Origin of the sequence: Streptomyces sp. XY006 (assembly GCF_002237655.1) — a bacterium.
Lineage (GTDB): Bacteria > Actinomycetota > Actinomycetes > Streptomycetales > Streptomycetaceae > Streptomyces > Streptomyces levis.
Genome location: NZ_NOKT01000046.1, coordinates 1 through 41,714, shown reverse-complemented (window position 1 = coordinate 41,714; position 41,714 = coordinate 1). Strand labels below are relative to the sequence as shown.

At 71.2% G+C, this 41,714-nt stretch carries 38 protein-coding genes; 4 read left to right on the top strand and 34 right to left on the bottom strand.

Annotated features, from left to right (window positions below; all coding sequences use genetic code 11):
• The 16 genes from CHR28_RS38675 to CHR28_RS35210 all read right to left on the bottom strand — a co-directional run.
• Positions 1 to 222 (bottom strand): Pro-rich N-terminal domain-containing protein (locus tag CHR28_RS38675; protein ID WP_256984587.1); only part of this gene is annotated, 222 nt, incomplete at its 3' end.
• A gap of 163 nt (positions 223 to 385) precedes the next feature.
• Positions 386 to 1,477, bottom strand: a complete 1,092-nt coding sequence (aroB, locus tag CHR28_RS35285) for a 3-dehydroquinate synthase (RefSeq protein ID WP_094057807.1) — start codon at positions 1,475 to 1,477, stop codon at positions 386 to 388.
• Entirely contained in the window at positions 1,474 to 1,989 is a 516-nt protein-coding gene (locus CHR28_RS35280) for a shikimate kinase (protein WP_094057806.1), read from the bottom strand. Before CHR28_RS35280 ends, aroB begins: the two co-directional genes overlap by 4 nt.
• Positions 1,986 to 3,170, bottom strand: coding sequence for a chorismate synthase (gene aroC / locus CHR28_RS35275; protein WP_094057805.1), 1,185 nt, complete (start codon positions 3,168 to 3,170; stop codon positions 1,986 to 1,988). Before aroC ends, CHR28_RS35280 begins: the two co-directional genes overlap by 4 nt.
• 142 nt (positions 3,171 to 3,312) lie before the next feature.
• Positions 3,313 to 3,717: a hypothetical protein gene (locus tag CHR28_RS35270; RefSeq protein ID WP_094057804.1), complete on the bottom strand. Its 405-nt coding sequence runs from the start codon at positions 3,715 to 3,717 to the stop codon at positions 3,313 to 3,315.
• A gap of 51 nt (positions 3,718 to 3,768) precedes the next feature.
• Entirely contained in the window at positions 3,769 to 4,596 is an 828-nt protein-coding gene (locus CHR28_RS35265) for a shikimate dehydrogenase (RefSeq protein WP_094057803.1), read from the bottom strand.
• 11 nt (positions 4,597 to 4,607) lie between these two features.
• On the bottom strand, positions 4,608 to 6,311 hold the full coding sequence (gene mltG, locus CHR28_RS35260) for an endolytic transglycosylase MltG (protein ID WP_094057802.1): 1,704 nt from the start codon (positions 6,309 to 6,311) through the stop codon (positions 4,608 to 4,610).
• Positions 6,312 to 6,432: 121 nt separating this feature from the next.
• On the bottom strand, positions 6,433 to 6,897 hold the full coding sequence (ruvX, locus tag CHR28_RS35250) for a Holliday junction resolvase RuvX (RefSeq protein WP_094057801.1): 465 nt from the start codon (positions 6,895 to 6,897) through the stop codon (positions 6,433 to 6,435).
• Positions 6,898 to 6,912: 15 nt separating this feature from the next.
• Positions 6,913 to 9,585, bottom strand: coding sequence for an alanine--tRNA ligase (gene alaS / locus CHR28_RS35245; protein ID WP_094057800.1), 2,673 nt, complete (start codon positions 9,583 to 9,585; stop codon positions 6,913 to 6,915).
• Positions 9,585 to 9,938 (bottom strand): hypothetical protein, encoded by a 354-nt coding sequence (locus CHR28_RS35240; protein WP_094057799.1) that lies wholly within the window; start codon positions 9,936 to 9,938, stop codon positions 9,585 to 9,587. Before CHR28_RS35240 ends, alaS begins: the two co-directional genes overlap by 1 nt.
• A gap of 9 nt (positions 9,939 to 9,947) precedes the next feature.
• Positions 9,948 to 10,388: a DUF948 domain-containing protein gene (locus CHR28_RS35235; RefSeq protein ID WP_094057798.1), complete on the bottom strand. Its 441-nt coding sequence runs from the start codon at positions 10,386 to 10,388 to the stop codon at positions 9,948 to 9,950.
• Positions 10,389 to 10,564: 176 nt separating this feature from the next.
• The gene (gene rpsD, locus CHR28_RS35230; RefSeq protein WP_094057797.1) at positions 10,565 to 11,179 is read right to left on the bottom strand and encodes a 30S ribosomal protein S4; all 615 of its coding nucleotides are present in this window, start codon (positions 11,177 to 11,179) and stop codon (positions 10,565 to 10,567) included.
• 301 nt (positions 11,180 to 11,480) lie between these two features.
• Positions 11,481 to 12,836, bottom strand: a complete 1,356-nt coding sequence (locus CHR28_RS35225; RefSeq protein WP_094057796.1) for a replication-associated recombination protein A — start codon at positions 12,834 to 12,836, stop codon at positions 11,481 to 11,483.
• 56 nt (positions 12,837 to 12,892) lie between these two features.
• Complete coding sequence (locus CHR28_RS35220) at positions 12,893 to 13,549, bottom strand: vitamin K epoxide reductase family protein (RefSeq protein ID WP_094057795.1); 657 nt, start codon at positions 13,547 to 13,549, stop codon at positions 12,893 to 12,895.
• Between the two features lie 229 nt (positions 13,550 to 13,778).
• Positions 13,779 to 15,041 (bottom strand): histidine--tRNA ligase, encoded by a 1,263-nt coding sequence (hisS, locus tag CHR28_RS35215; RefSeq protein WP_094057794.1) that lies wholly within the window; start codon positions 15,039 to 15,041, stop codon positions 13,779 to 13,781.
• Positions 15,042 to 15,054: 13 nt separating this feature from the next.
• A complete protein-coding gene (locus CHR28_RS35210) occupies positions 15,055 to 15,762 on the bottom strand; it encodes an MBL fold metallo-hydrolase (protein WP_094057793.1) in 708 nt (235 codons plus the stop codon).
• 167 nt (positions 15,763 to 15,929) lie between these two features.
• Here CHR28_RS35210 and CHR28_RS35205 point away from each other — a divergent pair, with 167 nt between their 5' ends.
• A complete protein-coding gene (locus tag CHR28_RS35205) occupies positions 15,930 to 16,772 on the top strand; it encodes a peptidylprolyl isomerase (protein WP_094057792.1) in 843 nt (280 codons plus the stop codon).
• Positions 16,773 to 16,908: 136 nt separating this feature from the next.
• Positions 16,909 to 18,138, top strand: coding sequence for a DUF349 domain-containing protein (locus tag CHR28_RS35200; protein ID WP_094057791.1), 1,230 nt, complete (start codon positions 16,909 to 16,911; stop codon positions 18,136 to 18,138).
• A gap of 66 nt (positions 18,139 to 18,204) precedes the next feature.
• Here CHR28_RS35200 and relA read toward each other — a convergent pair whose 3' ends face one another.
• The 15 genes from relA to pgsA all read right to left on the bottom strand — a co-directional run bounded on the left by relA (position 18,205) and on the right by pgsA (position 33,859).
• Complete coding sequence (gene relA, locus CHR28_RS35195) at positions 18,205 to 20,721, bottom strand: GTP pyrophosphokinase (protein WP_094057790.1); 2,517 nt, start codon at positions 20,719 to 20,721, stop codon at positions 18,205 to 18,207.
• A gap of 194 nt (positions 20,722 to 20,915) precedes the next feature.
• Positions 20,916 to 21,455: an adenine phosphoribosyltransferase gene (locus CHR28_RS35185; protein WP_094057789.1), complete on the bottom strand. Its 540-nt coding sequence runs from the start codon at positions 21,453 to 21,455 to the stop codon at positions 20,916 to 20,918.
• Positions 21,452 to 22,567, bottom strand: a complete 1,116-nt coding sequence (secF, locus tag CHR28_RS35180) for a protein translocase subunit SecF (protein ID WP_094057788.1) — start codon at positions 22,565 to 22,567, stop codon at positions 21,452 to 21,454. The genes CHR28_RS35185 and secF overlap by 4 nt, the downstream gene beginning before the upstream one ends.
• Position 22,568: 1 nt before the next feature.
• Positions 22,569 to 24,326, bottom strand: a complete 1,758-nt coding sequence (secD, locus tag CHR28_RS35175) for a protein translocase subunit SecD (protein WP_094057787.1) — start codon at positions 24,324 to 24,326, stop codon at positions 22,569 to 22,571.
• A gap of 133 nt (positions 24,327 to 24,459) precedes the next feature.
• A complete protein-coding gene (yajC, locus tag CHR28_RS35170; protein WP_094057786.1) occupies positions 24,460 to 24,957 on the bottom strand; it encodes a preprotein translocase subunit YajC in 498 nt (165 codons plus the stop codon).
• A 185-nt stretch (positions 24,958 to 25,142) separates the two neighbouring features.
• Positions 25,143 to 26,213, bottom strand: coding sequence for a Holliday junction branch migration DNA helicase RuvB (gene ruvB, locus CHR28_RS35165; RefSeq protein ID WP_094057785.1), 1,071 nt, complete (start codon positions 26,211 to 26,213; stop codon positions 25,143 to 25,145).
• A gap of 24 nt (positions 26,214 to 26,237) precedes the next feature.
• A complete protein-coding gene (gene ruvA / locus CHR28_RS35160; protein ID WP_094057784.1) occupies positions 26,238 to 26,843 on the bottom strand; it encodes a Holliday junction branch migration protein RuvA in 606 nt (201 codons plus the stop codon).
• Positions 26,840 to 27,391 carry a crossover junction endodeoxyribonuclease RuvC gene (ruvC, locus tag CHR28_RS35155; RefSeq protein WP_094057783.1) on the bottom strand — a complete coding sequence of 184 codons (552 nt, stop codon included), beginning with the start codon at positions 27,389 to 27,391 and terminating at the stop codon, positions 26,840 to 26,842. The genes ruvA and ruvC overlap by 4 nt, the downstream gene beginning before the upstream one ends.
• Before the next feature lie 106 nt (positions 27,392 to 27,497).
• Complete coding sequence (locus tag CHR28_RS35150; RefSeq protein WP_094057782.1) at positions 27,498 to 28,250, bottom strand: YebC/PmpR family DNA-binding transcriptional regulator; 753 nt, start codon at positions 28,248 to 28,250, stop codon at positions 27,498 to 27,500.
• Positions 28,251 to 28,298: 48 nt separating this feature from the next.
• Entirely contained in the window at positions 28,299 to 28,907 is a 609-nt protein-coding gene (gene pdxT / locus CHR28_RS35145; protein WP_094057781.1) for a pyridoxal 5'-phosphate synthase glutaminase subunit PdxT, read from the bottom strand.
• A gap of 7 nt (positions 28,908 to 28,914) precedes the next feature.
• Positions 28,915 to 29,820 carry a pyridoxal 5'-phosphate synthase lyase subunit PdxS gene (pdxS, locus tag CHR28_RS35140; protein ID WP_094057780.1) on the bottom strand — a complete coding sequence of 302 codons (906 nt, stop codon included), beginning with the start codon at positions 29,818 to 29,820 and terminating at the stop codon, positions 28,915 to 28,917.
• A gap of 136 nt (positions 29,821 to 29,956) precedes the next feature.
• Positions 29,957 to 30,499: a hypothetical protein gene (locus CHR28_RS35135; RefSeq protein WP_094057779.1), complete on the bottom strand. Its 543-nt coding sequence runs from the start codon at positions 30,497 to 30,499 to the stop codon at positions 29,957 to 29,959.
• A 521-nt stretch (positions 30,500 to 31,020) separates the two neighbouring features.
• Positions 31,021 to 32,184 (bottom strand): glycosyltransferase family 4 protein, encoded by a 1,164-nt coding sequence (locus CHR28_RS35130; RefSeq protein ID WP_094057778.1) that lies wholly within the window; start codon positions 32,182 to 32,184, stop codon positions 31,021 to 31,023.
• Positions 32,181 to 33,089 (bottom strand): phosphatidylinositol mannoside acyltransferase, encoded by a 909-nt coding sequence (locus tag CHR28_RS35125; RefSeq protein ID WP_094057777.1) that lies wholly within the window; start codon positions 33,087 to 33,089, stop codon positions 32,181 to 32,183. Before CHR28_RS35125 ends, CHR28_RS35130 begins: the two co-directional genes overlap by 4 nt.
• Positions 33,086 to 33,859 (bottom strand): phosphatidylinositol phosphate synthase, encoded by a 774-nt coding sequence (pgsA, locus tag CHR28_RS35120; protein ID WP_094057776.1) that lies wholly within the window; start codon positions 33,857 to 33,859, stop codon positions 33,086 to 33,088. Before pgsA ends, CHR28_RS35125 begins: the two co-directional genes overlap by 4 nt.
• 216 nt (positions 33,860 to 34,075) lie before the next feature.
• Between pgsA and CHR28_RS35115 the strand changes: the two genes are divergently transcribed.
• Entirely contained in the window at positions 34,076 to 36,274 is a 2,199-nt protein-coding gene (locus tag CHR28_RS35115) for an elongation factor G-like protein EF-G2 (protein WP_094057775.1), read from the top strand.
• A gap of 171 nt (positions 36,275 to 36,445) precedes the next feature.
• Positions 36,446 to 38,113, top strand: coding sequence for a hypothetical protein (locus tag CHR28_RS35110; protein ID WP_094057774.1), 1,668 nt, complete (start codon positions 36,446 to 36,448; stop codon positions 38,111 to 38,113).
• Positions 38,114 to 38,210: 97 nt separating this feature from the next.
• Here the strand turns inward: CHR28_RS35110 and CHR28_RS35105 are convergent, their stop codons facing one another.
• From CHR28_RS35105 to CHR28_RS35095, 3 genes are all read right to left on the bottom strand, one after another.
• Complete coding sequence (locus tag CHR28_RS35105) at positions 38,211 to 38,771, bottom strand: HIT family protein (protein WP_094057773.1); 561 nt, start codon at positions 38,769 to 38,771, stop codon at positions 38,211 to 38,213.
• 65 nt (positions 38,772 to 38,836) lie between these two features.
• Positions 38,837 to 40,813: a threonine--tRNA ligase gene (gene thrS / locus CHR28_RS35100; protein ID WP_094057772.1), complete on the bottom strand. Its 1,977-nt coding sequence runs from the start codon at positions 40,811 to 40,813 to the stop codon at positions 38,837 to 38,839.
• 91 nt (positions 40,814 to 40,904) lie between these two features.
• On the bottom strand, positions 40,905 to 41,714 hold an 810-nt coding region (locus CHR28_RS35095; protein WP_094057771.1), incomplete at its 5' end, for a hypothetical protein.

Below are 41,714 nucleotides of genomic sequence, written 5' to 3'. Positions count from 1 at the left end.
GGCCGGGCCGGGCGGGGGCGCGGCATGCGGTGGTGGCGCGGCCGGGCCGGGCGGGGGCGCGGGATACCCCGGGGCCGGGGGCGGCGGGGGCACGGGCGCGGAGCCCTGGTGCGCGCCCGGGGGGTGCGGACCCGGGTGGTGTGCGGCCGGTGACCAGCCGCCGGCCGGTCCGTGCCCCGGCTGAGGGGGCTGCGGCAGCGGAGAACCCACTGCGTGCTGCATCCGGTGCCACTCCGTCTCGTACAGGCGATGGGCGCTGACAGCGGGGGCGGAACCCGCTGCTACCGAACGGTACCGCCCCCGGTCGTCGATGTGTGAACGGCCGGGGGCGGTCCGAAGTGCCCGGCCCGTAAGGCGATTTCGGGCGGAAGGCGCGCCGGGGGACTTACTGGCCGACTTCGCCGTACGCGGCGAGCAGCACGGCCGGGTCGGGTCCCTCCAGGACGGTGGGCTTGGCCAGACCGTCGAGGACGATGAAGCGCAGCAGGTCGCCGCGGGACTTCTTGTCGACCTTCATGGTCTCCAGCAGCTTGGGCCACTGGTCGTGGCGGTAGTGCAGGGGCAGCCCGACCGATTCGAGGATCGTGCGGTGGCGGTCGGCCGTGGCGTCGTCCAGCCGGCCCGCCAGGCGGCCGAGTTCGGCGGCGAAGTGCATGCCGACCGAGACCGCCGCGCCGTGGCGCCACTTGTAGCGCTCGTTCTTCTCGATGGCGTGACCGAGCGTGTGGCCGTAGTTGAGGATCTCGCGCAGGCCCGATTCCTTCAGGTCCGACGAGACGACGTCGGCCTTGACCCGGATGGAGCGCTCGATGAGTTCGGCGGTGTGCGGGCCCTCCGGAGTGCGGGCGGCCTGCGGGTCGGACTCGATGAGGTCGAGGATGACCGGGTCGGCGATGAAGCCGGCCTTGATGACCTCGGCGAGCCCGGAGACGTAGTCGTTGACCGGGAGGGAGTCCAGCGCGGCCAGGTCGCAGAGCACACCGGAGGGCGGGTGGAAGGCGCCGACGAGGTTCTTGCCCTCGGCGGTGTTGATGCCGGTCTTGCCGCCGACGGCCGCGTCGACCATGGCGAGCACGGTGGTCGGGATGGCGATCCAGCGCACGCCGCGCAGCCAGGTCGCGGCCACGAAGCCGGCGAGGTCCGTGGTGGCGCCGCCGCCGACGCCGACGATGACGTCGGTGCGTGTGAAGCCGGACTGGCCGAGCGCCTTCCAGCAGTAGGCGGCGACCTCCGCGGTCTTGGCCTCCTCCGCGTTGGGCACCTGGATGGCGACGGCCTCGAAGCCCTGCTCGGCCAGGTCGGCGCGGAGCGCCTCGCCGGTCTCGGCCAGGGCCTCGGGGTGGACTATGGCGACCCGCTTGGCCTTGCCGCCGATCAGTCCGCCGAGTTCGCCGAGGAGTCGGCGGCCCACCAGGACCTCGTAGGGGTCGGTGCCCGCGGTGCCGCCGACCTGGATCCGCGTCACTGCCTCGCTCATGCTTCCTTCAACTCCAGTGCGTCGAGGGCGACTTGCGTCACTTCTTCGGGCGTGCGGCCGTCGGTGGCCACGACGACCGTGGCGACCTCTTCGTAGAGGTGCCGGCGGGCCTCCATCAGTTCGCGCCACTGCTTGCGCGGATTGACCGCGAGCAGGGGGCGGGCCGCGTTGAGGCCGGTGCGCTTGACCGCCTCCTCGACGTCCATCGACAGGTACGCCACGCGCTGTCCGGCGAGCCGGGCGCGTGTGCCGGCGTCGAGGATCGCGCCGCCGCCGAGGGCGAGTACGCCGTCGTGCTCGGCGAGCGCCCGGTGCACGGCCGCCTTCTCGACGGCGCGGAAGGCTGCCTCGCCCTCGTCGACGAAGATCTCGGCGATGGTCCGGCCCTGCTCGGCGACGATGTCGTCGTCGGTGTCCCGGTAGGAGACGCCGAGCCGTTCGGCCAGCAGCCGTCCGACGGTGGACTTGCCCACGCCCATCGGGCCCACCAGCACGACCAGCGGGCCGCTCATCGGATGGCGAGGTGGTCGAGGTAGGAGGTGACGTTGCGGCGGGTCTCGGCCACGCTGTCACCACCGAACTTCTCCGCCACCGCGTCGGCGAGGACCAGCGCGACCATGGCCTCGGCGACGATGCCGGCGGCCGGAACGGCGGAGACGTCGGAGCGCTGGTGGTGGGCCTGCGCGGCCTCGCCGGTGGTGACGTCGACGGTCTGCAGGGCGCGCGGCACGGTCGCGATGGGCTTCATCGCGGCACGCACCCGCAGCAGTTCGCCGGTGGTCAGACCGCCCTCGGTGCCGCCGGAACGGCCGGAGGTGCGGCGGATGCCCTCGTCGGTCTTCACGATCTCGTCGTGCGCCTTGGAGCCGGGGACGCGGGCCAGCTCGAAGCCGTCGCCGATCTCGACGCCCTTGATGGCCTGGATGCCCATAAGGGCGCCCGCGAGCCGGGCGTCGAGCTTGCGGTCCCAGTGCACATGCGAACCCAGACCCACCGGTACGCCGTAGGCCAGGATCTCCACCACGCCGCCGAGGGTGTCGCCGTCCTTGTGGGCCTGGTCGATCTCGGCGACCATCGCCTTGGAGGCGTCCGCGTCCAGACAGCGCACCGGGTCCGCGTCCAGCCGCTCCACATCGTCCGGGGTCGGGTAGACACCCTTGGGGGCCTTCGCCGCCGCCAGCTCCACCACATGCGAGACGATCTCGACGCCGGTGGTCTCCTTCAGGTACGACCGGGCCACCGCGCCCAGCGCCACCCGGGCCGCGGTCTCCCGCGCCGAGGCCCGCTCCAGGATCGGCCGGGCCTCGTCGAAGCCGTACTTCTGCATGCCCGCCAGATCGGCGTGGCCGGGACGCGGCCGGGTCAGCGGGGCGTTACGGGCCAGCCCCGCCAGCACCTCCGGGTCGACCGGATCGGCCGCCATGACCTGCTCCCACTTGGGCCACTCCGTGTTGCCCACCATGATCGCCACCGGGGAGCCCAGCGTCAGGCCGTGCCGGACCCCGCCCAGGAAGGTGACCTCGTCCCGCTCGAACTTCATCCGGGCACCGCGGCCGTAGCCCAGCCGCCGCCTCGCGAGATGGTCCGCCACCATGTCCGTGGTGATCGGCACGCCGGCGGGAAGACCCTCCAGCGTCGCGACGAGTGCGGGACCGTGGGACTCTCCCGCGGTCAGCCAGCGCAACCTGCTCAACGGTGCTCCTCCATGCTCGCGCCCCGGTACTGCCCTGCGTACGCACGTCCTCGCGTACGGCGACGGCCCGACCGGGTGCGCGGCCCCGGTCCGCCGTCTCCGATCCTCCCACGTCCGGACCCGGTGTCCGGCCGCCGGTCCATCAGGCGGACGAGCCCGCGGCCGGACCGTCGGTCCGCTGCTGCTGCGGGGCGTACGCCCCGAGGAAGTCCGCCCCGCTCGGCTGGGCGGCGGGCTGCGCCTGCTGCGGGGCGTAGGCGCCCAGGTGGTCGGCACCGCTGCCCTGCTGCCCCGCGGGCTGCGGCGCGTAGTCGCCCAGGTAGTCGGCGCCCCGGCCCTGCCCGTACTGCGCCGCGGCGTGGACGGGCTGCCCGCTGCGGACGGCGCGCCGATAGGCGATCTTCCGCTTGATCTTGACGACCCAGGAGGCGACGACGGCGAGCACGATCAGGGCGAGCACCGTGATCTGCACCCAGTCGGGCAGGAAGCCCAGCACGGACTCGAATATCTGGGACTTGACGGACGCCTGCGGCAGACCTGCGGACATGATGCGGTGATCCCTCCCCGGTTCCGCCCCCTGCGGAACCGAGAGCGGATCTTAGCGGTCCACGAGAGCGCGCTCCCCCGCTTTTCGCATGGCGTCCAGCGGCGCCGGGGCCAGCCCCGTCATCTGCTCGACCTGGAGCACGGCCTGGTGCACCAGCAGGTCGAGGCCGCTGACGACGGCGCCGCCGTAGGCCGACCAGCGGGCGGCGAGGACGGTGGGCCAGGGGTCGTAGAGCACGTCGAAGAGGGCCGCGGGGCGCTCCGGCACCGACCGGGCGAGGGCGTCGGTGACGCCGGCCGGCGTGGTGCTGATCACCAGCGGGGCGCGCAGGGCCCGCTCGGCGTCCGCCCAGTCGGCGATGCGCACCGCCACGTCCAGCCGCTCGGCCCAGCGGCGCATCTCGGCGGCACGGGCCTCGCTGCGCACGTACACGGTGATCTCACCGGGGCAGACGCGGGCCAGCGCGGCCAGCGCGGACGAGGCGGTCGCGCCGGCGCCGAGGATCGCGGCGGCCTCGACCTTGTCGATGCCGTGCTCGCGCAGGGCCGCGACCATGCCGGGGATGTCGGTGTTGTCGCCGGTCCGGCGGCCGTCCTCGGTGAGGACGACGGTGTTGACGGCGTCGACCGACGCCGCGGTCTCACTGATGCCGTCGAGCAGCGGGATCACGGCCCGCTTCAGCGGCATGGTCAGCGACAGCCCCGCCCACTCGGAGCCGAGCGTGTCGAAGAAGCCGGGCAGGCCCGCCTCGTCGACCTCGAACCGGTCGTAGCTCCAGCCCTCCAGTCCCAGTTCCCGGTAGGCCGTGCGGTGCAGGACCGGGGAGAGCGAGTGGGCGATCGGGGAGCCGAGTACGGCGGCACGGCGTGATGTGGCCATCGAAGGGTTCCTCAGTTGTTCCGCGAGGCGTTGAACTGGTCGACCAGCTTCTGGTGGTCGGCGTTCGTCTTCGTGAACTTGCTCGTCTTGCCGTCCAGCGAGATGAAGTAGTACCAGCCGTCGTCCGTCGGGTTCAGGGCGCCCTTGATGGCGTCCTCGCCCGGGTTGTCGATCGGACCGGGCGGCAGGCCCTTGTGGAAGTACGTGTTGTACGGGTTGTCGTAGTTCCGCAGCTCGCTCAGGCTCAGGTCGATCTTGCTCTGGTTCTTGATGTAGTTGTACGTGGAGTCGAATTCCAGCATGCCGTTGGTCTGCGGATTGCCGGGCTTCATACGGTTGTAGACGACCTCGGCCATCTTGCGGAAGTCGCTGTGGCTGGTGCCCTCGGCCTGGACGAGGCTGGCGGCGGTGACCAGCTGCCAGGGGTTCTCGAGCCCGAGGCTCTCGGCCTTCTTCTCGACGCCGAGCTTCTCGTAGGTGCGGGTGGCCCGCTGGACCATCTGCTTGAGGACGTCGGCGGGCTTCTGGCCCTCGCTCACGCCGTAGCTGGAGGGGAAGAGGAAGCCCTCCAGCGGGTCCTTGACGTCCGGGTGGTTCCGTGCCCACTCGGGCAGACCGAGCTTGGCGTGATCCTTCTTGGCGACGGCGGCGGTGGTGCCCTCCTTGACCTTCAGCCGCTTGTCGATGAGCCGGTAGATGTCGACGTTGCGCTTGCCCTCGGCGATGATCAGGTTGTCGCGGCTCTCGGGGCTGAGCATCAGTTCGACCGCGCTCTCGGCCGACATTTGCTTCTGCAGCGTGTACACGCCGGCCTGGATGTTCCGGCCGTCGGGGTTGCCGGCCTGGGCCGAGACGAAGGCGTCGACGCTCTTGACGACACCGGCGGCCTTCAGCGCCCGGCCGATGGCATAGCCGTCGGAGCCCTCGGGGATCTCGACGGACACCTCCTGGCCGCTGCCGTCGCCCGCGAAGTCCGGGGCGTCGCCGAAACGATCCTGGAAGAACTGGTAGCCGACGTAGCTCACGCCGGCCAGGCCGCCGCCGAGCACCACGACGACCAGCAGGCAGGCCATGCCGTTGCGGCGCTTCTTGGGTTTGCCGCCGCGTCCCCGCTGGTCGTCGCGCCCGCGGCGGTTTCCCGGCTCGTCGTCGTCCTCGTCGTCGCCGCCCGCGAAGAACGCGTGTTCGCCCTGGTCGGGGCCCGGGTCCCAGTCGGTCTCCGGCTCGGGCTCGGCCTGCCGGCGGCCGGGCGGCGGATAGGCCTCGGGCGTCCCGTAGTAGTCCTGCCGGCCCTCGTCGTACGCCCCGGCCTGCTGCTGCCCGTAGGGGTCGGACGGGTCTCCGGGGTAGGAGACGTGCTGGTGGGGATCGTTGGACCAGCCGCCGTCGCCGTACTGCTGCTGGTGGTAGCCCTGGTCGTGCGGGTGGCCGTGGCCCTGCTGCCCGGGGTACTGCTGATGACCGTGCGGCTGGGGCGCGTACTGCTGCGGGTCGTACGGGTACTGCTGCTGCGCGTGACCGTATCCGCCCTGCTCACCGGTGCCCCAGTCGCCGTACTGCGGCTGCTGCGGCTGCTGCGGGTAGTGCTGCGGCTGGCCGCCGTAGGCGGACTGCTGACCCTGATGGGCCTGCTGACCATCCCATCCGCCGTCCCCGTACAACGGGTCCTCCGGATGCCACGGTTCGGAGCCTTGGCCCCGGCCATACTCAGTCATCGATCCCCTAGAGCCGCGAGGCGGCGGTCACGCGGCTTCCGGCTCGGCTCCCGTCCCGCCTCTTGCTGTGCGGGGGCTGTTCGAATCCCGCCGCATCGCGCGGAACGTTACCGTATCGCGATCAGATGACCACTTCGACGTCTTCGCCGGGTGCTTTACCTGACACCCGTTCGGATTCAAGGGCCTGTTGCAGGATGACCACGGCCGCTGCCTGGTCGATGACGGACCGGCCCTTCTTGGACTTCACGCCCGAGGCGCGCAGTCCTTGAGTGGCCGTCACCGTCGTCATGCGTTCGTCGAGGAGTCTCACCGGAACCGGGGCGATCATGCGCGCCAGTTCCTGGACGAAGCCGCGGACCTTGAGGGCGGCCGGCCCCTCGCCTCCCTTGAGGGAGCGCGGCAGGCCGGCGACGACCTCGATCGGCTCGTACTCCTCGACGAGCTGCTTCAACCGCCGCTGAGCGGCGGGGACGTCACGCCCCGGGACCGTCTCGACCGGGGTGGCGAGGATCCCGTCGGGGTCGCACGAGGCGACCCCGATGCGGGCGTCCCCGACGTCGATCGCGAGTCGACGTCCTCTGCGCATGTTCTCGACCGTCTCTTACTTGGCCGTCTCGGCGACGAGGCGCTCGACGGCGTCCACGGCGTCACCGATGGCGGCGGGGTTCTGGCCGCCGCCCTGGGCGACGTCCGGCTTGCCGCCACCGCCGCCGCCGAGGGTCTTGGCGGCCGTGCGGACCAGGTCGCCGGCCTTCAGGCCGCGCTCGCGAGCGGCCTCGTTGGTGGCGATGACCGTCAGCGGCTTGCCGTTCGCCACCGTGAACAGGGCGACGACGGCGGCCCGGCCGCCCTGGATCCGTCCCCGCACGTCGAGCACGAGCTTGCGCAGGTCGTCGGCGGTCGTGCCGTCCGGGACCTGACCGGTCACGACAGCGACGCCACGGACGTCCTTGGCGGACTCGGCGAGACCGGCGGCGGCCTGGAGGACCTTCTCGGCGCGGAACTTCTCGATCTCCTTCTCGGCGTCCTTCAGCTTGCCGAGCATGGCGGAGACCTTCTCCGGGAGCTCCTCGGGGCGGCCCTTGATCAGCTCCTGGAGCTGGGCGACGACCGTGTGCTCCCGGGCGAGGAAGTTGTAGGCGTCCACGCCGACCAGGGCCTCGATCCGGCGCACACCGGAGCCGATGGAGGACTCGCCGAGCAGCTTCACCAGGCCCAGCTGGGCGGTGTTGTGCACGTGCGTGCCGCCGCACAGCTCCTTGGAGAAGTCGCCGATGGTGACCACGCGCACCCGCTCGCCGTACTTCTCGCCGAACTCGGCGATGGCGCCCTGCTTCTTGGCCTCGTCGATGCCCATGACGTCGGCGCGGACGTCGAGGTCGCGGGCGAGCACCTCGTTGATCTTCTGCTCGACGTCGGTCATCACGGCCGTCGGAACGGCGGACGGGGAGCCGAAGTCGAAGCGGAAGCGGCCCGGCTGGTTCTCGGAACCGGCCTGGGCGGCCGTCGGGCCGAGGGCGTCGCGCAGGGCCTGGTGGGTCAGGTGCGTGGCCGAGTGGGCACGGGCGATGGCCTTGCGGCGCCGGTCGTCGATGGCGGCGTGGGCCTTGGCGCCCACGGTCACCTCGCCGACCTGGACGACGCCCTTGTGCACGTAGACCCCGGGGACCGGCTTCTGGCAGTCGCGGATCTCGATGACGGCGCCGGAGTCGACCTTGATGCGGCCGGTGTCGCCGATCTGGCCGCCGCCCTCGGCGTAGAAGGGGGTGCGGTCGAGGACGATCTCGACCTCGTCGCCCTCGGTGGCGGCCGGGGAGGAGACGCCGTCGACCAGGATGCCGACGATCGTCGACTCGCCCTCGGTGTCGGTGTAGCCGATGAAGTCGGTGGCACCGGCGCGGTCGGCGATCTCCCGGTAGGCGCCCATGTCGGCGTGGCCGGTCTTCTTGGCCTGGGCGTCGGCCTTGGCGCGCTCCCGCTGCTCCTTCATCAGGCGGCGGAAGCCCTCCTCGTCCACGGACAGCCCCTGCTCGGCGGCCATCTCCAGGGTGAGGTCGATCGGGAAGCCCCAGGTGTCGTGGAGCAGGAAGGCCTTGTCGCCGGGCAGCACGCTGGAGCCGGCGGCCTTGGTGTCGCTGACGGCGGTGTCGAGGATGTTGGTGCCGGCCTTCAGCGTCTTGAGGAAGGCGTTCTCCTCGGCGAGGGCGACCTTCTCGATGCGCTCGCGGTCGGTGATGAGCTCGGGGTACTGCTGGCCCATCATGCCGATGACGACGTCGATCAGGTCCTTGACGACCGGTCCGGTGGCGCCGAGCAGGCGCATGTTGCGGATGGCGCGGCGCATGATGCGGCGCAGCACGTAGCCGCGGCCCTCGTTGCCCGGGGTGACGCCGTCGCCGATGAGCATCGTGGCGGTGCGCATGTGGTCGGTGACCACGCGCAGGGAGACGTCCGAGGCATGGGCGTCGCCGTAGCGGACGCCGGTCAGTTCGGTGGCCTTGTCGATGACGGCCATGGAGGTGTCGATCTCGTACATGTTCTGCACGCCCTGCAGAATCATGGCGAGGCGTTCGAGGCCGAGGCCGGTGTCGATGTTCTTGCTGGGCAGTTCGCCGAGGATCTCGAAGTTGTCCTTGCCGGTGCCCTCGCCCCGCTCGTACTGCATGAAGACGAGGTTCCAGATCTCCACGTACCGCTCGTCGTTGACGGCGGGACCGCCCTCGGCGCCGAACTCGGGGCCGCGGTCGTAGTTGATCTCGGAGCAGGGGCCGCAGGGGCCGGGGACGCCCATGGACCAGTAGTTGTCCTTCATGCCCAGGCGCTGGATGCGCTCCTTGGGCACGCCGACGACCTCGTGCCAGATGCGCTCGGCCTCGTCGTCGTCCTTGTAGACCGTGATCCACAGACGCTCGGGGTCGAGGCCGTAACCGCCCTTGTCCTGGGGGCTGGTGAGCAGCTCCCAGGCGAGCTTGATGGCGCCTTCCTTGAAGTAGTCGCCGAAGGAGAAGTTGCCGCACATCTGGAAGAACGTGCCGTGCCGGGTGGTCTTGCCGACCTCTTCGATGTCCGGCGTGCGCACGCACTTCTGCACGCTCGTGGCGCGGGCGAAGGGCGGCTTGACCTCACCCAGGAAGTACGGCTTGAAGGGCACCATGCCGGCGGGGACGAGGAGCAGAGTCGGGTCGTCCGCGATGAGCGACGCCGAAGGGACGACGGTGTGCCCGCGCTCCTCGAAGAAGCTCAGCCAACGGCGGCGAATCTCGGCCGACTCCATCAGTGGTCCTCATTCCGGTTGTACGTGTACGTCTGGTACGTCGAACCCTCGACGTACTTGGGGTTGTTGCGGTTCTCGATGGCGGCGTACCGCCGGGGGCCGGGGAGTTCGGGATTCTCGTTGATCCCGAGCGCGTCACCCAGCTCGGCCTCGCGGACGGCCATGTTGTCGCGGACGTCGAGGGCGAAGCCCACGGCCCGGTCCTTCAGGCGGTGACCGGCCTCGATCGCCTTGTGGCCCGCGGCCTTGGCAAGGCTTTCGGGGGTCAGCTGCTTGAGCTTGCGGTTGACCTTGGTGGTGGCCCAGACACCGGCGGCGACGCCCGTGGTGAACCAGAAGGTACGGCGGAACATCGCTGGCTCTCAGTCCCTCTTCCCTCGGGCGCTGCGCCGAGAGACCGTACGGCCCACGATCACGGTACGCCTGGACGCCTTGGCGGGCACGTCCTCCTTGCGGCCGCCGAGGGCCCGGCGCACGCCGTAGCCGAAGGCGGCGACCTTGACCAGGGGGCCGCCGAACGTGGAGGCGACGGTGGTCGAGAGCGCGGAGGCGTTGGAGGTGACCTCCTGGACGTCGGAGGCGATCGCGTCGACCCGGTCGATCTGGGTCTGCGCGGAACGCACCGCCGTGGAGGCCTCTGCCAGGAGCGGGACGGCCTGGTCGGTCACATCCGCGACGAGTTTGGTGGTCGCCTTGAGCGTCTGGGCCAGCCTCGCCAGGGCGACGGCGAGGAAGGAGACCAGGATCGCCCAGAAGACGGCCACCAGGATCCCGGCAACCTCTCCACCGGACACTGTGTGCACCCGCTCCCTGAAACGTGCCTGAACATCGAAAGAGTCGTGCGACGAGCCTATCGCGCCGGGGGTGGCGCTCCGTACCGGATAACCGCCCCGCGCCGGACCGATCGCGAAAGCCCGCCGCCTCGCCCGCCCAGGGGGCGGGGAGACGACGGGCTCAAGTACCGCGTGCCTGCCGTGGATCAGCGGGCGTAGTACTCGACGACGAGCTGCTCGTCGCAGATCACCGGGATCTCCTTGCGGTTCGGCTCGCGGTCCAGGCGGAACGCCAGGGCCTTGAGGTTCACCTGGAGGTAACGCGGGGTCTCGCCATCGGGGGCGAAGCCACCCTCACGGGCGATCGTGAAGAGCGTCTTCTCCTTGGAGCGGTCGCGGACCTGCACGACGTCGTCCGGGCGGACACGGAAGGAGGGCTTGTCGACCTTCTTGCCGTTGACCTGGATGTGGCCGTGGACGACCATCTGGCGGGCCTGGTAGATCGTGCGGGCGATGCCCGAACGCAGGACCAGGGCGTCGAGACGGCGCTCCAGCTCGATGATCAGGGCCTCACCGGTCTTGCCCTGGACCTTGGAAGCACGCTCGTAGGCGCGGACGAGCTGGCGCTCGGACACGTCGTACTGCGCGCGCAGGCGCTGCTTCTCGAGCAGACGGACCTTGTAGTCCGAGTTCTGCTTGCGGCCGCGGCCGTGCTCACCCGGCGGGTAGGGACGGGCCTCGAAGTACTTGACGGCCTTCGGGGTCAGCGCGATGCCGAGGGCACGCGACTTCTTGACCTTGGGGCGGGACTGGTTCGCCACTGCTTCTCATTTCCTTGATTCGGCTTGTCAGGGTGGTGGGAGGTCGCATCCGCAGCCGGGGAAACCCGCCTCGGTCCGGTGGGACCTCGGTGGGCAGCCGCTCCCCTGGTCTGGGCACATACGTGCAGCACGCGAGTGGCCCACCGACCGGTCCCGTCCCGGGAGACGAGGGGTGGTGGGCTGCCCGCGACACCTTCGACGGTGCGCGACGCTCCTGGAGCAAGTCCCAAGAACCGGCTCCGGCCGACTGTCCCGTTCTGACTGCACGGGACGCGGCACTCCGGACGAGTTTACAGGGTCCTCAGGACCGCTTTCGACCGAGGTTCTTCCTGGTCCACTCGACCGCGTCCGCGTAGCGGGCCTCGGCGCCGTGCCGGGTCGGCTCGTAGTACTCGCGGTCCTTGAGGGCGTCGGGGGCGTACTGCTGGGCGGCGATGCCCTCGGGCAGGTCGTGCGGGTACACGTAGCCCTGGCCGTGGCCGAGCTTGGTCGCGCCCTTGTAGTGGCTGTCGCGCAGATGTGCCGGGACCGGTCCGGCGAGGCCCTTGCGCACGTCCTCCAGGGCGGCGCCGATCGCGGTGGTCGCGGCGTTGGACTTGGGGGCCAGGGCGAGCGCGATCGTGGCGTGGCTGAGGGTGAGGGCGGCCTCGGGGAAGCCGATCATGGCGACGGCCTGGGCGGCGGCGACCGCGATCTGCAGGGCGTTCGGATCGGCGAGGCCGATGTCCTCGCTGGCGGAGATCATCAGGCGCCGGGCGATGAAGCGGGGGTCCTCGCCGGCCTCGATCATCCGGGCCAGGTAGTGCAGGGCTGCGTCGACGTCGGAGCCGCGGATGGACTTGATCAGGGCGCTGGCCACGTCGTAGTGCTGGTCGCCGTCGCGGTCGTACTTCACGGCCGCCCGGTCGACCGTCTCCTCCAGGGTGGTCAGGCCGATCTCCGTCTCGCCCTTGTCGAGGGCGGCTCCGGCGGCCGCCTCCAGGGCGGTGAGGGCGCGGCGGGCGTCGCCGCCGGCGATGCGCAGGAGGTGGCTCTCGGTCTCCTCGGGGAGGCCGACGGCGCCCTTGAGGCCGCGCTCGTCGGTGAGGGCGCGGCGGAGCAGGTCCCGGATGTCGTCGTCCGTGAGCGGTTCGAGGGTGAGGAGCAGGGAGCGGGACAGCAGCGGGGAGATGATCGAGAAGTACGGGTTCTCCGTCGTCGCCGCGATGAGCGTCACCCAGCGGTTCTCGACGGCCGGCAGGAGGGAGTCCTGCTGGGCCTTGCTGAAGCGGTGGATCTCGTCGAGGAAGAGGACGGTCTCCTTGCCGTAGCCGCCGGAGGCGCGCCGGGCGCCGTCGATGACCGCGCGGACCTCCTTGACGCCGGCGGTGATCGCCGACAGCTCCACGAAGCGGGCGTCGGTCGCCTTGGAGACGACGTACGCCAGGGTGGTCTTGCCGGTGCCGGGCGGGCCCCAGAGGATCACCGAGGAGGGGCCGGCCGGGCCGGAGGCGGCCTCGCCGACCAGTCTGCGCAGCGGCGAGCCCGGCTTCAGCAGGTGCCGCTGTCCGACGACCTCGTCGAGGGTGCGCGGGCGCATCCGCACGGCGAGGGGGCTGCTGGACGGCTCCTTCTCCTGGCGTTCTTCGGCTGCGGCGGTGAACAGGTCGGGCTCCACGTCAGAAACCCTAATTCACGGCACTGACAATCCGGCCGGGGCCCGGAACGCCCCGGTCAGCTGGTCCAGAAGTCCCACCAGCGGGTCAGGATCAGCATGCCGATGATGCCGATGTGCAGCACGGGCATGACCCAGGTGAACTCGCCGAAGAAGCCCTTGAGCCAGGTGGGGGCGGGCAGGAAGCCCTTGCGGATGTTGAACGACGTGACGTACCAGAACATGAGGATCGTCGCGACCCAGGCGAGGCAGCACCACAGGCACAGGGCGTTGATCCGGTACAGGGACTGGAACATCAGCCAGGCGCAGAAGACGACGCCGAACAGGCAGCCGGCGTTGAAGGTGAGCCAGTACCAGCGCGGGTAGCGGGCGCGGGCGAGCAGGCTGATGCCGACGCAGACGACGATGCCGTAGGCGACCAGACCGAGCATCGGGTTCGGGAAGCCGAAGACGGCCGCCTGCTTGCTCTCCATGACGCTGCCGCAGGAGACGACCGGGTTGAGGCTGCAGCCGGGGGTGAACGTCTTGCCCTCGACCTTGGCTTCCAGGAGCTTGAACTTGTCGAGCGTGATGACCCAGGCGGCGAGCAGTCCGGCCGCACCGGTGATCACGAGCAGCAGGGCGAGGGCCCGGCTGCCGCCCTCCGTGCGGGGCGCGATCTCGGCGCGCTCCGGCTCGGGCTCCGTGGAGACGTCCTTGACTGTCGTCTTGCTCATCACGCCGATTCCGTCACTTGAGACCTGAACTTCTTCGGGCAGGGCCATTGTGCCGCACGGGGCTGTGTCTCCACCGTTCAGTGGGGATAAGGACGACCGCACGATCGCCCTTGAGGGGTGTGTTTCGGCCGACGTCCGTCGCACGGCAGCACAAGGGTGCGAACCGCCCCGGGGAACGGCGAAGGCGCCGACCCCCTCGTCGGGGTCCGGCGCCTTCGCGGGAGTGCCGTCAGCCGAGCCGGGCTTCCAGTTCCGCCACGATCTCGTTGACGCCCACGGCCGTCTGCTCGCCGGACGTCATGTCCTTGAGCTGGACGACGCCGTCGGCGAGGTCGCGTTCGCCGGCGACGATCGTGTAGCGGGCGCCGCTGCGGTTGGCGTTCTTCATCGCGCCCTTGAGGCCCTTGCCGCCATAGGAGAAGTCGGCCGCGATGCCGTTCTTGCGCAGCTCGGTGACCTTGGCGAACAGGATCCGGCGGGCCTCCTCGCCGAGCGGGACGGCGAACACGCTGGTGCTGGCGGGCAGTTCGAGCTCGACACCCTCCGCCTCCAGCGCGAGGACCGTGCGGTCCACGCCGAGGGCCCAGCCGACGGACGGCAGCGCGGGGCCGCCGATCATCTCGGAGAGGCCGTCGTAGCGGCCGCCGCCACCCACGGCGGACTGCGAGCCGAGCCCGTCGTGGACGAACTCGAACGTCGTGCGGGTGTAGTAGTCCAGGCCGCGCACCAGCTTCGGGTCGTCCTCGAAGGCCACGCCCGCCGCCGTGATCAGCTCGCGGACCTCCTCGTGGTACGCCTTGCACGCGTCGCACAGGTAGTCGCGCAGCAGCGGGGCGTCGGCCAGCTGCTTCTGGACCTCGGGGCGCTTGTCGTCGAGGACGCGCAGCGGGTTGATGTCCGCGCGGCGCAGGGTGTCCTCGTCCAGGTCCAGGCCGCGCAGGAATTCCTGCAGCGCGGTCCGGTACACCGGGCGGCATTCCTTGTCGCCCAGGCTGTTGAGCAGGATGCGGAAGTCGCTCAGCCCCAGCGAGCGGTACGCCTGGTCGGCCAGGATGATCAGCTCGGCGTCGAGCGCCGGGTCCTCGGCGCCGATGGCCTCGGCACCGACCTGGGAGAAGTGGCGGTAGCGGCCCTTCTGGGGGCGCTCGTAGCGGTAGTACGAGCCGGAGTACCAGAGCTTGACCGGGAGGTTGCCGGCCTTGTGGAGGTTGGCCTCCAGCGCGGCGCGCAGCACGGAGGCCGTGCCCTCGGGGCGCAGGGCGAGCCGGTCGCCGCCCTTGGTCTCGAAGGCGTACATCTCCTTGGTCACGATGTCGGTGGACTCGCCGACGCCGCGCGCGAAGAGCTCGACGTTCTCGAAGCCGGGCGTCTCGATGTAGCCGTAGCCGGAGTTGCGCAGCGGGGCGGCGATGGCCTCGCGGACCGCGAGGTAGACCGCGGAGTCCGGCGGGATCAGGTCGTACGTGCCCTTGGGGGCCTTGAAGGTGCTCACAGGACGTCTCTCGTCACATTCCTCGTCGGGGAGCGGGCTGGGCTCCCTGGCCGGCCGCCACCTGCCGCAGATACGGGTTGGTGGCGCGCTCCCGGCCGATGGTCGTCTGGGGGCCGTGGCCGGACAGCACCACGGTCGAGTCGTCGAGCGGCAGGCACACGCGGGCCAGCGAGTCGAGGATCTCGGCCGAGTCACCGCCGGGCAGGTCGGTGCGTCCGATGGAGCCGGCGAACAGCAGGTCGCCCGAGAACAGGATCGGCGGGATGTCCGCCGCCTCGGGCAGGCCGAAGGTCACCGACCCCTTGGTATGGCCCGGCGCGTGCGAGACGGTGAGCTCCAGTCCCACGAGGTCGAGCGCGGCGCCATCGGTCAGCTCCTTGACGTCGTCCGGCTCCCCGATGGTCAGCTCGCCCAGCAGCGGCATGCCGATCGAGCGTCCCAGCGCCTTCTCGGGGTCGCTCATCATGTACCGGTCGTCGGGGTGGATCCAGGCCGGCACGTCGTGCGCGCCGCAGACCGGGACGACCGAGGCGACGTGGTCGAGGTGGCCGTGGGTGAGGACGACGGCGACGGGCTTGAGCCGGTGTTTGGCGATGGCCTCCGCGACGCCGTCGGCGGCCTGATGGCCGGGGTCGATGATCACGCACTCCTCACCGGCGGCGGGGGCGACGAGATAGCAGTTCGTCCCCCAGGCCCCGGCGGGGAACCCGGCAATGAGCACGATCGTCCTTCGTTGTGTCGATACGGGCGGCTGCGGCTGCCGTCAGAGCCTACCGGCGCTGCCGTTTCCACAGCGAACCCATATACGGTACGGGGCACACGCAGGCGGTCGGCGCACAGGACCCACGCGTACCGGTCGACGTATCAGACGCATGAGGAGAGAACCCGGTGGTCAGCCAGGAACAGCGGCGGCGTCAGCTCGCCCGGGAGAAGTACCTGCGGCAGCAGCAGCGGCGCACTGACGCACGGCGCAAGGCCCGTATCCGCAACTCGGTGATCGCCTCGGTTCTCGGCGTGGTCGTGGTGCTCTCCGTGACGGTCTTCCTGACCAAGCCGTTCGAGGACGACGGCAAGGAGAACGCGAACGCGGAGGTCAGCCCGAGCGCCTCGCCGAGCAAGGCCCCGGACCCGTGCGAGAAGCCCGCGGCGGGCAAGGTCGAGACGCAGACCTGGAAGAAGGAACCGGCGCTGACGATCGACAAGTCGGCGAAGTACACGATGACGATGGACACGACCTGCGGCGAGATAGACATCGCGCTGAAGGCGTCGGCGGCCCCGCACACCGTCAACTCGTTCAAGTTCCTCGCCGACAAGGGGTACTTCGACCACACCAAGTGCCACCGGCTCACCGACCAGGGCATCTTCGTCCTGCAGTGCGGTGACCCGCAGGGCACCGGCATGGGCGGACCGGGCTACACCATCCCGGACGAGAACCTGAAGGACAAGAGCCTCAAGGGCGGGGTGTACCCGGCGGGCACGGTCGCGATGGCGAACCAGTACAACGCCCAGACGAAGCAGGGCCGCGACAGCGGCGGCAGCCAGTTCTTCCTCGTCTACCGGGACAGCCAGCTGCCGCCCGACTACACACCGTTCGGTACGGTGTCCGAGGCGGGCATGAAGGTGCTGCAGAAGATCGCCAAGGCCGGAGCGCAGGCTCCCGACCCTCAGACGGGCAACACGGCGCCCAACGCGACGGTCGTGATCAACAAGGCCACGGTCAGCGAATCCTGACCCCCAACTGCGTAATTTCGGTCGCGCGGGATGCGGACAGGCCCCCCGCCGGTCGCCTATGTTGGCCGTGACGAAACTGTGGACGATGCCCGGGGGAGCTTCAGGCCCCCCGCAGGCATCATGTGGAGGAGGCGCTGTGAGCAGCGACCCGTGGGGCCGCGTCGACGAGACGGGGACCGTGTACGTGCGTACGGCCGACGGCGAGCAGGTCGTCGGTTCCTGGCAGGCGGGCTCCCCCGAGGAGGCGCTGGCCTATTTCGAGCGCAAGTACGAGGGCCTGGTTGTCGAGATCGGCCTCCTCGAGAAGCGAGTGAAGACCACCGACCTGTCGGCGAAGGACGCCCAGGCCGCCATCGACCACATTCGCGAACAGGTCGACGCGCATCACGCGGTGGGCGACCTGGACGCCCTGCGGGTCCGGCTGGACAAGCTCGTGGAACTGGTGGAGGCGCGCCGCGAGGAGCGCAAGGCGCAGCGCGCCAAACAGTCCGACGAGGCCCGGCACGCCAAGGAGGCGCTGGTCGCCGAGGCGGAGGAGCTGTCGCAGTCCGACCAGTGGCGGGCGGCGGGTGAGCGGCTGCGGGCCCTGGTGGACACCTGGAAGGGTCTGCCGCGGCTGGACCGCAAGTCCGACGACGAGCTGTGGCACCGGTTCTCGCACGCGCGGTCGGCGTTCTCCAAGCGGCGCAAGCAGCACTTCGCGCAGCTGGACGCGCAGCGCGAGGAGGCCCGCAAGACCAAGGAGCGGCTGGTCGCCGAGGCCGAGGCGCTGTCGAACTCGACGGACTGGGGTGCGACGGCGGCGCGCTACCGCGAGCTGATGGCCGAGTGGAAGGCCGCGGGCCGCGCGCAGCGCGAGCACGAGGACGACCTGTGGAACCGCTTCCGCGGCGCCCAGGACGTCTTCTTCGCGGCGCGCAGCTCGGTCTTCGCCGAGCGGGACGCCGAGCAGGCGGAGAACCTCAAGCTCAAGGAGGAGCTGGCCGAGGAGGCCGAGAAGCTCCTGCCGATCACGGACCTGAAGGCGGCCCGGGCCGCGTTCCGGAACGTGAACGAGCGCTGGGAGGCCGTCGGCCACGTGCCGCGCGACGCCCGGCCGAAGGTCGAGGGCCGGATGCACGCCGTGGAGCGGGCCATCCAGGAGGCCGAGGAGGCCGAGTGGCGCCGGACCAACCCGGAGGCGCGTGCGCGCGCCGAGGGGCTGACCGGGCAGCTCCAGGCCGCGGTGGACAAGCTGCGGGGCCAGATCGAGCAGGCCCGCGCGCAGGGCAACAACGCCCGGGCGGACAAGCTCCAGCGTGAGCTGGAGGGCCGCCAGGCGCTGCTGGACCAGGCGCTGAAGGGCCTGCAGGAGTTCGGCGGCTGACAGCCACCGAAAGGGGCTCCCGTACTCGCTGTACGGGAGCCCCTTTCGTATGCCCGCTACGGGCCGTTACGTCCTGTTGCGCGCCGACGTCACGCGGTAGACGTCGTAGACGCCCTCCACGCCCCGGACGGCCTTGAGCACGTGGCCGAGGTGCTTGGGGTCGCCCATCTCGAAGGTGAAGCGGGAGGTGGCGACCCGGTCGCGGGAGGTCTGGACGGCCGCGGAGAGGATGTTGACGTGCTGGTCGGACAGCACGCGTGTGACGTCCGACAGGAGCCGGGAGCGGTCCAGCGCCTCGACCTGGATGGCGACCAGGAAGACCGAGGACTGCGTGGGCGCCCACTCCACGTCGAGGATGCGCTCGGGCTCCCGGGACAGCGAGTCCACGTTCACGCAGTCGCTGCGGTGCACCGATACGCCGCTGCCGCGGGTGACGAACCCGATGATCGGGTCGCCGGGCACGGGCGTGCAGCAGCGGGCCAGCTTGACCCACACGTCGTCGACGCCCTTGACGACGACGCCCGGGTCGGCGCTGGAGCGGCGCTTGCGGCTGCGGCCCCGGGCCGGCGGGACCGACTCGTCGATCTCCTCGGTGGCCGCCTCCTCGCCGCCGAGGGCCTGCACCAGCTTCTGCACGATGTTCTGCGCGGAGACGTGGCCCTCGCCGATCGCCGCGTACAGCGCGGAGATGTCGGCGTAGCGCATCTCGTGCGCCAGGGTCACCAGGGAGTCGCCGGTCAGGATGCGCTGGATCGGCAGGTTCTGCTTGCGCATGGCGCGGACGATGGCGTCCTTGCCCTGCTCGATCGCCTCGTCGCGCCGCTCCTTGGAGAACCAGGCGCGGATCTTGTTGCGGGCGCGCGGTGACTTGACGAAGCCCAGCCAGTCGCGGGAGGGACCGGCGCCGGGTGCCTTGGAGGTGAAGACCTCCACCAGGTCGCCGTTGTCGAGGGTGGACTCCAGCGGGACCAGGCGGCCGTTGACGCGGGCGCCTATCGTGCGGTGGCCGACCTCGGTGTGCACGGCGTAGGCGAAGTCGACGGGGGTGGCACCCGCGGGGAGCGCTATGACGTCGCCCTTGGGGGTGAAGACGAAGACCTCGTTGCGGGACAGGTCGAAGCGCAGGGACTCCAGGAACTCGCCCGGGTCCTCGGTCTCCTTCTGCCAGTCCAGCAGCTGCCGCAGCCAGGCCATGTCGTTGAGGTGGTCGTCCTTGCCCTTGCCGGACGACTTGGGCGCGTCGGTGCGCACCTTGGAGGCGCCGGCGACGGCCTCCTGCTTGTACTTCCAGTGCGCGGCGATGCCGTACTCGGCGCGGCGGTGCATGTCGAAGGTGCGGATCTGCAGCTCGACGGGCTTGCCGCCGGGGCCGATGACCGTCGTGTGCAGCGACTGGTACATGTTGAACTTGGGCATCGCGATGTAGTCCTTGAACCGGCCGGGGACCGGGTTCCATCGCGCGTGCACCGTGCCGAGGGCCGCGTAGCAGTCGCGGACGGTGTCCACGAGGACGCGGATGCCCACCAGGTCGTAGATCTCCGCGAAGTCCCGGCCGCGGACGATCATCTTCTGGTAGACGCTGTAGTAGTGCTTCGGGCGGCCGGTGACGGTCGCCTTGATGCGGGCCGCGCGCAGGTCCTGCTGGACCTCGTCGGTGACGATCGCCAGGTACTCGTCGCGCTTGGGCGCCCGCTCGGCCACCAGCCGGACGATCTCGTCGTACATCTTGGGGTAGAGGATCGCGAAGGCGAGGTCCTCGAGCTCCCACTTGATGGTGTTCATGCCCAGGCGGTGGGCGAGCGGCGCGTAGATCTCCAGGGTCTCGCGCGCCTTCTTCTCCTGCTTCTCGCGCTTGAGGTAGCGCATGGTGCGCATGTTGTGCAGGCGGTCGGCGAGCTTGATGACCAGGACGCGGGGGTCCTTGGCCATGGCGACGACCATCTTGCGCACGGTCTCGGCCTGGGCGGCCTCGCCGAACTTGACCTTGTCGAGCTTGGTGACGCCGTCGACGAGCAGGGTGACGACGTCGCCGAAGTCGCGGCGCAGGTCCTCCAGGCCGTACTCGGTGTCCTCGACCGTGTCGTGCAGCAGGCCCGCCATCAGCGTGGCCGGATCCATGCCCAGCTCGGCGAGGATGGTGGTGACGGCGAGCGGGTGCGTGATGTACGGGTCGCCGCTCTTGCGCTTCTGGCCGCGGTGCCAGCGCTCGGCGACCTGGTAGGCGCGCTCGATCTGGCGGAGCGTGGCCGTCTCGATCTTCGGGTCGTTGCTGCGCACTATGCGCAGCAATGGCTCCAGCACGGGGTTGTACGGGTTCGCGCGCTGCACGCCGAGGCGGGCCAGGCGGGCGCGGACGCGGTTGGAGGAGCCGCTGCGGGCCGGCTGACCGGAGGCCTGCCGCACGGGCGGGGCGGGCTTGGGCCGGGCCTGCTCGGCGGGCTTGTCGACCGGCGCCGACTGGGCGTGCTCGACCGGCCCGCGGGTGTCGTTCTTCGCGTGGGGCGCGTTCGGCGCGGGCTTGGCCGCGGCTGCCGAGGCGGACTCGGGCTTGGCGGCGGTCAGGTGCTGGGCCTCGTCTGGCAAGAGGGCTCCTCGTGCGCGATCCGGGTCCCCCGGTCAGGCTCCGGAGACCCCATGGTAGCGATCCTGCGCCTCAGGATCGCCTTCAGGCCACTGTGAGGGCCGTCAACCCGGGAAACACGAGAGGCGGGCTCCGGATTCCTCCGGGCCCGCCTCCGCGGTGTCGCGCCGGTGCGTGCCGCCCGGCGCCGGGGTCGCTAGACCGTGAGCAGCGCCTCCAGCGGGGCGCCCGCCAGGGCCGGCTCCAGGCGGGCACGGCCGCCGAGGAAGCCGAGCTCCATCAGCACCGCGAGACCCGCGACCTCGGCGCCCGCGCGGCGGATGAGCTGGACCGAGGCCTCGGCGGTACCGCCGGTGGCGAGGACGTCGTCGACGACCAGGACGCGGTCCTCGGCACTGAGGTCCTCGGCGTGCACCTCGATCTCCGCCGAGCCGTACTCCAGGTCGTAGGCCTGGGCGAGGGTGGCTCCGGGGAGCTTGCCCGCCTTGCGCACGGGGATGAAGCCGAGGCCGGCGCGGACGGCGACCGGGGCGCCGAGGATGAAGCCGCGGGCCTCCAGGCCGACGACCTTGGTGGCGCCGGTGCGCCCGGCGATCCCGGCGAGGGCGTCGGTGAGGGCCGTGAACGCCGCCGGGTCCGCCAGGAGCGGGGTGATGTCCTTGAACATCACGCCCGGCTCCGGGTAGTCGGTCACGTCCCTGATTCGGCTGAGCAGCAGCTCCCCGATGTCGGTCATCGGCGCTTCCCGGAGGGTCGGCCGCGGCCCCGCGTGCGGGAGGCGGGCTGGTTGCGCGGGCCGACGACCGCGGGAGCGGCGTCGTCCTCGGGCTCACCGGCGTACGACTCGTCCTCGTGGACGTCGGTCTCGCCCTTGGCGGCGGACTGGGCCCGCTTGGCCAGGACGCGCTTGCGCAGGGCCTTCATCTGCGGCTCGCGCTCCTTGAGGTCGGCGACGAGCGGCGTGGCGATGAAGATCGAGGAGTAGGCACCGGCGGCGAGGCCGACGAACAGGGACAGCGAGATGTCGTTCAGCATGCCGGCGCCGAGCACACCGCCGCCGATGAACAGCAGGCCCGCCACCGGCAGCAGCGCGACCACCGTGGTGTTGATGGAGCGGACCAGGGTGCTGTTGATGGACCGGTTGGCGACGTCGCTGTAGGTCCAGCGGGTCTGCTTGGTGAGGTCCTTCGTCTGTTCCTTGAGGCTGTCGAAGACCACGACCGTGTCGTAGAGCGAGTAGCCGAGGATGGTCAGCAGACCGATCACCGTGCCCGGTGTGACCTCGAAGCCGACCAGGGCGTAGATGCCGACCGTGATCGTGATGTCGTGGATCAGGGCGACGAACGCCGCGACCGCCATTCTCCACTCGAAGGCGATCGCCAGGTAGATCACCACGAGGACCAGGAAGATGCCGAGGCCCTGCCACGCCTTGTTGGCGATCTGCTCACCCCAGCTGGGGCCGACCAGTTCGGCGTTGATCTGCTCCGGGTCGATCTTGAGGTCGTCGGCGAGCGTGTTCTTGATCTCGTTGGCCGCGCCCGTGTCGATGCCGGCGACCTGGATGCGCAGGCTGCCGTCGCCGAGCTTCTGGACGATCGCGTCGTGGCCGGAGGCCTCTTCCGCGTACTCCTCGGCCTGGGTCACCGAAGCGGCGGTGTTCTTCGGGGTGTTGAAGACGGCGCCGCCCTGGAACTCGATGCCCATGTTCAGGCCGCGGACCGCCAGGCCGACGATGGCCGTGATGGTGATCAGGATGGACAGGCCGTACCAGATCTTGCGGTTCTTGACGAAGTCGTAGCCGACCTCGCCACGGTGCAGTCGGGCGCCGAGGTTGCCGAGTTTCGACATCTCAGGCCTCCTTGGGGTCGACGGGGGCGGCGGGGCGGCGGGTGCGGCGCAGCGGGGGCTGGGCACCCAGGCTCTTCGGGTCGAGGCCGGACCACTTGTGGCCGTTCGCGAAGAACGGGCGGCGGGCCATCAGCGTCAGCAGCGGCTTGGTGAAGAGGAACACGACGACCACGTCGAGCAGGGTGGTCAGACCGAGCGTGAACGCGAAGCCCTGGACCTTGCCGACGGTCACGATGAACAGCACCGCGGCGGCGAGGAACGACACGAAGTCGGAGACCAGGATGGTGCGCCGGGCGCGCGGCCAGGCCCGCTCGACGGCGGGACGCAGCGAGCGGCCCTCGCGGATCTCGTCACGGACACGTTCGAAGTACACGATGAACGAGTCCGCCGTGATGCCGATGGCGACGATGGCGCCGCAGACGGCCGGGAGGTTCAGCGCGAAGCCGATCGTCGGGCCGAGCAGCGACATGATCGTGTAGGTCAGGGCGGCCGAGACCAGCAGCGACAGGATCGCGATGAAGGACAGACCGCGGTAGTAGGCCAGCAGGTAGATGACGACCAGCGCGAGGCCGATCGCGCCGGCGATCAGACCGGCCTGCAGCTGGTCACCGCCGAGCGCGGCGGTCACGGTGGTCATGCTGTCGACCTTGAAGGTCAGCGGCAGCGCGCCGTACGTCAGCATGTTGGCCAGTTCCTGCGCCGACTGCTGGTTGAAGTTGCCCGAGATCTCGGCGTTGCCGCCGGTCAGCGCCTGGCGGACGTACGGGTCGGAGACCACGTCACCGTCGAGGACGATCGCGAACTGGTTCTGCGGCGACTGGTTCTGCGCCAGCTTGCCGGTGATGTCCGCGAACTTCTTGGCGCCGCCGTCCGTGAAGTCCATGGTGACGGTCCAGCCGGCACCGGTCTGGGTGTTCAGGACGGCCTGGGCCTTGTCGACGTCCGTGCCGTCGACCTCGGCGGGGCCGAGGATGTACTTCTGCCACTGGCCCTGCGCGTTCTGGCCGCAGGCCAGCGTCGGGTCGGAGGCCTTGGCGGTGTCGCCGACGGTGGAGCGGGTCTTCTCGTCGGTGCAGTCGAGCTTGGCGTACTGCTCCTGGAGCTTGCCGGCGGCGGCGTCGGAGCCGCCGCTCGCGGACGGCGAGGGGCTGGACTTCGCCGGGTCGGAGGCGCTCGCGGAGGGCGTGGCGTCGGCCTTGAGCGCGTCCGTGACCGCACGGCCCTGCGTGGTGGGAGAGGCGGACGGGGATCCGGATCCCTTGTCGGTGGCCTCCGGCTTGTCACTGGCCTTGCCGGACGGCTGGCCCGAGGGGCTGCCCGTGGGGCTCGGGGACGGGGCCGTGCCGCCGCCGGAGACCTCGGTGGCGAGGACCGGGCGGAAGTAGAGCTTGGCGGTGGTGCCGACCTGCTTGCGGGCCTGCTCCGAGTTGGTGCCCTTGGGAATGTTGACGATGATGTTTTCCCGGCCCTGCGTCTGGACCTCGGACTCGGAGACGCCCAGACCATTGACACGGCGCTCCATGATGGAGACTGCGGTGTCCATGTTGGTCTTGTTGATCGCCGACTCGTTGCCGGCCTCGGGGACCGCGCGGAGCGTGATGCTCGTGCCGCCGGCGAGGTCGATGCCGAGGCGCGGGGTCGTGTGCCCCGAGGCGAACATTCCGCCGGTGAGCGCCGCGATGGCGATCAGGATCAGGGCCAGCGAGCGCCCCGGCTTGCTCTGGGCGCTCGCGCTCCGGCCCTTTTTAGGTGTGGCCACCTTCTCGTACTCCCTCTCGGGCCGCCTCGCTCCGGGTCGGCGGACGGGCGGCCATCACATGGTGTCGGGATTCCGTGCGAGCCAGGCGTGGCCCGGGGTGCGCGGGACCCGGCCCGCGCACCCCGGGACACGACTACTTCGCCTCGGAGTCGCCGTCGGTCTTCTTCGGCTCTGCGTCCGTCTTCGCCTCGCCGGCCGGGGCCTCGTCGGCCGGTTCGTCGGCCGTGTCCTTCTTGCCGAGGTCGACGGCCTTGTCGTCAGCGGGGGCGTCGGTGGCGGGGTCGCCGGTCTCGGTGAGGGAGGAGGCGTCGTCCGGCACGAGGTCGGCGTCGGACTTCAGGTCGTGCTCGATGCCGTGGACGATACGGTTGTACTCGTCGTCGGTGAGGACGGCACCGATGGCGTTCTTGGCGAAGAGGAGCTCGACGCCCGGCCCGGCGTCGAGGAGGACGGTGTCCTCGTTGACCTCCTTGACCGTGGCGTACATGCCCCCGATGGTGCGGACACCGCTGCCGGGCTGCATTTGGTTCCGCATCTCCACGGCCTGCTGCTGCTTCTTCTTGGCCGATCGGGTCATCAGGAACATGGCCCCGATGAGCACGATGAACGGGAGGAGGGTCAGGAGACTCACGGGTCGGTACTTCCTTCACACGACCGCGCTGTGAGCGGCCAGATGGTTGGGGGTGTGTACGCCGCCGACAAAGGCGGCATCGGCGGAGTCTAAGCGAGTCCGCGCGCATGGAACAACGCTCAGCATGGCACCGGGGTTCCTGCTCCGGCCACTGTCCTCGCCGACCCGGAGCGGCGACGGCGCCGTCACGCCCCGAACAGGTCCTGTTGTCCGTTTCCGGCGGTCTGCGAGCGGGGCGGGGTGAGACCGAGGTGCGCCCAGGCGGCGGGCGTGGCGACCCGACCGCGCGGGGTGCGGGCGAGCAGTCCCTCCCGCACGAGGAAGGGTTCGGCCACCTCTTCCACGGTCTCACGCTCCTCCCCCACCGCGACAGCGAGCGTGGACAGGCCGACCGGGCCGCCGCCGAACAGCTTGAGCAGGGCTTCCAGCACGGCCCGGTCGAGGCGGTCGAGGCCGCGCGCGTCCACCTCGTAGACGGCGAGGGCGGCCGCGGCGATGTCCCGCGTGATCAACCCGTCGGCCTTGACCTGCGCGTAGTCGCGGACGCGGCGCAGCAGGCGGTTGGCGATGCGCGGGGTGCCGCGGGAGCGGCCGGCGATCTCGGCGGCGCCCGCCGCGTCGATCTCGACCTCCAGAAGGTTCGCCGAGCGGTGGACGACCCGTTCCAGTTCGGCCGGTTCGTAGAACTCCATGTGCGCGGTGAAGCCGAAGCGGTCGCGCAGCGGGGGCGGCAGCAGGCCGGCCCGGGTGGTGGCGCCGACCAGGGTGAAGGGGGGCAGCTCCAGCGGGATGGCGGTGGCGCCGGGGCCCTTGCCGACGATCACGTCGACGCGGAAGTCCTCCATCGCCATGTACAGCATCTCCTCGGCGGGCCGGGACATGCGGTGGATCTCGTCGAGGAAGAGGACCTCGCCCTCCTGGAGCGAGGAGAGGATCGCGGCGAGGTCGCCGGCGTGCTGGATGGCGGGGCCCGACGTGATGCGGATGGGGGCGCCCATCTCGGCCGCGATGATCATCGACAGGGTGGTCTTGCCGAGGCCGGGGGCGCCGGAGAGCAGCACGTGGTCGGCGGTGGCACCGCGCGCGCGTGCGGCGCGCAGGACGAGGTCGAGCTGTTCGCGGACCTTCTCCTGGCCGATGAACTCGCCGAGGTCCTTGGGGCGCAGGGCGGCCTCGACGGCCTGGTCCTCACGGTCGGCGACCGGACCGACCAGCCGCTCGGCGGCCTCGGCGTCGGTCGTGTCGTCCCAGTTCATGTGATGTGCCTCGGGTCGTGGGGGTCAGCGGGCGCGGTTCAGGGTCTGCAGGGCGGCCTTGAGCAACTGGCCCACCTGGGGTGTGCCCTCGGCGGCCTCGGCCCGGGGGGCCACGGCGGCGACGGCCTCGTCGGCCTCGCGGGTCGCGTACCCGAGGCCGATGAGGGCCGCGTGCAGCTGGTCGCGCCAGCCGGTGCCGGCCGGGGCGCCGACGGCGGGCGCGCCGACCGGGGCGCCGAGCCGGTCCTTCAGCTCCAGCAGCAGCTTCTGGGCGCCCTTCTTGCCGATGCCGGGGACGGCCGTGAGGGCCTTCTCGTCGGCGGTGGAGACGGCCCGGCGCAGGGCGTCGGGGGTGTGCACGGCGAGCATGGCCTGGGCGAGCCGCGGTCCGACGCCGCTCGCGGTCTGGAGCAGTTCGAAGACCTGCCGCTCGTCGTCGTCGGCGAAGCCGTACAGGGTGAGGGAGTCCTCGCGCACGACCAGGGACGTGTGGAGCTTGGCCGGCTGGCCCATGCGGAGCGTGGACAGCGTGTTCGGCGTGCACTGGACGGCCATGCCGACCCCGCCGACCTCGACGACCGCGGCGTCCGGGGCGAGTGCGGCCACTGTGCCGCTGACGAAGGCGATCATGCCGTACGGCCTTTCGATGCTCGGGTCGGTGCTGTGGCGGTGTGCAGGGCGACGGCCTGCTGGAGCCGGTTCTGGGCGGGGGCGCGCCAGATGTGGCAGATGGCGAGGGCGAGGGCGTCGGCCGCGTCGGCGGGCTTGGGCGGTGCGCCGAGCCGGAGCAGCCGGGTGACCATCGCGCCCACCTGGGCCTTGTCGGCCCGGCCGCTGCCGGTGACGGCGGCCTTGACCTCACTGGGCGTGTGCAGCGCCACGGGGATCCCGCGGCGGGCGGCGCAGAGCATGGCGACGGCACTGGCCTGGGCCGTGCCCATCACCGTGCGGACGTTGTGCTGGCTGAAGACGCGCTCCACCGCGACGAACTCGGGGCGGTGCTCGTCGAGCCACTGCTCGATGCCCTGCTCGACGGCGACGAGGCGGTGGCCCAGCTCCGCGTCGGCGGGGGTGCGGACCACGCCCACGCCGATCATCGTGAGCGGCCGTCCGGCGACGCCCTCGACGACGCCCACACCGCACCGGGTCAGTCCCGGGTCCACCCCCAGCACGCGCACCGGGCCCTCCTTTTCGGTCACCTGTTTGTGCAGGCTATCGGGTGCCACCGACAACGCGACGGGCCGACGGGGTGTGTCCCGTCGGCCCGTTGCTCTCGTGCGCGGGTCAGGCGTCGACCTTCTCCATGACCTCGTCGCTGACGTCGAAGTTGGCGAAGACGTTCTGCACGTCGTCGCTGTCCTCCAGCGCGTCGATCAGCTTGAAGATCTTCTTGGCGCCCTCCTCGTCCAGCTCGACCTGCATGGTCGGGACGAAGTTGGCGTCGGCGGAGTCGTAGTCGATGCCGGCGTCCTGCAGGGCGGTGCGGACCGCGACCAGGTCGGTGGCCTCGCTGATGACCTCGAAGGTCTCGCCGAGGTCGTTGACCTCCTCGGCACCGGCGTCCAGGACGGCGCCGAGGACGTCGTCCTCGGACAGCTCGCCCTTGGGGACGATCACGACGCCCTTGCGGTTGAACAGGTACGACACCGAGCCCGGGTCGGCCATGGAGCCGCCGTTGCGGGTCATGGCGACGCGGACCTCGGAGGCCGCGCGGTTGCGGTTGTCGGTGAGGCACTCGATGAGCACCGCGACACCGTTCGGGCCGTAGCCCTCGTACATGATCGTCTCGTAGTCGGCGCCGCCGGCCTCCAGGCCCGCGCCGCGCTTGACCGCCGAGTCGATGTTCTTGTTGGGGACCGACGACTTCTTCGCCTTCTGGATGGCGTCGTAGAGCGTCGGGTTGCCCTCGGGGTCGGCGCCGCCCATCCGGGCCGCCACCTCGATGTTCTTGATCAGCTTCGCGAAGAGCTTGCCGCGCTTGGCATCGATGACGGCCTTCTTGTGCTTCGTCGTGGCCCATTTAGAGTGGCCGGACATCTGCCTGTCTCCTTCGCGTAACCCATCTCAGCAACGAACGCAGGAATCCTACAAGGAGTCGGCTGTCCGGTTCGCCCTCACCATGGCGACGAACAGGGCGTGCACGCGGTGGTCGCCGGTCAGCTCCGGGTGGAACGACGTGGCCAGCGCGTTGCCCTGGCGGACGGCGACGATGTGGCCGTCGTGCTCGGCGAGCACCTCGGCCCGGGCGCCGACGGACTCGACCCACGGGGCGCGGATGAAGACGCCCTCCACGGGGTCGCCGTCGACGCCCTTCAGCTCGACGGCCGCCTCGAAGGACTCGTTCTGCCGGCCGAAGGCGTTGCGGCGCACGATCATGTCGATGCCGCCGATGGTCTCCTGGCCCGAGCGCGGGTCCAGGATCTTGTCGGCCAGCATGATCATGCCGGCGCAGGTGCCGTAGACGGGCATGCCGTCCCGCACGCGCGCGCGGAGCGGCTCCATCACGCCGAACAGCACGGCCAGCTTCGAGATGGTCGTGGACTCCCCGCCGGGGATGACCAGGCCGTCCACCTCGGCGAGTTCCTCGGGGCGCCGCACCGGCCTGGCCACGGCGTCGGCCGCGGCCAGGGCCACCAGGTGCTCCCGTACGTCGCCCTGGAGGGCCAGGACGCCTATGACAGGTGCTTCGGTCATGGGTGCTTTACCAGCCGCGGTTGGCGTAGCGCTCGGTCTCGGGGAGGGTGTCGCAGTTGATGCCGACCATGGCCTCGCCCAGGTTGCGGGAGGCGTCCGCGATGATCTTCGGGTCGTCGTAGAAGGTGGTGGCCTTCACGATGGCGGCGGCGCGCTTGGCCGGGTCGCCGGACTTGAAGATGCCGGAGCCGACGAAGACGCCCTCGGCGCCGAGCTGGCGCATCAGGGCCGCGTCGGCCGGGGTGGCGACGCCGCCGGCGGAGAACAGCACGACCGGGAGCTTGCCGAGCTCGGCGACCTCCTTGACGAGCTCGTAGGGGGCGCGCAGCTCCTTGGCGGCGGCGTACAGCTCGTGGTTGTCGAAGCCGCGCAGCCTGGCGATCTCGTTCTTGATCTGGCGCAGGTGGCGCACGGCCTCGACGACGTTGCCGGTGCCGGCCTCGCCCTTGGAGCGGATCATCGCCGCGCCCTCGGCGATGCGGCGCAGGGCCTCGCCCAGGTTGGTGGCGCCGCAGACGAACGGCGTGGTGAACGCCCACTTGTCGGAGTGGTTGACCTCGTCGGCCGGGGTGAGCACCTCGGACTCGTCGATGTAGTCGACGCCGAGCGACTGCAGCACCTGGGCCTCGACGAAGTGGCCGATGCGGGACTTGGCCATGACCGGGATCGAGACGGCGTCGATGATGCCCTCGATCATGTCGGGGTCGGACATGCGGGCCACGCCGCCGTCCTTGCGGATGTCGGCAGGGACCCGCTCCAGGGCCATGACGGCGACGGCGCCCGCGTCCTCGGCGATCTTCGCCTGCTCCGGGGTGACGACGTCCATGATGACGCCGCCCTTGAGCTGCTCGGCCATGCCGCGCTTCACACGGGCGGTGCCGGTCTCGGGAGCCTGGTTTTCGGAGATGGACACGGATGACCTCGCTGATGGGAAAGAGGGTTTTCTGCAGCACCGAGGAAACGTGAGGGGACCAGGCCACATCAAGGGCCAATGGGAACGCCGTGGATCCTTTTCGCGGGGGCCGGCGGAAAACGGCAGGTGAACGGGGTCAGGCGGAGCGGTCCACCAGGGCCGCCGGAGGCTCGTCGTCCATCTCGAAGGCCAGGGGGAAGGGCGCGTGGCCGGCCAGGCGGAACCAGCGCACCTTGCGGTGCCGGCGCAGGGCCCGGGCGGCGCGTACGGCGTCGTTGTGGAAGCGCCGGGCCATCGGCACCCGGCGGACCGCCTCGGTGAGCTCCCGGGCCGCTTCCTCTCCCCCGGGCGCGCCGCGCACCGCCTCCACCTGCGCGGGTTCCTCGAACACGGCCCGCAGCGCCTGGCTCAGCTCGCTCTCGGCGACCTCCCGCTGCTCCTCCTCGGCCTGCCGGGCGGCGTGCGCGGCCTCGTAGAGGACGATCGACGCGGCCGGGTCGAGCACGCCGGAGGTGGCCAGCTCCTGGGCGACGGAGGCGCGGCGCAGCAGTTGCGCGTCGAGCGCGGCGCGGGCGGCGTCGATGCGGGCGTGCAGCCGGTCCAGTCGCCCGGCCGTCCAGCTCAGGTAGAGGCCGATCGCCACGAGGGCGACGAGGATCCAGATGAGGGTTGCGGTCACGGGCCAAGAGGCTACCGGGGCGCTCCGCCGGGCCTGCCGGGTGTCGTGCCCGGGCTGGGACCTCGCCCGGCCGTACCGGAGGCTGCCGCCCCCGGCCAGCCGCTGCCGGCCTGAACGGCCTCGTCCTCAAGCGCGGGACGGGCTGAACAGCGCGCGCCCCGCGCCCCCCGAACAGCCTCGTCCTCAGTCACCGGACGGACTGAACGGCCCGCCCCCCGCGCCCCGCGCGCACTCGCCCCAGCCGTCGCACGGGCTCGGTAGCGCGCCCGGCACGGTGCCGCCCGCAGTCGCCGCACGGACCCGGTGGTGCGCCTGACAGACCTCTTTCCCACACGCCGCACCGGTCCGGTCGTGCGCGTCGCACGGTCTCGTCCCTGCACGCCGCACGGACCGGATGGTGCGCGCCGCGGGTCTCGTCCGCAGTCGCCGGACGGGCTGGTGGTACGCCTCGCACGGTCTCGCGCCCAGGCGCCGCGCCGGCCCGGTGGGGCGCGGTGTGGGTCGTGGGCGGTCGGTGGGGCTCAGTCGCGTGTCAGGCCCAGTCGGCCCCACAGGCCGGTGGTCCGTTCGTCCTCGGCGACCGCCGCCGCGCCCGCGGTCACCGTCTCGTAGACGGAGAGGATGTCCGCGCCGACGGTCGACCAGTCGAAGCGGCGCACATGGGCGCTGCCCCGCTCACGCAGTTCCGCGCGCCGCTCCGGGTCGCCCAGGAGGCGTACGGCCGCGTCGGCCAGGGCGTCGGCGTCCTCGTTGGGGAACAGTTCGCCCGCCGCTCCCCGGTCCAGGACCTGGGCGAAGGCGTCCAGGTCGGAGGCGAGGACGGGCGCTCCGGCGGACATGGCCTCGACGAGGATGATGCCGAAGCTCTCGCCGCCGGTGTTGGGCGCGACGTACAGGTCGACGCTGCGCAGGAAGCGGGCCTTGTCCTCGTCGCTGACCATGCCGAGGAACTCCACGCGGGGGCGCAGCTCGACGGGCAGGGACTCCACGGCCTCCTTCTCGTCGCCGCGTCCGGCGACCAGCAGCCGGGCCCCGGGCCGGGCGGCGAGGATCTTCGGCAGGGCCTTCATCAGCACCGGCAGGCCCTTGCGGGGCTCGTCGATGCGCCCGATGAAGCCGATCGTGTCGCCCTGCCACTCGGCCTTGGGCTCTGCCTGGGCGAAGAAGTCGACGTCGACGCCGTTCGGGATCACCACCGCGTCCCCGCCGAGGTGCTCCACGAGCGTGCGCCGGGCGTACTCGCTCACCGCGATCCGGGCGCTGATCTTCTCCAGGGCGGCCTGGAGGATCGAGTACGCGGCGATCATGGCGCGGGAGCGCGGGTTGGACGTGTGGAAGGTCGCCACGATGGGCCCCTGGGCGGCCCAGCAGGCCAGCAGGCCCAGCGACGGGGAGGTCGGCTCGTGGATGTGGATCACGTCGAACGCGCCGTCGTGCAGCCAGCGGCGCACCCGGGCGGCGCTGAGGAAGCCGAAGTTGAGCCGGGCCACCGAGCCGTTGTACGGCACCGGCACCGCGCGCCCGGCCGAGACGACGTACGGCGGCAGCGGGGTGTCGTCGTCGGCCGGGGCCAGGACGGACACCTCGTGGCCGAGGCGCAGGAAGTACTCGGCGAGGTCGCGGATGTGGAACTGGACCCCGCCCGGGACGTCCCAGGAGTAGGGGCAGACGATGCCGATCCTCACGGGCGTCCCTTCGCGGGGTCGAGATCCGCGAGCCACAGGCGCTGCAGCATGTGCCAGTCCTCCGGATGGTCGGCGATCCCGGTGGCGAAGGCGTCGGCCAGCGCCTGCGTCATGACGGACGTCTTCTCGGCGCGTGTGCCTGACTCGGGCACCTCGACCGGCGGGTGGACGCGGCCGCGCATCACGGGCGTGTCGTCGTACCAGAGGGTGACGGGCAGCAGCAGGGCGCCCGTCTGCTGGGCGAGCAGGGCGGGTCCGGCGGGCATCCGGGCGGTGTCGCCGAAGAAGTCCACCTCCACGCCGGAGGCGGACAGGTCGCGGTCGGCGACCAGGCAGACCAGGCCGCCGTCGCGCAGCCGCCGGGCCAGGGTGCCGAAGGCGGTGCCGCCGCTGTGCGGCAGGACCTCCATGCCGAGGCCCTCGCGGTAGGCGACGAACCGGTCGTAGAGCGTCTCGGGCTTGAGGCGCTCGGCGACCGTGGTGAAGGGGATGCCGAGCCTGGTGGTGACCCAGGCGCCGGCGAGGTCCCAGTTGGCCAGGTGCGGCAGGGCGAGTACGACGCCCTTGCCCGCGGCCATGCCCTCGGTGAGGTAGTGCAGGTCCTTGGCGGTGAAGCCCTCGGCGATCCGCTCCCTGCTCCAGGCCGGCAGACGGAAGGACTCCATCCAGTAGCGCAGATACGACCGCATGCCCGCGCGGGAGAGCTCGGCGAGGCGCTCGGGGCTCGCCCCGGGCACCACGCGCGCGTAGTTGCTCTCCAGGCGCTGCACGCCCTTGCCGCGCTGCTTCCACGCGGCGTCGGCGATGGTGCGCCCGAGCCGTACGGCGACCGGCTCGGGGAGTTTTTTGACGGTGCTCCAGCCGAGGCCGTACAGCGCGTCCGTCAACCGGTCCTGGGCGCTCACGTGGCCGCCTCGCTCCCGTGGGAGGCGTTCTGCTGCTTGCCTCCATTGTCCTGCGCGCCGGTGCGGTCCTGCGGGGCCGTGGCCGCCTCGGCCTCGGCGGACTCCCGGCGGACCGTGACGACCCGCTGGATCAGCGTGACGAGGCTGCCCACGGCGACGATCCACAGGGCGACCGGCAGCAGGTACTGGATGCCCGGGACACCGAACGCGTGCAGGCCCGCGAGACCGGCGGCGACCAGGGAGATCACCAGCCGCTCGGCGCGCTCGACGAGCCCGTTGACCGCGACCGGCAGGCCGATCGACTCGCCGCGGGCCTTGGTGTACGACACGACCTGCCCGCTGGCCAGGCAGAAGATCGAGACGGCGCACAGCACCAGGTCGTCGCCACCGCCGGCGTACCAGAGGATGAAACCGCCGAAGATCGCGCCGTCGGCGACCCGGTCGAGCGTGGAGTCGAGGAAGGCGCCCCAGCGGCTGGACCGGCCGAGCTGGCGGGCCATGTTGCCGTCGACGAGGTCGGAGAACACGAACAGCGTGATCACGACCGTGCCCCAGAAGAACTCGCCCATGGGGTAGAAGACCAGCGCGCCCGCCACCACCCCGGCGGTGCCGATGAGCGTGACCGTGTCGGGGCTGACGCCCCGGCGGATCAGAAACGCGGCGAACGGTGTGAGGACACGCGTGAAGAATGCACGCGCGTACTTGTTCAGCATGGCCTTCCCGAGGGTCGGTGTCGCCGTCTGGCCCCTGCTGGCCACCGGCTGGCCCATCGTAGCCACGCGCGCGTGCGGGCGAGGGGCGGGCACCCGGACCCCTTCGGTCGAACCGCCGGAGAGCTGGTGGGAGGCGCGATCCCGTCGCTCGTATGGACGCGCCGTGACGGGAGTGGGAAGGTCGAATGACCGCGGGCGTCGCAGGAGCCGCACCGCAGGCGGAGCCGCGTGTCCGCGCCCACAGTGACCTCACCGTGCACGGGAGGCAGGATCATGGGCGACAAGGCACAGACACACCCTGGGGCCGCCGGCAGGGCACAGGCGGCCGACCACCCCCAGTCCGTACGGAATGTGGTGCTGGTCGGCCACTCCGGATCGGGCAAGACCACGTTGGTGGAGGCCCTCGCGCTGACCGCGGGGGCGGTGAACCGGGCGGGCCGCGTGGAGGACGGCGGCACCGTCTCCGACTACGACGACATCGAGCACCGGCAGCAGCGCTCGGTGCAGCTCTCCCTGGTGCCCGTCGAATGGGACGGCATCAAGGTCAACCTTCTGGACACCCCCGGATACGCCGACTTCGTCGGTGAGCTCAGGGCCGGTCTGCGCGCGGCGGACGCGGCCCTCTTCGTCGTCTCGGCCTCGGACGGCGTGGACGGCTCGACGCGCATGGTGTGGGAGGAGTGCGCGGCCGTGGGGATGCCCCGGGCCATCGTCGTCACGCACCTGGAGGCGGCCCGCGCCGACTTCGAGGAGATGACCCGGATCTGCGCGGAGGCCTTCGGCGCGGACGACCCCGACGCGGTGCTGCCGCTCTACCTGCCGCTGCACGGCCCGCAGGCGCCCGACGGGCACGCGCCCGTGACCGGGCTGATCGGGCTGCTGTCGCAGAAGCTGTTCGACTACGCGAGCGGCGAGCGCAAGGAGTCGGAGCCGGGCGAGGAGCAGCTGCCGCTGATCGAGGAGGCCCGCAACCGGCTGATCGAGGGGATCATCTCGGAGAGCGAGGACGAGACCCTCATGGACCGCTACCTCGGCGGGGAGCCGGTCGACGTCAAGACCCTGATCGACGACCTGGAGCGGGCCGTGGCGCGCGGGGTCTTCTTCCCCGTCCTGGCCGCCGCCCCCGCGGCCGGGGGCGCCCGGCAGGGACTCGGCACGGTGGAGCTGCTGGAGCTGATCACCGGTGGCTTCCCGACGCCGCTGGAGCACGAGACGGTGCGGGTCACCACGATCGACGGCGAGCCGCGCGAGCTCAAGCCCTGTGATCCGGACGCGCCGCTGGTCGCGGAGGTCGTGAAGACGTCCTCGGACCCGTACGTGGGCCGGCTGTCGCTGATCCGCGTCTTCTCCGGCACCCTGCGGGCCGACCAGACGGTCCACGTCTCCGGGCACGGGCTCGCCGACCGGGGCCACGAGGACCACGACGTGGACGAGCGGATCGGCGCCCTGTCCACGCCGTTCGGCAAGCAGCAGCGCCCGGTCTCGCACGTCATCGCCGGCGATCTGGCGTGCGTGGCCAAGCTGAGCCGCGCCGAGACCGGCGACACCCTGTCCGCCAAGGACGACCCGCTGCTGATGGAGCCGTGGCAGATGCCCGACCCGCTGCTGCCGCTGGCCATCCAGGCGCACAGCAAACCGGACGAGGACAAGCTGTCGCAGGGCCTGGCCCGGCTGGTGGCCGAGGACCCGACGATGCGGCTGGAACAGAACCAGGACACCCACCAGGTGGTGCTGTGGTGCCTGGGCGAGGCGCACGCGGACGTGGCCCTGGAGCGGCTGCGCAGCCGCTACGGCGTCCAGGTCGACGTCGTCCCGCACCGGGTGTCGCTGCGCGAGACGTTCGCGACCCGGGCGGCCGGGCGCGGCCGGCACGTCAAGCAGTCCGGCGGGCACGGGCAGTTCGCCATCTGCGAGATCGAGGTCGAGCCGCTGCCGGGCGGCTCCGGCATCGAGTTCGTGGACAAGGTCGTCGGCGGCGCGGTGCCCCGGCAGTTCATCCCGTCGGTGGAGAAGGGCGTCCGCACCCAGGCCGCCAAGGGGGTCGCCGCCGGGCATCCGCTGATCGACGTCCGCGTGACGCTGCTGGACGGCAAGGCGCACTCGGTGGACTCCTCCGACGCCGCGTTCCAGACGGCCGGGGCGCTCGCGCTGCGGGAGGCCGCGGCCGACGCGAGGATCCATCTGCTGGAGCCGGTGGCCGAGGTGTCGGTGCTGGTCGGCGACGACTTCGTGGGCGCCGTGATGAGCGACCTGTCGGGGCGGCGCGGCCGGGTGCTCGGCACCGAGCAGACGCCCGGCGGGCGCACCCTGATCCGGGCCGAGGTGCCCGAGATCGAGATCGGCCGCTACGCCATCGATCTGCGGTCGATGACCCACGGCACGGCCCGCTTCAGCCGCCGCTACGCGCGCCACGAGCCGATGCCGCAGCAGGTCGCGGACCGGGTGCGCGAAGAGGCGCGCGTGGCCTCCTAGTTGGCGCCCCGGCGCCTCCAACTGCCCCCTTGAGGGCTCCGTTCCGGGTCGGCGGGCGGCTTGCGGGCCGTCCGCCGACGGCCGCGCGTGCGTGCCGATACGCTGATGACCTGATCAACAGGTGTGCGGAGCGCGGAAGTCGGGAAGGCCGCAGATGCAGATGCGGCAGCGATGGGGGCGGCAGTGACGGACGGATTCGACTTCAGTCCCGGGGCCCAGGTGCCCGTGGCGGGCGCGAGCGGCCAGACGGCGGCGACGTACGCGCTGGCCGCGGCGGCGTACCGGGACGACGAGGTCACCAAGATCCTCGACGCCGACAACGAGTGGCATCAGTCGAAGGTGACCCCGCCGCGCCCGTGGGCGAAGATCTTCCGCCCCCGGTTCGGCGAGGCCTTCTCCCGCGCGATCATCGACCGCATGCTGGGCGCCGGGCGCAAGCCGGTCATCCAGTCCTTCGGCATCGAGCCCCAGGTCGTCGTGGAGCACTGCCTGGCGGCCCACCGCATCCGCCGCGACCGCGACAACATGCTCTCGGCGATCACGGTGATCTGCGGGGTACTGTTCCTGCCCGGCTTCCTGGTGTGGCTGCTGGTGTTCACGCTGCGCACGACCATGGCCAGGCGGGAGGACAAGCGCGCCGGCGCCCTCGCCACGACGCTGCTGGTCGCCGTGGGCGCCCTGGCGGTGCTGTTCCTGCTGCGCATGCCGTTCACCGGCTTCTGGGCGTGGTACGCGCGCCTGGCGATCGTGATGCCGGTGGTCGGCTGGTTCTGGGCGAAGCTGATCTGCGAGCGCACGGCCCGCGACCTGCGCGAGCGCTGGTCGAGCCTGCTGTCCGGCGGTGGCGTCGGCGCCAAGATCCCCGAGGCGGTGCCGGGCACGCCGGGTGACGCGGCCGAGCAGGTCCGCAAGGAGCTGGCCCGCCTCGCCGCCGAGCAGCGCTCCAACTCGGCCTTCTACGCCGGTCCCAAGGGCATCCTCGGCATGGGCACCCGCTGGGGCAGCTGGCAGCTGGCCGAGGAGCTGGTCTCGGCCGAGCCGGGCAAGGACTTCCATCCGTTCCGCAGCTGGGACGTCATCGTGGCGATCCAGGGCGGCCTGGGCATGCTGGAACGCACGTCGATCAACACCGGCGGCTTCCCCAAGCCGACCATCACGCACTGGGTGGTCACGCCGATCGGCGAGAAGGCGACGGAGGTGTCCCGGCCGAGCGGCACGGACGTCGACGCGTACACGGTCCGGACGCACGCCGTGCAGGAGATCTGCAACAAGCAGCAGTTCGGCAGCGGCGACCGGCACTACCTGGGCGTGCAGTGGACCCTGTGGGACGGCCACCTGGTGATCACGATGCTGATCACGGTGACCGTGCTGCACGACACGCTGCGCATCGAGGTCACCGGTCACGCCCTGGGCCCGGTCAACCCGCTGTTCAACGAGAAGCCGGCGGCCAGGGAGAAGACGGTGCAGAAGTCGCTGCGCTTCTGGGAGACCCGCACCGTGAAGCTCCCGCTGATCGACGCCGACGAGGTGGTACGGCTGGCCGCGCGGGCCCCGCTGACCTGGTACCCGCCGCTGCTGAACTGGCTGGGCGGGAGTCTGACGCTGCCGGAGCCGTTCGGTCTGCGGCACGCGTGGGCGGACCAGCCGTGGCGGCACCGGTTCATGGCGGACGACGCGCTGCGGGCGGCGACGCCGGTGCTGCGGGTGGTGCACGCCGCCGCGCTGAAGGTGCTGCGGGAGAACGGCGTGAACGTGGAGAAGTTCGGGGCGCGCTCGGCGGCGCTCAGCGGGGCGGTGCAGGAGGCTGCGCCGAAGAAGGCCGACCTGTACGACGCGTAGGTGACCGGCCCCGGGCCGGTGAGGGCTGGTGTTCCCGGGGGCTTCGCCCCCGGACCCCCGCCGGCCCGAACGGCCTCGTCCTCGGGCGCCGGACGGCTCAGACGGCCGGCCAGGCCTCCGCCAGCATCTTCCTGGTGTCGGCCAGCAGCTGCGGCAGCACCCGCGTGTGGCCCACCACCGGCATGAAGTTCGTGTCCCCGCCCCACCGCGGCACGATGTGCTGGTGCAGGTGCGCCGCGATGCCGGCGCCGGCGACGGAGCCCTGGTTCATGCCGATGTTGAAGCCGTGCGCGCCGGAGGCCGTGCGCAGGGCCGTCATGGCCTGCTTGGTGAGTTCACCGAGCTCGGCGGTCTCCGCGACCGTCAGGTCGGTGTAGTCGGCGACGTGCCGGTAGGGCACGGTCATCAGGTGCCCGCCGTTGTACGGGTAGAGGTTGAGCACGGCGTAGACCTGCTCGCCGCGGCGGACGACCAGCCCGTCCTCGTCGGACTTGGCCGGGATCGAGCAGAAGGGGCAGCCGTCGCCGGCGCCCGGGCCGGTCGGCTTGTTCTCGCCCTGGATGTAGGCCATCCGATGGGGCGTCCACAGACGCTGGAACGCGTCCTGCGTCCCCACTCCCAGCTGCTGCTCCGGCTCACTCGTCATGCAGTGCAGCATATGGCGTCGAGCTGGGGGGACGGCAAAGGCCCCCGGGATCGCCCGGGGGCCCGTGCGCCGTGCGATCAGACCTGCGCGCGCTCCTCGACGACCTTCTGGATCTTCGCGATGGCCTCGTCGAACGGGATGCCGTTCTCCTGCGAGCCGTCGCGGTAGCGGAAGGACACCGAGCCGTTCGACATGTCCTCGTCGCCCGCGATGACCATGAAGGGCACCTTCTGCTTCTGGGCGTTGCGGATCTTCTTCTGCATCCGGTCGGAGGAGGAGTCGACCTCCACGCGCAGGCCCTTCCTCCTGGCCGCGGCGGCGAACTTCTCCAGGTACTCGACGTGCGCGTCGCCGATCGGGATGCCGAGCGCCTGGACCGGGGCCAGCCAGGCCGGGAAGGCGCCCGCGTAGTGCTCCAGGAGCACCGCGAAGAAGCGCTCGATCGAGCCGAACAGCGCGCGGTGGATCATGACCGGGCGCTGCTTGGAGCCGTCGGCGGAGGTGTACTCCAGGTCGAAGCGCTCGGGCAGGTTGAAGTCGAGCTGGATGGTCGACATCTGCCAGGTGCGGCCGATGGCGTCCTTGGCCTGGACGGAGATCTTCGGGCCGTAGAAGGCGGCGCCGCCCGGGTCCGGGACGAGGGGCAGGCCCTGCTTCTCGGCGACCTGGCGCAGCGTCTCGGTCGCCTCCTCCCAGGCCTCGTCGGAGCCGACGAACTTCTCCGGGTCCTTGGTGGACAGCTCCAGGTAGAAGTCGGTCAGGCCGTAGTCGCGCAGCAGCTCCAGCACGAAGGTGAGCAGCTTGTCGAGCTCCTCGGACATCTGCTCGCGCGTGCAGTAGATGTGCGCGTCGTCCTGGGTGAAGCCGCGGGCGCGGGTCAGGCCGTGCACGACGCCCGACTTCTCGTACCGGTACACGGTGCCGAACTCGAACAGGCGCAGCGGCAGTTCGCGGTAGGACCGGCCGCGCGCGTCGAAGATCAGGTTGTGCATCGGGCAGTTCATGGGCTTGAGGTAGTAGTCCACGCCCTCGTCGAGCTGCATGGGCGGGTACATGCCGTCGGCGTACCAGTCCAGGTGGCCCGAGGTCTCGAAGAGCTTCCCCTTCGTCGCGTGCGGGGTGTAGACGAACTCGTAGCCCGCCTCCTCGTGCCGCTTGCGCGAGTAGTCCTCCATGACCCGGCGGATGATGCCGCCCTTGGGGTGGAAGACGGCGAGGCCGGAGCCGATCTGCTCCGGGATGGAGAACAGGTCGAGCTCGCTGCCCAGCTTGCGGTGGTCGCGCTTCTCGGCCTCGGCGAGGAACTCCAGGTGCGCCTTCAGCTCGTCCTTGGTGGGCCAGGCGGTGCCGTAGATGCGCTGGAGCATGGGGTTCTTCTCGCTGCCGCGCCAGTAGGCGGCCGCGTTGCGCATCAGCTTGAACGCCGGGATGTTCCGGGTGGTGGGCAGGTGGGGACCGCGGCAGAGGTCCTTCCAGCACAGCTCGCCGGTCTTGGCGTCCAGGTTGTCGTAGATCGTCAGCTCGCCGGCGCCGACCTCGACGTCCGCGCCGTCGTCGGAGGAGGCGGAGCCCTTGAGGCCGATCAGCTCCAGCTTGTACGGCTCACCGGCCAGCTCCTCGCGGGCGGCCTCGTCGGTGACCACACGGCGGGAGAAGCGCTGCCCGCGCTTCTGGATCTCCTGCATCTTCTTCTCGATGGCCTTGAGATCCTCGGGCGTGAACGGCTTCTCGACGTCGAAGTCGTAGTAGAAGCCGTCCTTGACGGGCGGGCCGATGCCGAGCTTGGCCTCGGGGAAGAGCTCCTGCACGGCCTGCGCCATGACGTGCGCGGTGGAGTGGCGCAGGATGTTCAGACCGTCCTCGGAGGAGATCTCGACGCCCTCGACCTCGTCGCCGTCCGACAGCGCGTACGACAGGTCCTTGAGCTCGCCGGCCACGCGCGCGGCGATGACCGAGCGCTCGCCGGCGAAGAGCTCGGCGGCCGTAGTGCCCGTCGTCACCACGCGTTCTTCCCGCTCGGAATCGCGTTGGATGATCACACGGACGTCTGACACCGGTCTCTCCTGACTGAAGGGGGCTGCGGCGCCATACCGGAGCGCACGCACGAGTAAGGATCGTACCGACCCGGGACCACCCGGGGCGAAATCAGTCCCCGCAGTCCCCTCCGCAGGCCTCCTCGAAGAAGTCGACGTTCTCCTGGAGCTCCTTCAGCAGCCGGTCCCGCTCGGCGTCGTCGACCTGCACGGGGACGACGCCGTGGGCGCCGGTGAGGCGGCGGAACCCGCCCCGGCTCTCCAGCCGTCCGTGCACCCGCACCGGCAGTCCGACCAGGTGGGCGTGCCCGGCGATCCGGTACGCCTCCTCGTCGAGGGTGATCCGGACGTGCGGCACGTCGGCCCCGGCCAGCACGCGCAGCCGGACGGTGCCCTCGCCCCGCGGCCCGGACCGGCGCATGCGGGTGACGGCCCCGGTGATCCGCACCGGTACGGCGGGCTCCTCGCGCAGGTAGCGGGCGCCGGCGTCGCGCAGCGCGGGCAGGTCGCCGGGTGAGAACTCCACGGGCTCGGCGGTGGCCGAGCAGCCCTCGGGCACCCCGGCCCCCGGGGCCCACGCGACGGCGATCCGGGCGCCCTCGGTGCCCCGGACCAGGGCGACGAGGGACTCGGTGAGCTCGTGGCTCACCCCGGCCTCGACCGCCGCGTCGAAGGCGTCCATGCCGCCCGTGGCGCGCTGGTAGTCGATGGCCTCCCGGGCGGCGAAGAGGGCCTGGTGGAGGCGTACGGCGAGGGGCCGGCCGCCGGTGACGGGCACGAAGGCGGTGAGCCGGCCGCCGGTGGCGGAGCCGACGAGGACGCTCTCCAGGGCCGCCGCGGCGGCGCGGCGGTGGCGGGCGCCGTGGTAGCCGGCGCGCGCCCGGCCGGCGAGGGCCGCGGCGAGCAGCATCCGGCGGGCGGC

Bases quoted from the DNA above. Each gene is read 5' to 3' on its own strand.
- aroB (WP_094057807.1), bottom strand. From the start codon at position 1,477: ATGAGCGAGGCAGTGACGCGGATCCAGGTCGGCGGCACCGCGGGCACC.
- CHR28_RS35280 (WP_094057806.1), bottom strand. From the start codon at position 1,989: ATGAGCGGCCCGCTGGTCGTGCTGGTGGGCCCGATGGGCGTGGGCAAG.
- CHR28_RS35270 (WP_094057804.1), bottom strand. From the start codon at position 3,717: ATGTCCGCAGGTCTGCCGCAGGCGTCCGTCAAGTCCCAGATATTCGAG.
- CHR28_RS35265 (WP_094057803.1), bottom strand. From the start codon at position 4,596: ATGGCCACATCACGCCGTGCCGCCGTACTCGGCTCCCCGATCGCCCAC.
- mltG (WP_094057802.1), bottom strand. From the start codon at position 6,311: ATGACTGAGTATGGCCGGGGCCAAGGCTCCGAACCGTGGCATCCGGAG.
- ruvX (WP_094057801.1), bottom strand. From the start codon at position 6,897: ATGCGCAGAGGACGTCGACTCGCGATCGACGTCGGGGACGCCCGCATC.
- alaS (WP_094057800.1), bottom strand. From the start codon at position 9,585: ATGGAGTCGGCCGAGATTCGCCGCCGTTGGCTGAGCTTCTTCGAGGAG.
- CHR28_RS35240 (WP_094057799.1), bottom strand. From the start codon at position 9,938: ATGTTCCGCCGTACCTTCTGGTTCACCACGGGCGTCGCCGCCGGTGTC.
- CHR28_RS35220 (WP_094057795.1), bottom strand. From the start codon at position 13,549: ATGAGCAAGACGACAGTCAAGGACGTCTCCACGGAGCCCGAGCCGGAG.
- CHR28_RS35185 (WP_094057789.1), bottom strand. From the start codon at position 21,455: ATGACCGACATCGGGGAGCTGCTGCTCAGCCGAATCAGGGACGTGACC.
- secF (WP_094057788.1), bottom strand. From the start codon at position 22,567: ATGTCGAAACTCGGCAACCTCGGCGCCCGACTGCACCGTGGCGAGGTC.
- ruvB (WP_094057785.1), bottom strand. From the start codon at position 26,213: ATGAACTGGGACGACACGACCGACGCCGAGGCCGCCGAGCGGCTGGTC.
- ruvA (WP_094057784.1), bottom strand. From the start codon at position 26,843: ATGATCGCCTTCGTCAGCGGCACAGTGGCCGCACTCGCCCCGGACGCC.
- CHR28_RS35150 (WP_094057782.1), bottom strand. From the start codon at position 28,250: ATGTCCGGCCACTCTAAATGGGCCACGACGAAGCACAAGAAGGCCGTC.
- pdxT (WP_094057781.1), bottom strand. From the start codon at position 28,907: ATGACCGAAGCACCTGTCATAGGCGTCCTGGCCCTCCAGGGCGACGTA.
- pgsA (WP_094057776.1), bottom strand. From the start codon at position 33,859: ATGGGCCAGCCGGTGGCCAGCAGGGGCCAGACGGCGACACCGACCCTC.
- CHR28_RS35115 (WP_094057775.1), top strand. From the start codon at position 34,076: ATGGGCGACAAGGCACAGACACACCCTGGGGCCGCCGGCAGGGCACAG.
- CHR28_RS35110 (WP_094057774.1), top strand. From the start codon at position 36,446: ATGGGGGCGGCAGTGACGGACGGATTCGACTTCAGTCCCGGGGCCCAG.
- CHR28_RS35105 (WP_094057773.1), bottom strand. From the start codon at position 38,771: ATGCTGCACTGCATGACGAGTGAGCCGGAGCAGCAGCTGGGAGTGGGG.